Origin of the sequence: Brevibacillus jepli (assembly GCF_047229145.1) — a bacterium.
GTDB lineage: Bacteria > Bacillota > Bacilli > Brevibacillales > Brevibacillaceae > Brevibacillus.
This window is the reverse complement of record NZ_JBFEFW010000013.1, coordinates 1-57,671: the sequence shown is the minus strand read 5'-3', so window position 1 is coordinate 57,671 and position 57,671 is coordinate 1. Positions and strand designations below refer to the sequence as shown.

The 57,671-nt window shown below is 47.9% G+C and carries 53 protein-coding genes and 1 riboswitch (1 of these 54 running past the window's edge); of the genes, 15 read left to right on the top strand and 38 right to left on the bottom strand.

The window, feature by feature from the left end; all coding sequences use genetic code 11:
• Window positions 1–1,336, top strand: the 3' portion of a protein-coding gene (locus AB1L17_RS15710; protein WP_412844363.1) for a hemolysin family protein. The gene continues 2 nt to the left of window position 1, outside the view; only the last 1,336 of its 1,338 coding nucleotides appear in the window; the start codon is cut by the window's left edge — 1 of its three bases falls inside, at window position 1; the stop codon is at window positions 1,334–1,336.
• A 261-nt stretch (window positions 1,337–1,597) separates the two neighbouring features.
• Here the strand turns inward: AB1L17_RS15710 and AB1L17_RS15705 are convergent, their stop codons facing one another.
• From AB1L17_RS15705 to atoS, 5 genes are all read right to left on the bottom strand, one after another.
• Entirely contained in the window at window positions 1,598–1,912 is a 315-nt protein-coding gene (locus AB1L17_RS15705; protein WP_412844362.1) for a DMT family transporter, read from the bottom strand.
• Window positions 1,909–2,262, bottom strand: coding sequence for a DMT family transporter (locus AB1L17_RS15700; RefSeq protein WP_412844361.1), 354 nt, complete (start codon window positions 2,260–2,262; stop codon window positions 1,909–1,911). The genes AB1L17_RS15705 and AB1L17_RS15700 overlap by 4 nt, the downstream gene beginning before the upstream one ends.
• A 141-nt stretch (window positions 2,263–2,403) precedes the next feature.
• Window positions 2,404–2,507, bottom strand: a riboswitch (guanidine-I (ykkC/yxkD leader).
• 79 nt (window positions 2,508–2,586) lie between these two features.
• Complete coding sequence (locus AB1L17_RS15695; protein WP_412844360.1) at window positions 2,587–3,912, bottom strand: short-chain fatty acid transporter; 1,326 nt, start codon at window positions 3,910–3,912, stop codon at window positions 2,587–2,589.
• Between the two features lie 166 nt (window positions 3,913–4,078).
• The gene (locus tag AB1L17_RS15690; RefSeq protein ID WP_412844359.1) at window positions 4,079–5,482 is read right to left on the bottom strand and encodes a sigma-54-dependent transcriptional regulator; all 1,404 of its coding nucleotides are present in this window, start codon (window positions 5,480–5,482) and stop codon (window positions 4,079–4,081) included.
• Complete coding sequence (gene atoS / locus AB1L17_RS15685; RefSeq protein WP_412844358.1) at window positions 5,482–7,305, bottom strand: two-component system sensor histidine kinase AtoS; 1,824 nt, start codon at window positions 7,303–7,305, stop codon at window positions 5,482–5,484. The genes AB1L17_RS15690 and atoS overlap by 1 nt, the downstream gene beginning before the upstream one ends.
• Before the next feature lie 68 nt (window positions 7,306–7,373).
• Here atoS and AB1L17_RS15680 point away from each other — a divergent pair, with 68 nt between their 5' ends.
• Window positions 7,374–7,844 (top strand): low molecular weight protein-tyrosine-phosphatase, encoded by a 471-nt coding sequence (locus AB1L17_RS15680; RefSeq protein WP_412844357.1) that lies wholly within the window; start codon window positions 7,374–7,376, stop codon window positions 7,842–7,844.
• 25 nt (window positions 7,845–7,869) lie between these two features.
• Here the strand turns inward: AB1L17_RS15680 and AB1L17_RS15675 are convergent, their stop codons facing one another.
• Window positions 7,870–8,688 (bottom strand): alpha/beta hydrolase family protein, encoded by an 819-nt coding sequence (locus AB1L17_RS15675; RefSeq protein WP_412844356.1) that lies wholly within the window; start codon window positions 8,686–8,688, stop codon window positions 7,870–7,872.
• A gap of 191 nt (window positions 8,689–8,879) precedes the next feature.
• Here AB1L17_RS15675 and AB1L17_RS15670 point away from each other — a divergent pair, with 191 nt between their 5' ends.
• Window positions 8,880–9,272, top strand: coding sequence for a winged helix-turn-helix transcriptional regulator (locus AB1L17_RS15670; RefSeq protein WP_412844355.1), 393 nt, complete (start codon window positions 8,880–8,882; stop codon window positions 9,270–9,272).
• A gap of 574 nt (window positions 9,273–9,846) precedes the next feature.
• Here the strand turns inward: AB1L17_RS15670 and motB are convergent.
• The 9 genes from motB to AB1L17_RS15625 form a co-directional block, all read right to left on the bottom strand.
• Window positions 9,847–10,656: a flagellar motor protein MotB gene (motB, locus tag AB1L17_RS15665; RefSeq protein ID WP_412844354.1), complete on the bottom strand. Its 810-nt coding sequence runs from the start codon at window positions 10,654–10,656 to the stop codon at window positions 9,847–9,849.
• Window positions 10,649–11,464: a flagellar motor stator protein MotA gene (motA, locus tag AB1L17_RS15660; RefSeq protein WP_412844353.1), complete on the bottom strand. Its 816-nt coding sequence runs from the start codon at window positions 11,462–11,464 to the stop codon at window positions 10,649–10,651. The genes motB and motA overlap by 8 nt, the downstream gene beginning before the upstream one ends.
• 91 nt (window positions 11,465–11,555) lie before the next feature.
• Window positions 11,556–12,287, bottom strand: a complete 732-nt coding sequence (locus AB1L17_RS15655) for a ZIP family metal transporter (RefSeq protein ID WP_412844352.1) — start codon at window positions 12,285–12,287, stop codon at window positions 11,556–11,558.
• Between the two features lie 111 nt (window positions 12,288–12,398).
• Entirely contained in the window at window positions 12,399–12,914 is a 516-nt protein-coding gene (gene def, locus AB1L17_RS15650) for a peptide deformylase (RefSeq protein ID WP_412844351.1), read from the bottom strand.
• Between the two features lie 4 nt (window positions 12,915–12,918).
• Window positions 12,919–13,161 (bottom strand): helix-turn-helix domain-containing protein, encoded by a 243-nt coding sequence (locus tag AB1L17_RS15645; protein WP_412844350.1) that lies wholly within the window; start codon window positions 13,159–13,161, stop codon window positions 12,919–12,921.
• Between the two features lie 112 nt (window positions 13,162–13,273).
• Window positions 13,274–13,876: a flavin reductase family protein gene (locus tag AB1L17_RS15640; RefSeq protein WP_412844349.1), complete on the bottom strand. Its 603-nt coding sequence runs from the start codon at window positions 13,874–13,876 to the stop codon at window positions 13,274–13,276.
• 102 nt (window positions 13,877–13,978) lie between these two features.
• Window positions 13,979–14,764, bottom strand: a complete 786-nt coding sequence (locus AB1L17_RS15635; RefSeq protein WP_412844348.1) for an ankyrin repeat domain-containing protein — start codon at window positions 14,762–14,764, stop codon at window positions 13,979–13,981.
• A 95-nt stretch (window positions 14,765–14,859) separates the two neighbouring features.
• Entirely contained in the window at window positions 14,860–16,878 is a 2,019-nt protein-coding gene (locus tag AB1L17_RS15630) for a hypothetical protein (protein ID WP_412844347.1), read from the bottom strand.
• Window positions 16,879–17,076: 198 nt separating this feature from the next.
• Window positions 17,077–18,804 carry a methyl-accepting chemotaxis protein gene (locus AB1L17_RS15625; protein ID WP_412844346.1) on the bottom strand — a complete coding sequence of 576 codons (1,728 nt, stop codon included), beginning with the start codon at window positions 18,802–18,804 and terminating at the stop codon, window positions 17,077–17,079.
• A gap of 176 nt (window positions 18,805–18,980) precedes the next feature.
• On the opposite strand from AB1L17_RS15625, the gene solA reads away from it, so the two are divergent.
• A complete protein-coding gene (solA, locus tag AB1L17_RS15620; RefSeq protein ID WP_412844541.1) occupies window positions 18,981–20,123 on the top strand; it encodes an N-methyl-L-tryptophan oxidase in 1,143 nt (380 codons plus the stop codon).
• A 47-nt stretch (window positions 20,124–20,170) separates the two neighbouring features.
• On the opposite strand, the gene AB1L17_RS15615 is transcribed toward solA, so the two are convergent.
• The 11 genes from AB1L17_RS15615 to AB1L17_RS15565 all read right to left on the bottom strand — a co-directional run bounded on the left by AB1L17_RS15615 (window position 20,171) and on the right by AB1L17_RS15565 (window position 31,705).
• Window positions 20,171–21,001 carry a protein-glutamine gamma-glutamyltransferase gene (locus AB1L17_RS15615; RefSeq protein ID WP_412844345.1) on the bottom strand — a complete coding sequence of 277 codons (831 nt, stop codon included), beginning with the start codon at window positions 20,999–21,001 and terminating at the stop codon, window positions 20,171–20,173.
• A gap of 427 nt (window positions 21,002–21,428) precedes the next feature.
• The gene (locus AB1L17_RS15610; RefSeq protein WP_412844344.1) at window positions 21,429–22,340 is read right to left on the bottom strand and encodes a DMT family transporter; all 912 of its coding nucleotides are present in this window, start codon (window positions 22,338–22,340) and stop codon (window positions 21,429–21,431) included.
• Between the two features lie 99 nt (window positions 22,341–22,439).
• A complete protein-coding gene (locus AB1L17_RS15605) occupies window positions 22,440–22,865 on the bottom strand; it encodes a GNAT family acetyltransferase (RefSeq protein WP_412844343.1) in 426 nt (141 codons plus the stop codon).
• 94 nt (window positions 22,866–22,959) lie between these two features.
• The gene (locus AB1L17_RS15600) at window positions 22,960–23,658 is read right to left on the bottom strand and encodes an LrgB family protein (protein ID WP_412844342.1); all 699 of its coding nucleotides are present in this window, start codon (window positions 23,656–23,658) and stop codon (window positions 22,960–22,962) included.
• Entirely contained in the window at window positions 23,636–24,025 is a 390-nt protein-coding gene (locus AB1L17_RS15595) for a CidA/LrgA family protein (protein WP_412844341.1), read from the bottom strand. The genes AB1L17_RS15600 and AB1L17_RS15595 overlap by 23 nt, the downstream gene beginning before the upstream one ends.
• Window positions 24,026–24,138: 113 nt before the next feature.
• Window positions 24,139–25,035: a LysR family transcriptional regulator gene (locus AB1L17_RS15590; RefSeq protein WP_412844340.1), complete on the bottom strand. Its 897-nt coding sequence runs from the start codon at window positions 25,033–25,035 to the stop codon at window positions 24,139–24,141.
• Window positions 25,036–25,146: 111 nt separating this feature from the next.
• Window positions 25,147–26,268, bottom strand: coding sequence for an Ig-like domain-containing protein (locus AB1L17_RS15585; protein WP_412844339.1), 1,122 nt, complete (start codon window positions 26,266–26,268; stop codon window positions 25,147–25,149).
• A gap of 94 nt (window positions 26,269–26,362) precedes the next feature.
• Window positions 26,363–27,550: an ROK family transcriptional regulator gene (locus AB1L17_RS15580; protein WP_412844338.1), complete on the bottom strand. Its 1,188-nt coding sequence runs from the start codon at window positions 27,548–27,550 to the stop codon at window positions 26,363–26,365.
• 155 nt (window positions 27,551–27,705) lie between these two features.
• Window positions 27,706–28,623, bottom strand: coding sequence for a homoserine O-acetyltransferase MetA (gene metA, locus AB1L17_RS15575; RefSeq protein WP_412844337.1), 918 nt, complete (start codon window positions 28,621–28,623; stop codon window positions 27,706–27,708).
• A 175-nt stretch (window positions 28,624–28,798) separates the two neighbouring features.
• Window positions 28,799–30,058 carry a Glu/Leu/Phe/Val family dehydrogenase gene (locus tag AB1L17_RS15570; protein ID WP_412844336.1) on the bottom strand — a complete coding sequence of 420 codons (1,260 nt, stop codon included), beginning with the start codon at window positions 30,056–30,058 and terminating at the stop codon, window positions 28,799–28,801.
• Window positions 30,059–30,256: 198 nt separating this feature from the next.
• Complete coding sequence (locus AB1L17_RS15565) at window positions 30,257–31,705, bottom strand: nicotinate phosphoribosyltransferase (RefSeq protein ID WP_412844335.1); 1,449 nt, start codon at window positions 31,703–31,705, stop codon at window positions 30,257–30,259.
• A gap of 85 nt (window positions 31,706–31,790) precedes the next feature.
• On the opposite strand from AB1L17_RS15565, the gene AB1L17_RS15560 reads away from it, so the two are divergent.
• The 4 genes from AB1L17_RS15560 to AB1L17_RS15545 all read left to right on the top strand — a co-directional run bounded on the left by AB1L17_RS15560 (window position 31,791) and on the right by AB1L17_RS15545 (window position 35,038).
• Window positions 31,791–32,492 (top strand): MOSC domain-containing protein, encoded by a 702-nt coding sequence (locus tag AB1L17_RS15560; RefSeq protein WP_412848875.1) that lies wholly within the window; start codon window positions 31,791–31,793, stop codon window positions 32,490–32,492.
• A gap of 15 nt (window positions 32,493–32,507) precedes the next feature.
• Window positions 32,508–33,194: a 23S rRNA pseudouridine(2604) synthase RluF gene (rluF, locus tag AB1L17_RS15555; protein ID WP_412844333.1), complete on the top strand. Its 687-nt coding sequence runs from the start codon at window positions 32,508–32,510 to the stop codon at window positions 33,192–33,194.
• 187 nt (window positions 33,195–33,381) lie between these two features.
• Window positions 33,382–34,650 (top strand): threonine synthase, encoded by a 1,269-nt coding sequence (gene thrC, locus AB1L17_RS15550; RefSeq protein ID WP_412844332.1) that lies wholly within the window; start codon window positions 33,382–33,384, stop codon window positions 34,648–34,650.
• Between the two features lie 187 nt (window positions 34,651–34,837).
• Window positions 34,838–35,038, top strand: coding sequence for a cold-shock protein (locus AB1L17_RS15545; RefSeq protein WP_048031267.1), 201 nt, complete (start codon window positions 34,838–34,840; stop codon window positions 35,036–35,038).
• 441 nt (window positions 35,039–35,479) lie between these two features.
• Here AB1L17_RS15545 and AB1L17_RS15540 read toward each other — a convergent pair whose 3' ends face one another.
• Window positions 35,480–36,139 (bottom strand): Crp/Fnr family transcriptional regulator, encoded by a 660-nt coding sequence (locus tag AB1L17_RS15540; protein WP_412844331.1) that lies wholly within the window; start codon window positions 36,137–36,139, stop codon window positions 35,480–35,482.
• Window positions 36,140–36,317: 178 nt separating this feature from the next.
• On the opposite strand from AB1L17_RS15540, the gene AB1L17_RS15535 reads away from it, so the two are divergent.
• Window positions 36,318–37,028 carry an alpha/beta fold hydrolase gene (locus AB1L17_RS15535; protein ID WP_412844330.1) on the top strand — a complete coding sequence of 237 codons (711 nt, stop codon included), beginning with the start codon at window positions 36,318–36,320 and terminating at the stop codon, window positions 37,026–37,028.
• Between the two features lie 49 nt (window positions 37,029–37,077).
• Here AB1L17_RS15535 and AB1L17_RS15530 read toward each other — a convergent pair whose 3' ends face one another.
• Window positions 37,078–38,505: an aminotransferase-like domain-containing protein gene (locus AB1L17_RS15530; RefSeq protein ID WP_412844329.1), complete on the bottom strand. Its 1,428-nt coding sequence runs from the start codon at window positions 38,503–38,505 to the stop codon at window positions 37,078–37,080.
• A gap of 111 nt (window positions 38,506–38,616) precedes the next feature.
• Here AB1L17_RS15530 and AB1L17_RS15525 point away from each other — a divergent pair, with 111 nt between their 5' ends.
• Window positions 38,617–39,540 (top strand): DMT family transporter, encoded by a 924-nt coding sequence (locus AB1L17_RS15525; RefSeq protein ID WP_412844328.1) that lies wholly within the window; start codon window positions 38,617–38,619, stop codon window positions 39,538–39,540.
• Between the two features lie 62 nt (window positions 39,541–39,602).
• Here AB1L17_RS15525 and AB1L17_RS15520 read toward each other — a convergent pair whose 3' ends face one another.
• The 7 genes from AB1L17_RS15520 to AB1L17_RS15490 form a co-directional block, all read right to left on the bottom strand.
• Window positions 39,603–40,595: a hypothetical protein gene (locus AB1L17_RS15520; RefSeq protein ID WP_412844327.1), complete on the bottom strand. Its 993-nt coding sequence runs from the start codon at window positions 40,593–40,595 to the stop codon at window positions 39,603–39,605.
• Window positions 40,576–41,142, bottom strand: coding sequence for an RNA polymerase sigma factor (locus AB1L17_RS15515; RefSeq protein ID WP_412844326.1), 567 nt, complete (start codon window positions 41,140–41,142; stop codon window positions 40,576–40,578). Before AB1L17_RS15515 ends, AB1L17_RS15520 begins: the two co-directional genes overlap by 20 nt.
• Window positions 41,143–41,275: 133 nt before the next feature.
• Window positions 41,276–42,253, bottom strand: a complete 978-nt coding sequence (locus AB1L17_RS15510) for a DUF4367 domain-containing protein (RefSeq protein ID WP_412844325.1) — start codon at window positions 42,251–42,253, stop codon at window positions 41,276–41,278.
• Window positions 42,231–42,803, bottom strand: a complete 573-nt coding sequence (locus AB1L17_RS15505; protein ID WP_412844324.1) for an RNA polymerase sigma factor — start codon at window positions 42,801–42,803, stop codon at window positions 42,231–42,233. Before AB1L17_RS15505 ends, AB1L17_RS15510 begins: the two co-directional genes overlap by 23 nt.
• A gap of 232 nt (window positions 42,804–43,035) precedes the next feature.
• Entirely contained in the window at window positions 43,036–43,362 is a 327-nt protein-coding gene (locus AB1L17_RS15500) for a DUF1904 family protein (protein ID WP_012684582.1), read from the bottom strand.
• 73 nt (window positions 43,363–43,435) lie between these two features.
• Window positions 43,436–45,493: an ABC transporter ATP-binding protein gene (locus AB1L17_RS15495; RefSeq protein WP_412844323.1), complete on the bottom strand. Its 2,058-nt coding sequence runs from the start codon at window positions 45,491–45,493 to the stop codon at window positions 43,436–43,438.
• A 4-nt stretch (window positions 45,494–45,497) separates the two neighbouring features.
• Window positions 45,498–47,249, bottom strand: coding sequence for an ABC transporter ATP-binding protein (locus tag AB1L17_RS15490; protein WP_412844322.1), 1,752 nt, complete (start codon window positions 47,247–47,249; stop codon window positions 45,498–45,500).
• 476 nt (window positions 47,250–47,725) lie between these two features.
• On the opposite strand from AB1L17_RS15490, the gene AB1L17_RS15485 reads away from it, so the two are divergent.
• Both AB1L17_RS15485 and AB1L17_RS15480 read left to right on the top strand, forming a co-directional pair.
• The gene (locus AB1L17_RS15485) at window positions 47,726–48,151 is read left to right on the top strand and encodes a CHRD domain-containing protein (protein ID WP_412844321.1); all 426 of its coding nucleotides are present in this window, start codon (window positions 47,726–47,728) and stop codon (window positions 48,149–48,151) included.
• A 123-nt stretch (window positions 48,152–48,274) separates the two neighbouring features.
• Window positions 48,275–49,633, top strand: a complete 1,359-nt coding sequence (locus tag AB1L17_RS15480; protein ID WP_412844320.1) for a TrkH family potassium uptake protein — start codon at window positions 48,275–48,277, stop codon at window positions 49,631–49,633.
• A gap of 126 nt (window positions 49,634–49,759) precedes the next feature.
• Here the strand turns inward: AB1L17_RS15480 and AB1L17_RS15475 are convergent, their stop codons facing one another.
• Window positions 49,760–51,172 carry a YfcC family protein gene (locus tag AB1L17_RS15475; RefSeq protein WP_412844319.1) on the bottom strand — a complete coding sequence of 471 codons (1,413 nt, stop codon included), beginning with the start codon at window positions 51,170–51,172 and terminating at the stop codon, window positions 49,760–49,762.
• Between the two features lie 30 nt (window positions 51,173–51,202).
• Window positions 51,203–52,336, bottom strand: coding sequence for a M20 peptidase aminoacylase family protein (locus AB1L17_RS15470; RefSeq protein ID WP_412844540.1), 1,134 nt, complete (start codon window positions 52,334–52,336; stop codon window positions 51,203–51,205).
• Window positions 52,337–52,555: 219 nt separating this feature from the next.
• On the opposite strand from AB1L17_RS15470, the gene AB1L17_RS15465 reads away from it, so the two are divergent.
• The 3 genes from AB1L17_RS15465 to AB1L17_RS15455 all read left to right on the top strand — a co-directional run bounded on the left by AB1L17_RS15465 (window position 52,556) and on the right by AB1L17_RS15455 (window position 56,368).
• A complete protein-coding gene (locus tag AB1L17_RS15465; RefSeq protein ID WP_412844318.1) occupies window positions 52,556–54,664 on the top strand; it encodes a sigma-54 interaction domain-containing protein in 2,109 nt (702 codons plus the stop codon).
• Between the two features lie 115 nt (window positions 54,665–54,779).
• The gene (locus tag AB1L17_RS15460) at window positions 54,780–55,352 is read left to right on the top strand and encodes a sigma-70 family RNA polymerase sigma factor (RefSeq protein WP_412844317.1); all 573 of its coding nucleotides are present in this window, start codon (window positions 54,780–54,782) and stop codon (window positions 55,350–55,352) included.
• Window positions 55,349–56,368 carry a DUF4179 domain-containing protein gene (locus tag AB1L17_RS15455; protein WP_412844316.1) on the top strand — a complete coding sequence of 340 codons (1,020 nt, stop codon included), beginning with the start codon at window positions 55,349–55,351 and terminating at the stop codon, window positions 56,366–56,368. The genes AB1L17_RS15460 and AB1L17_RS15455 overlap by 4 nt, the downstream gene beginning before the upstream one ends.
• A gap of 64 nt (window positions 56,369–56,432) precedes the next feature.
• Here the strand turns inward: AB1L17_RS15455 and AB1L17_RS15450 are convergent, their stop codons facing one another.
• Window positions 56,433–57,521, bottom strand: coding sequence for an elongation factor G (locus AB1L17_RS15450; protein ID WP_412848874.1), 1,089 nt, complete (start codon window positions 57,519–57,521; stop codon window positions 56,433–56,435).
• Window positions 57,522–57,671 lie beyond the last annotated feature (150 nt).

Genomic DNA, 57,671 nt, shown 5'->3' with positions numbered 1-57,671 from the left:
GGACACCGTCCCGATAGTGCTCAACCTACTGCTTGTTATATTTCTTGTTTTTCTCAACGGCTTTTTCGTAGCCGCAGAGTTCTCACTCGTGAAGGTGCGGCAAACGCGCCTGACACAGATGGTGAATGAAGGGAACAAACGGGCAGTCTATGCCCAAAAAGTAACGCATAAGCTAGACGCCTACCTATCTGCCTGCCAGGTCGGGATTACTCTCGCCTCGCTGGGACTGGGTTGGGTCGGGGAACCGGCCATTGCCCATATGATTGTGGAGCCTTTGCTTGGATCTTCAGGATTACCTGATTATGCGATCTCCGCGATTTCTTTTGGTATAGCCTTTGCGATTATTACGTTCCTCCACATTGTCTTGGGTGAGTTGGCTCCGAAATCATTGGCCATTCAAAAAGCAGAAATGACCTCGTTGTGGGTTGCCGCGCCATTGATGTTTTTCTATAAATTGCTTTACCCGGCTATCTGGTTCTTGAACGGAACAGCCAACGCTCTCATGAGACGACTCGGACTCGAAGCCATCTCGGAACATGATGCGGCACATACCGAAGAAGAAATTCGCCTTTTGGTCAATCAAAGTCACCAAAGTGGCCATATCGACCAGACCGAATTGGCTCTTGTGGAACAAGTTTTTGACTTCTCCGAAACCGTTGCTCGGGAAACGATGATCCCGCGCATTGACATGGTTTGCTTATATACGACGAATACATTTGAAGAAAACCTGGAGATTATCCGATCGCAGCGCCACACACGCTTCCCGGTTGCAGCTGAGGACAAGGACAACATCATCGGTTTTGTCCACGCGACAGACTTCTACCTTTCTGCCTTGCAGGACGGAAGTGTCGAGCTGGATGCCTTGCTCCGTCCTGTCCTGACCGTACCGGAAACCATGGAAATCAGCACAGTTCTGCGCCTGATGCAGAAAAACCGCTCGCAGCTCGCGATTGTCATCGACGAGTATGGCGGAACAGCCGGTCTCGTTACGATGGAGGATATTCTGGAGGAAATCGTCGGGGATATCCAAGACGAGTTTGACGAGGAAAGACCAGAGATTGAGAAGCTGGAAAACGGCCTCTCCGTATCCGGTATGCTCGTGTTAGCTGACCTGAATGATCATCTTCCGTTCGAACTCGAATCCGAGGATGTGGACACAATCGGTGGCTGGTTGTACAGCCAGCTGGAAGAAGACATCGCTGTTGGTGCAACAGTAGAATGGGAAAACTACCTGTTCACTGTCAAGCAGATGGATCATCACCGTGTCACACGCGTACTGATTACGCGTTTGGAAAATGATGAATCGGAGCAACAAGAACTGTTGACCGTCTCCTAATCATCACAACCTGGCACAACCCAAGCCCCACACCTGCTTACTTGGCGGGTGCGGGGCTTTTCTATTAACAGGTGGTGTGTTCCTCTCGTCAGGTCGTTCCCTGGCCTCCAGACTGCTTCCAGTCCTCCACGCCGTTATCCTCCAAAAAATCCCCATCGTCACATCGCTAATATCCGGATCGGTCAACAAGCTGTATTGGAAGATAAAAGAAAAAAGGCAGACATCCGATACGGAATATCTGCCTTCCTTGTTAAATCTAACTTATGCAATCAATTTCAAACCAGCCACTGCGATAATGACGAGTGCGATGCAGAAAATACGCAGCTTGTCTTTTGCTTCCCCATAAAACAGCATCCCGACAAGAGCGCTACCGACTGTTCCGATACCAGTCCAGACCGCATATGCAGTTCCCATAGGAATTTCTCTCATAGCAAAGGACAACAGGAAGAAGCTGATTGAAAAACCGCCGACCAGTACTGCCCAAGAACGGAAAGAAGGGGTTCGGTTTACCTGTGTAATCCCCATTACGCCTATTACTTCAAACAACCCTGCAAAAATCAAGGATACCCATGTCATGCCACTTCACCCTCCTTACGCGGCTTCTCTTCATGATCGGGTGTTACCAGCTTCAAGCCAATGATTCCCCCCAAAAGGAGCGCAATCAAGCCGACTTTTGTCCAGCTGAACGGTTCTCCAAACAAGACCATTTCGCTAATGACGGTACCAGCCGTCCCCAAACCGACGAAGATCGCGTAGACTGTACTTGTCGGAAGCTTTTTCCCTGAATAGATCAAAACACCAAAGCTGATAATAATCGCTAAGATGGTTAATGCCCACGTTCCAAAGCTATCGGCGTGCTTCAGACCCGCTACCCACATGACTTCAAATACTGCTGCTACGACAACCATCAACCAATATTTCCCCATGTTTTGGCTCCCTCCTCTTTCTTTACGCGCATGTTAACGGACGTATCCGTTTTATCGTTCCCCAAAATACATACTCATCCAAGATGGCTAAGGCTTTTTCCGAATGCAAAAAAAGCCTCGGGTGAATACCATCACAGATATTCCTCCCGGGCTTTTATCCCTCCGTGTACACGACCGTGGTCGTGGGTTTTCTCTCGGTCCAGACCGGCCAGATGACTGTCCGCGGAACCCTAGAAAACTCAGCAATATGCAGTTAGCTTCTTGGGGTAACTGCCTTTATCTTATCAAAAAACGAGGAATTTGGCAATGAACGTACGTGCATCGCTAGAAAAGCAAGAAGCCCAAGCTGATAATCGCGCCTGTCACGATCAACATCATCAAACAATAGCCCATAATATCCCTCGCACCCAATCCAGCCAGAGCGAGCACGGGTAATGCCCAGAATGGCTGAATCAAATTCGTCCACGCATCCCCCCAAGCAATCGCCATCGCGACCTTTGCATGGGATACACCCAGCTCTGTTGCGACTGGCAGCATGATTGGTCCCTGAACTGCCCATTGCCCTCCACCAGATGGAATGAAAATGTTCAATAAGCCTGCACTCCAAAACGTGAACAGCGGGAACGTTGTCGGCGTCGAGATGCTGATAAACCATTGGGAAATACTCGCCGCCAGTCCTGACGCCGTCATCATCCCGATAATTCCAGCGTAAAACGGGAACTGCACGACGATCCCTGTCGTCGTCTTCACCGCTTCATGCATGGCATCCAAAAACTTGCGCGGTGTCCCGTGCAGGAGTATGCCCAGAAACAAAAAGCCCATAATAACGACATCCAAATTCAGCTTAAAGCCTTTATCAGCAAAATAGTAAATTAAATAAATAATTCCGAGTGCTGAAATAAGAACCGAGATCAAACGGCTGTTTTCCAGCTTGGAAGCAGGAGTATCGTCGACTGTAGAATCTGTAGCAGCAGCCATTTCTTGCTGCGCTATTCCTTCGCCCTTGAATACAATCGTATCTTTTTCGGCAGGCATCATGAATCTGTTCACAATCGGAAGGATAATCATGATCGCGGCCACAATGGTCAGATTCATCGGTGAAAACATCGTTTCCGAGGTAGGAATAACCCCGATGATGTTTTCCAGGCTGTGCTTTTCTGTCGCAATCGTCAAAGGAACAGAACCGGCAAGCCCTCCATGCCAGACGACAAATCCGCCGTACGCACTGGCGACAAGCAAACGGTAGTCTACCTTTGCTACTTGATTGGCAAGAACGCGTGCCAATAACGCACTGATCACGAGCCCAAATCCCCAATTGACCCAGTTCGCCACACAAGAAACCAACGTGACGAGTACAATCGCTTGGCCTGGTGTTTTGGCCAGTGATCCCAAGGCATTCAAGCCCCGCTTACAAATATTCGTACTCGCTAGCGTATGACCAGTAATTAGGATTAATACCATTTGCATCGTAAAGCTGAGCAAGCTCCAAAAGCCGCCGCCCCAGTAGTTGACCATTTCCATCGGCGTTTTGCCATTGACGATGATCCCGGCAACAAACACGAGGAAGGTCAAAATGACGGCAAATAAAAAAGCGTCTGGCAAATAGCGTTGCACCATGCGAACCGAAGCATTCGTTAAGGCTTGAAACACATTTTCATCCCCTTTTCTAAAAGCATTCTTGCACTTGCGCTTTTTCATATAGCAAGAGGGATGCCAATCGGTATTTCAAGCGAAATGAATGCGCTTTCAAAACGGTTGCTCCGTCATGCTGACTACTTTTTGCGCAGTGTGATACCTATTTGCGCACTACGAGCGATTAGTCTCTTTCATCCATTGTCGAATCCAATCCGTACATTTGCAGCTTGTAGAGCAGTGCCCGCCGTGATATGCCCAGCCTTTTCGCTGTCTGTAGCTTGTTGCCGCGTTCTTTGCGCATGGCATGGGCAATTGCTTCTCGCTCGACCTGAGCGATGATTTCCCGCATGGTTCGTCCTTCAAAGCTGATTTTGCCAAGGCCTGTGGTCTGCTCGCTTCGTGCATTTTCCTGAATGGGGGATAAGACATGCTCTTGACCGATAACTGCCCCTCTGGTCAAAACAACAGCCCGTTCAATCGTATTCTCTAGCTGACGCACATTGCCTGGCCAGTGGTAGGCGATCAGTGCTTCAGTGGCAGCAGCGGACAAGCAGAGGTCATGCTTCCCTGCCTCTTTTCCATATTTGGCGAGAAAATGACGGATAAGCAGAGGAATGTCCTCCTTTCGCTCACGAAGCGGCGGCATGCGAATCGGAACGACATTGAGCCGGTAGTAAAGATCCTCGCGAAAAAGCTCTTGGCGAATTCTTTCCTGCAAATCGCGGTTGGTTGCAGCAATCACGCGAACATCAACCGATACAGCCTCGATGCCCCCTACCCGAATAAATACGCGATCCTGCAAGAACCGCAGCAGTTTTACCTGCAAAGAAAGGCTAAGCTCCCCTACTTCGTCCAGGAACAAGGTACCTCCATTCGCCAGCTCAAACAGTCCTTGCTTGCGATGAACCGCACCTGTAAATGCACCCCGTTCATATCCAAACAACTCGCTCTCCAGCAAATTTTCCGGAATCGCGCCGCAATTGACAGGAATGAGTGGCTTGTCCGCCCGCGGGCTGTTGGCATGGATTGCTCTTGCAATGAGCTCTTTGCCCGTCCCGCTCTCCCCTTCAATCAAAACAGTTGCTTTGGACATGGCTACCTTTCCCACCAGCTTGTACACGTTCTGCATAGCCGGACTCAGGCCAACCAAGCTCGTACCGTTTTGATTCGCTTGCTCTTCCAGAAGGACTTGCTCACTTTCTCCTTGCTCAAACGGCTCCGCATTTGTGAATGCATGAGCAACTACTTGTTTGACCTGGCTTAAGTCGAATGGCTTTTGCACATAATCAAATGCTCCCAGCTTCATTGCCTCCATGACGTCACTGGCCGAACCATAGGCAGTCATCATCACGACTCTCGGGAGTCTTCCCTTTCGCTCGTTCAAGCGGCGCAACGTATCCATACCGTCCAAATGAGGCATACGCAGATCTAAAAGCATGACTTGCGGGCAAAAGCTCTCGACCTGCTCCAAAGCCTCCACTCCATTGCCAGCCTCCAGAAGCTCGTATCCCATTTTCCGCAATGTCGTGGACAATGCCTTTCTCACATTGGCCTCGTCGTCAACGATCAGCACTCTGCTCGTCATCACAATCCTCCTTTTGCCCGGATCGGCAGTACGACAGTGAAACAGACGCCATCAGGGGTATTTTGAGCGAAAATATGTCCGCCATATGCTTGGACAATCCGTTGGGAGATCGCCAATCCTAGTCCCGTACCTGTCTGCTTGGTCGTGAAAAACGGTTCGAATACAGCCAACAGGTTTTCTTCTGAAATAGGCGGACCGTCATTCCTTATATGGACTTGCACGTGATTGTCTATGTTTTTGATTTCAATCTGGATACGGCCATCCATCGGCTTTGCTTGCAGGGCATTGAGTAAGATATTCAAAAAAACCTGTTTCAACAACTCCGACGAAGACATCACGACAGGAATATCCTCTTCACATACGAGCTGTACAATCACGCTGCTATAGCCATCGACATGTTCTATCAGCTTCAGCGTGTGCTCGATTACCTCTTGAATGCGTACGGGTACGTTCGACTCTTCATTGGGACGAGAAAATAACAAAAGCTCGTCAGCAAAACGGTTCAGACGCTCTACTTCCTCCACAATAATCCCCGTGTATTCCCGAGAGTCATGGTCTTTTGGCCATTCCTCTTCGATGATCTGGGCGAAGGCTTTGATGGACGTCAACGGATTGCGCACCTCATGGGCAATGCTTGTCGCCCATTCACCTATGACAGCCAGCCGCTCTGCCTGAGCCAGCCTTGACTCCATCCTCCGCCATTGTGTACGATCCTCCAGAACGACGATAGCCCCCAATACTTCATCGGTCGTATTTTTCCAAATGGAAGAGCTGACCTTCAGCCAGAGCACGCCTCTGTCCGGATGCTGATGGCACCACATGGCATCACGGATGGCTCGACCGTTTTGCAGCGTATCCAACAGGATATGAAGGAGAGCCTCACTCTCTGTAAAAACTTCCGTGTAATGCATCCCCTTTGCTCGACTGGCCGTAAATCCAATCATATGTATCGCTGTCTCATTCCAAGCAATCAGGTGCCCGCTTTGGTCCAACGCGAGAACTCCGCTGTCCATGCTATTCATGATTGTCTCTGTGCGACTGCGGCTCGTCTGCAATTCTCTCGCAAGCTTGTTGATCGCACCTGTAATTTCTCCGGGCTCACCGTCCATGCTCCTCAAACGAAAGGAAAGGTCTTGGCTAAGCCGCTTCAGCCCTGACTTGATCTCTGACAAAATCACTTCAAAGCGATGAACGAGCAAACCGCTGGCTGCTGCTGCGATCATACAGCCAATGCCCAAAATCGCATAAATGCTTTGGCGCATATCCGCGAGCTGTATATCAATCGTAGACATGAGCTCATTCGCCCAAGCATAGCCGATCACTTGATCATTGCGAATGAGTGGAACCATGGCGTTCATGATGTTGCCGCGTACTTGTTCACCGATCACGACGTCAATCTGCCGCGTCTGCATGACACTGCGACCCGGATGGTTTTCGCCAATTGATTGTCCTATGTGCGAGCTCATTTCTTTGCTGGGCCCATACGTTACGATGGAATCGAGAGCTGCGGAATAATAACCGACACCTATTCCCGGGTGCGCGAGAGCGATACGATCTGTAAGCGGTTGCATTTTCTGGTTTAACGCTTGAAGCTTGTGCGCTTTTTCCGCCTGTTCTAATCCAGCTTCCACAACAATAGTGTCGAAATCTTTTGACAGCGCAAAATCCAGCTGCTGTGTGATGGCGATCAGCTTTTGTTTCTTTTCTGCCAGTAAAGCCTGCTCTGCCGATTTTACCAATACGATTCCGGTAATGATTATCGGTAAAATGGTGACAACAATGACAGCCACGACAAAACGTATGCGGTACAAATATGTTTTCATTGCACATGTCCTCCTTATGGTATTCTAACATACAGAAGCATCACAATTAGGAGAAGAGGAAGGTACATATGACAACAGTCTTGTTCGTTTGTCTGGGCAATATTTGTCGCTCACCCATGGCCGAAGCTGTATTTCGCCATCTCGTAGAGGCGGAGGGGTTGTCCGAGGAAATCTCCATCGACTCGGCAGGAATCGGTGGCTGGCACGCTGGGGAGTCTCCGCACAAAGGTACGCAAAAGGTACTGACCGAAAATGGGATCGCACATGATACGCTGCGAGCGCGCCAAATTGTCAAGCAGGACTTTTCGGAGTACGACTATATCGTCTGCATGGATGAGGAAAATTTGTCTGCCCTCAAACAGATGGCGCCGCCAGGGAAAAAGGTACACCGTCTGCTCGACTTTGCCGATTCTGCCGAGGAACAAAATGTAGAAGACCCTTACTATACCGGTCGTTTCACGTATGTGTATGACCTGGTGCATGCGGGTTGCCGCGGGCTGCTAGCGAACATCAAAACGAATATCGCAAAAAAGGGATAGCCCGTCACCAGGCCATCCCTTTTTCTCATACAGCGACTGTCTCTTTTTCCTGCAATCTGTCTAGCCAGCTCTTCGTACTCGCAATCAGGCGTTTGTAGCTGTCCGCTGAGGAAAAGGTATGATTCCCCCCGACTACTACTTCTGTTTCGCAGCTCCCCCGCCTCCGCAGATGCAGCTCTCGCTCATAGTGGAACATGGCATCCACTGGAATAACGTCATCCCGATTGCCATGCAAGATTAATACATCTCCTTCAAACAGCTTGGCTTGACGAAGTGGAAGAGCCCCACCCAGCGACTGGAAAAAGCGTTTCTCCAGTATGTAACCCATATGATCTGTTTCTCCATATGCGAGTGCGTCCTTGTATTCCTTCTCTCCTACAATGCGAACGATATCGTCGTAAGGGCGTGCTACTGGAGCCCAAAGAACCAGCGAGTGTATCCGCTTATCCTGGCTCGCTGTCAGAACACTGACTGCACCGCCCAGACTATGTCCTAAGAGGCACACACGCTCCTGATCTACCTGCTCCAAAGTGAAGACAAAGTCGAGAACATCACGTGTTTGGCCGAGCAAGACGTCCAAACCACCTGCACCATAATCGCCGTCACTTTCCCCGCAGCCTCCGTAATCGAAGCGCAATACGCCAAAGCCTTGCGAGGCTAATTCTCTGGCTGCTTTTACAAACAAGCGGTTCACACCAATCCGACTGCCGATAAAGCCATGGCAAATGACAACCAATGGGTATTTCAAGCTGGTCTTGCCTATCGTGTATGAAGGCTCATGCAAGGTTGCCGTCAACGAAATCGTGTCGCTAGGAATTTGCAAAATCCGTTCCAAAGAACTCACCTCTTTTATTATTAGTATTCCGAGTTGTTTACTAAGTTATTGTGTTTATTATCTTCATTTCTATGAACGATGTCAAGATCCACCCGAAAAGACAATGAAAAATCATCCCACACGGTTTATGATAGGAACGAACGAAGAGAAACATATGAATGACTTTTTTGGACCGAAGATAGGATGGTGAGGAGAAAACTATGTCCGACTTGCGGAAAGAAACCTTGGAAAAAATTAAAAACGGTGATTTCAACTGTTCCAAGGAGCTGACCTTATCGATGTTCAGCGGGAAATGGAAAGTTGTCATCCTGTGGCATCTGGGAGTAGAAGGCTCGCATCGCTTCAGCGAGCTGCAACGCCTGTTCCCGAAAATCACGCACAAAATGCTGACGAGTCAGTTAAAAGAGCTAATCGAAGACGGAATTGTTCACCGGGAAGTATACCCTGAGGTTCCTCCGCGCGTGGAGTATTCCATGACAGAGCTGGGGATGACGCTGTTGCCCATTGTGGAAATGATGTATGAGTGGGGCGAGATGCGGATGGGGCAATTGAAGCTGGAGTTGGGGGAGGGCAAAGGATCAACGTCTGACTAGCTGTTGTGGTGGGGAGGAAACAGGAGAAAACGCTCAGCTTCTTGGAACACCTGCGGGGAAGCTGGGGGTGCCCGGCTCCGTGAAAAAAAGCGAAACCGCGTCCAAAGTAGACTCTTCCACGATGCTTCTCAGAGGTGGACGCTAAAGGCAGTTTCGCTTTTTTTCACTGCGCCTCGGTCGGTGTGTCCAAAGATCTTCGCTTATTTCTCCTGTTTCCTCTGCGAGCTGTTGAGATTCCACCTGCTTCTATTTTTTTAAAAATAGACCCTTGAATGCTACTTTCATGATGTAGACAAAAGCCGCTTAGGAAGAAGCACATTTCCAGTCCTATCGCCTCTGGAGCCCTACTTAGCTCAGAAATAAATGGCGGGGGTTTTCAGCTTCAACCTCTGCGAATTCATCCTCGAAACTCTACTTTTGAAGCGCTCCCGACATTTATTTCTGAGCGGACAGTCTAACCACTTGCGGGGCGTAGGCCGAAGCGTAGACTGGAAATGGGCTTCTTCCCCTCCACTACAGCTACTATAAACACCAAAAAGGATAGCACCCCTAGGGACGCTATCCTTTTCTATTATTACGGATTCACACTATTTTTCGGAGGAGAAGCCAGGTCACGCAGGATGGCTACCTCTACCCGTCTGTTTTTTGCTCGGCCTTCCGCCGTCGTATTCGGCGCTACCGGATGGTATTCGCCCAATCCTGTCGCGCTGAACTTCGTCGGGTCCAGGTTCTTGTTTTCCAGAAGCACCTTCAAGAAGTTAACCGAACGTTTGGCACTGAGATCCCAGTTGGACGGGAATTCTGCACGGCGAATCGGCACATTGTCCGTATGACCTGTCACCGTTACTTTTTTCGGGTGAGGCACCAGCATTGCTGCCATCTCGGTCGCCAGCTTTCTCGCTTCCGGCTTCAGATCGGCCTTACCCGAATCAAACAACGCATTGTCCAAAATGGTAATCAACAGACCTTCTTCGGTCAGCTTGGTCTGGAGCTTGTCATTCAGCTTGTTTTGCTGAATGTATCCATCCAGCTTGGTCTGCAGTTTTTTCAAGTCCTCAGTCTCTTTACGAACCGCTTCTTCCAGCTTCTTTTCTTCTTCTGTCTTCTGTTTCTCGGCTTCCTGAGCGCCTTTGTGCAAGGTTTGCTGCTGCAAGGCCGGATCTAACGGCACTGGACTTGGATAGTTCATGACACCCACACCGCCGTTTATCGCAACGTTGAAGGAGCGGACCATTTGATCGAACTTCTTCGCATCCATCTCGCTAGAGGCGAACAACACGATAAACAAAGCGAGCAGGAGGGTGAGCAAGTCCGCGTATGGAATTAGCCAAGACTCGTCCATATGCTCTTCATGTTGAGCATGTCTCTTTGGTCGCTTAGCCATTTACCGCAGCTCCTTCCTCCCTCTTCTCTTCCTTCATTTCTTCTTTCATTTCCGCACGCTCTTGATATGGGATGTAAACCAGCAATTTTTGTTCAATCGCAGTCGGAGATACTCCCGCTTGAATGGAGAGAAGTCCTTCGACCATGATTTTTTTGATTTCGATTTCTGCCTTCGATTTGCGTTTGAGCTTGGTTGCGAACGGATGCCACAATACGTAACCAGTGAAAATACCGAGCAACGTAGCTACGAACGCAGCCGCAATGGATATACCCAATGCATCAATGTCACTCAAGTTACCCAAGGCCGCAATCAGACCGACAACCGCACCCAATACCCCAAGTGTCGGAGCGTAGCTTCCCGCTTGGCTAAAGACGAGTGCACCCGCCTGATGACGCTCTTCAATGGCGTGAATCTCTTCGTTAAGGACATCGCGGACAAAATCCGGTTCGCCACCATCAATGATCATTTTCATTCCGTTACGCAGGAATGGATCTTCAATTTCGTCAGAAGTGTTTTCCAGTGCGAGCAATCCTTCGCGCCGGGCGATGGAAGCCCAGTTCATAAACTGACCGATCAATTCTCTTTTTTCAGGGAGCTTCTGTTCTTTAAAAATTATCTTGAAAAGGGCAGGAATACGTTTGATCTCCGACATAGGAAATGCGTTGAAAATGGCGGCAACAGTACCTACGAGGATAATCATAATCGCTGCTGAATTCAGTAAGGCCATGGGACTCGCATTTTTCAAGATCATCCCGACCACTACTGCGACAATACCTAAAACTATACCTATCAAGGTAGACTTTTCCATCGTGACACTCCCTACTTCCATAATCGAAATCTATCTATATATGGTTTCGGTATTTTTGGTCTCACTTGTGAGGCTTTTCGAAAAAAACCGCTTATACAAACGACTGAACTAGTCCAATCATGACCAAAAGTCCTACGATGAACGAAAAAGTTGCCGAGCGTGCATGACCATCTCCATGGCTTTCGGGGATGAGTTCCTTGTAAACGATAAACAGCATCGCTCCTGCGGCAAAAGATAGCCCGTACGGTACCAGCCCTTGTACAACCGAGGTGAGGTAATAGCCACAAATCCCTGAGACGATTTCGACTGCTCCCGTCATTGTAGCCAAAATAAACGCCTTGACGCGGCTTACCTTTTGATTGATCAGGAAGAGCGCGACCAGAAAGCCTTCCGGTGCATTTTGCAATCCGATCGCAAATGAAATCAAGCCGCCCAATCCAGCCTGATCACTCGAATAGCTCACGCCGACTGACAAGCCCTCTGGAATATTGTGCAGCGTAATCGCAGACAAAATAAGCAGCGATTGCGAATCCATCGAAATGTTGACCCTCGTGTGCTCCAGATCAATATGTGGGATTATGCTCTCCAAAACAGTCAGCAACAAGGTTCCGGTCAGAACTCCCAAGCATACGATGATAAATTGCGCACTCTGAAGTGCCTGTGGGATTAGACTGAATGTCGAGGCAGCCACCATAATTCCCGCCGTAAACGCCAGCAATATATCCCGCCATCGATGTGTGACAGACTTGAAGAAAAGGATAGGCAAGGCGCCCACACCAGTTGCCATGGCAGATAGAAAGCTACCCATCAGTAGTTGTTCCATGTGTGTTCCTCCACGTGTTAATACCGCTCTTCAGATGATACCATTTAGGCTCACAGAAAAGATATCCGGGACAAACAGCCCTTCTACTATCATATTGTCCGCATCGATACGTTACGCCTTTTTCGTTAAACGAATCACATCCAGTAAGTCAATTCTTTTTCTTGTTTTTTCATGATACAACCATTTATCTAGAACATGATCCACAAATAAAATCCCGTTTAGATGATCGATTTCATGCTGCATACAAACTGCCAGGAAGTCTTCTGCCTCCAGGATGATTTCCTCGCCTTGTCTGTTCAACGTTTTTACCTTTACATGCTTGGCTCTTTTGACATAGCCAAAGTAGCCAGGAAAAGACAAACAAGCTTCCATGCCTATTTGCTCACCGTTCATTTCTATCATTTCCGGATTTATGAGCTCCATTAATCCTTCCCCGCAATCCATCACAATCACTCTGCGAAGAATACCTACTTGGGGTGCAGCGAGCCCAGCACGGCCATCACTGGCATATAAGGTTTCAGCCATCTCATCGAGAAGCTTAAACGTTCTCTCATTAAGCTCTTCCACTGGTTTTGCTATTTTTCGCAAGATCGGATCTCCAAAAGGCAAGATCGTTTTGACTGCCATATTTTTATGCTCCCTTCACTTTATTAGGAGGTGTATACGCCCACAAGTCATTTGGCGTACACTCCAGAGCTGTACAGAGTGCATCGAGTGTCTCGGCTTTCATTTGTTTGGGTTGACTGGTTAGTAGTGCACTGATGGAGGCTGGGGACAGACTGTAATTTGCTTTCTCTTTCAATAGCCTTGCTAAAGCGGCTCCCGTCCATATCTCTCTTTCTGCCATTACTTTTCGCAGCATCCAGACAAGCATCTTATCACCTCTTAACCATTTCGGTATTAACTAATTTTATTAGGCACTGCCTAATATACCATATTTTGCACAAAAATAAAAAAACGCCAAAAAGCTTGGCGTTTTTGGCGTTCTAAGTCTCAGAACGATAGGTTTTGCCCAACTGTTCGCCTAATCCAAAATAATGACGGAAGTTGTAGATCAACGGATTCCAGGCCTGGGGATTCACGTGATGAGCTCCTTGGACAATCTGTTTGTCCGCATGTACATGACGCACCTCTGTCTCCACGATCGCAAACATATTGGCATAATCAGGAATGCGAATCGTGCGGACGACTGCTTCTAGCTGCAGCGAGCATTCCCCCACTCGCTTTGGACGTACTGTTTCGGAGTCGACAGGAGTCAAATTGGCTGCCTGAAACTTGTTCGCTTCATAGCGGAAGCCCAGCTCCTTTTTATAAGTGGGCATGGGATTGCTTCCTGTTAGTGGGGCCAATGCTTCCACCTGCTGCCACATAGAAGCATCCGGCAAATTGATCACACACTGCGGCCGCTGTTGCAAATTTTCCAATCCATGCGAGCCGAGCCCAAGTCCGAGAATGACATAACTGCCTAGCGCCCAGGAAGAAGAGATGGGACTAATATTGGTTGTGCCATCCTCATTTTCAGTCGTCAACAGGATGACGGGAGTTCCGTAATACAGGATTTTGGGTTGGATGGTGGTGTGGCTTAACATGAGGTAGGCCTCCTCTGACTAGAATGAACTTTCCACCATTCATTTTAGTCGAGGATTATTTCCATCACGCTCGAAGTATGATTGTATACTTAACCCGTTACATTACCGCGCTCCCGCTTTTTCGAGTATTTGCACAATCTCGTCATAGCCTCGTTCTTTTGCACGGTACAGGGGGGACTTTCCTTCGCTATCCGGGATATTCACATCAGCTCCGTGGTCGATTAGCAGTTGTACCATCTCTTGTTGTTTCTTTCCGCCATCGTTCAATACGATTGCTTCCATCAGTGCTGTCCATCCCGGATTGTTCACATGGTTGACGTCTACATCTGTCCGGGTAAGAAGCTCTTTTGCTACCTCCACATAACCATGCTCGGCAGCTGGAATCAAAGGTGTTCCTCCGTAGCGGTTGTAAATCTTCGTATCTGGACCAGCATCAATAACCAGCTTCAAAATCTCAAGATACCCTTCCGCTCCCGCATACAAGAACGGATTATCCTGGCGGTCGTCCTGAATATTGATATCAGCACCTGCTTCAATGAGGACTTTTACTGTTTCCACATGGTTGCCGTGTGTAGCTGCCATCACTGCTGTTCTTCCTCTACCATCCTGTGCGTTGATCTCAGCCCCTGCTTCTAGGCTCGACTTGACCTCATCTGTTTTGCCCTCTGCTGCGGCGGTGAGCATTTTACTGTTCAGTGCTTTTACTTCCTCTTGAGTTAGTGTCTGCTTTTTACCTGTTTTTGACTGTTGCTGTGGTGGTTGTGCTGGTGTTGGTTGCTGTTGCTGCTGCTGTGTGGTCGTTACTGTCGGGGCTGTTGTAGCCGGTTCATCCATGCAGCCTGTCAACAGCATTCCGAATGGGATCGCCGTGAGAATGAGTCTGTACATTGGGGTACCTTCCTCCTTGGTATGTCCTTGAGATAAAGGTCTAAGCCCGGTTGCGTACCGAGCTTAGATTGCCTGTTAACAGGTTTCGTTCGTTATTATTTTGTCGTGAAGGTCAATCCTGCCCATTGCCCTACTGGAGTAACGGAATACATGGTGTTTGGTTCTAATTTTCCACCATTCATAATCTCAAAGATTCCCGTAGCGCCTTTGCGTGTCGTTACTTTGTATTGGGCAACTAGCTCCGTCCCGTCTGGTGCTGTTAGCGTGATTTGGCGGAAAGCAAACAGTTCATCACGCGGATCCGTGCTCAGTCTTACCTCCAGCGTGGTTTCGTTTACTTCTGTTACGGAGCGAATCGTCAGTGGGTTGATCGCTTTCGCTGTAAATTCGGCATCTTTTATATCTGCCCAATCAGATGTAACGGTGTATTCTACGCCTGGAATCAGTGTCTCACCAGCTGGCAAACGGAATTTCGGCTCCTGACGACCATCTGTTGCTTGTGTGAAAGGAACATACGTCGCTACGATTGGTTCGCCACCCTCTGGCGTGATGTACACTTGTGCAGCTCTCAGAGAAGAAATAATCTCATAGCTTTTTCCACGGTAGCGATTATTTTCATCTAAAACAAAGTCCTGGCCATTTCGTTTCCCGGCATAAGCAGCAATCACATTTGAATAATCGGTTACTCCAGACCGCAAGCTTGATTCGAGTTCAATTGTATCATAGGCTACCTGACGAGCCTCTACCATGTCAATCATGTCGCTGTTCGTCTCAAAAGTACCAGCCTTGTCCTCTTTGTATGTCAGCGTGTAAGTCGTGCCGGAGACCTGAGGAGTCGTTGGCACAATGTAAGTAGCTGTTGTACCTGTTTTTAATTGTGGGATATTGCGAATAGTTAAATCGTTATCAAACTGGAAATTTTTCTGGGCTTGCGCAAGTTCAATATCTTCCGCGACGAGTGGAGCGGAGAAGGTAACTTCCAATGTGATTGGATTGAGCGGCTTGATTCTCTGTACTTCTGCATTTTCATCTGGTTGGGCATCCGTTGTCACGGAAACGTTCTGCGCGGTAGCCCATTCACCTACTGGTTCCACCCGATAGGTAACGTTCGCCTCCAGCTCTTCGCCATTCATAATTTCAAACGTTCCTGTTGCTCCTTTGCGCGTCGTGAATTTGTATTGGGCAACCAGCTCTGTTCCATCCGGAGCCGTCAACGTAATGCGACGGAGTGGAAAAATTTCTTCTCGCGGATCGCGTCGCAGTGTGACTTCAAGTGTTGTTTCATTCGTTGCTTTCACAGACTGGATGGTAAGCGGGTCGATATCTTTCGCAGTAAAGCTAGCATCACGGAAGTCAGCCCAGTCAGCGGAAACCGTGTAAGTGACACCCGGCTCAAGCTCCTCTCCCTCTGACAGACGGAATTTTGGCTCTTGACGACCATCCGTATTTTGGGTGAACGGAACGTAAGTAGCAATGATCGGCTCACCGTTTCTTGGTGTCAGGGTTACTTGAGTTCCACGCAAGGAGGAGATGATTTGGTACTCTCTCCCTTTGTAACGGTTGTCCTCATCCAGTTCAAAGTCAAGGCCACCTCGTTTTCCTGCGTACGCTTCGATTACATTTCCGTAATCCGTTACGCGGTCACTCAGGCGAGACTCTAGCTCAATGGTATCATTGTCTACTTGACGTGCCTCTCTCATGTTGATTTGTTCTGTGTTGGCTGTGAAAGTGCCTACTTCCTCGCCTTTGTAGCTGAAGGTATACGTCATCCCTTCCTCTTGCGGGGTAGTCGGTACGATGTAGGTAGACTTGAAGCCTGTTTTTAGCTGTGGAACATTTCGAATGGATAGGTCGTTATCGAATTCGAAGTTTTTCTGTGCGTTGTTGAGTGCGACTTCGTCTGAGCTGAGCGGCTCTGCGAAGGTGATTTCGAGAGTGATAGCATTCAGTGCCTTGATGCTCGTTACTTCGACTTCTTCTCTGTCATCCTGCTGATCATGAGAGGCTGCTCTCGCTACTGTATCCATGTTCAGAACGTTGAAAGGAACCGCTACCCCTGTTCCAAGCATCGAAGCGAGTAAAAGTAGTGAGAGGTGCTTTTTTGTTTTCTTCATACGATCATCTCCTTGTCTACGATGGGGGATCAACCCTCTGAATCTATCGTAGTCGGGAGAGATAAACTCCTACTAAACCTGTTATTAATTAACTATTTCATAAAGATTAACTTTTTCTAAAAAAATGACAGCTGAGAAAGGAAAAAACAAAAACGCCAAGGCTTTTGGCGTTTTTGCGTATGTGTGGAACGTATATGGCTACACCTTAAATCGGCTGATCATGTGTTGCAGCTCTTCTGCCATATCGGATAGAGCAGTAGCTGACGAGGCGATTTCTTCCATAGAAGCGAGTTGCTGCTGTGTGGCAGCTGAAACGTTTTGCGTACCATCTGCGGTCAAGTCTGAAACCTCGCTGACCAGCTCCATCGCTTTTACTACTTGTTCGGAATGAGCCGACACTTCTTGTGCGGATGCCGACACATCTTGAATCTGGTCGGCTACAGTGCCAATTGACATCTGAATTTGACCGAATGTTTCTCCTGCACGGTGAACGACGCGAATCCCTTCTTGTACTTCTCGGGTACCCGTTTCCATCGACTCAACAGCCATTCTCGTATCTGTCTGAATCGTACTGATTAACTGTGCGATTTTATGAGCAGACTGTGCCGATTGCTCTGCCAGCTTCCGCACTTCATCCGCTACGACTGCAAAGCCGCGTCCGTGCTCTCCTGCACGCGCTGCTTCAATAGCTGCATTGAGCGCCAGCAGATTCGTCTGGTCGGCAATACCCGTAATGACCTCGATGATCTCGCCAATCGCTTGTGAGTGATTGCCCAGACCGTCTACCACTCCGGACAGCTCGCGCATGGAAGCGTGGATGGCATTCATTTGTTGAACAGCCGCCTGAATCGACTGGTTGCCTTCCCCTGCCATGGTGGAAACCTCTCCTACCATATTGGAGGTTTGCTGGGCATTCGTAGCGATTTGACGAATCCCTCGCGACATATCCTCAATCGATCTCGCCCCATTTTCCACGCTCACGACTTGTCGATCCACGCCTGCCGCTACTTCCTGTACAGTAACCGCAATTTGCTCGGTAGCCCTGCTCGTCTGATCGGCACTTGCCGTCAATTGTTCTGCCGATGCCGCTACCTGCTCGGAAGTTCCACCTACCTGTCGGATGACAGTGGTTAAACTGCTTGTCATCTCATTGAATGAATTCGCCAGATCCCTGATCTCGTCACGACTTTTGACGACCAATGGCTCCACACGCAAATCACCGTCAGCGACTCTCTTCATTTCTGCCATCAAGCGCGCGATCGGTTGACGGATACTTGCCGTCAGCACAATAGCTAACAAAATGCTCGCGATCACTGATATTCCCATGACAATGATCATGTCCCGTTTGACTGACTCATACAGATGAGAGCTTTCCGTACCAAGACGTTGTGCTCCCTCACTGTTATACGTCATCATCGCGTCTAAATATTTCGCACGTTCCATGTATAGTTCACTACTTTTGATCTTAACCCGTTCCAATTCATCCATGTCTACTTGGGTAGCTGCGTTCCGAATGTCCATCTTTTTAGCAATCGCCATAAATTCAGGATTGAAGGCTTCGTAGTTTTTCAGTGCCTGCTTCAATCCCTCAAAATTTTTCCGGTCCTCTTCACCGAAAATCGTTTTCTCATAGCTGGTCAATAACCCGTCAATATAAGCAAATTGCTCGTCAACCATACCTGCATACTTGTTCTTTTCATCAATTCCTTCTGCAGAAAGGATCGTTTGGGTAAGTCCATAAACGGTTTCTAATGCCATGTTGATCTTTAAAATATCTTCCAATCCCGGGCGCCAATTCGTATTCATTTCCACCATCTTTTGATTCATCTGCTGCATCTTGTTAATGCTCGTTACACCCGTAAATAGGATGAGTAGCAGGATAAATGCGAATGCACCACCCAGCTTTTTGCCGATCGTCCATTTCATTTCGTAAACACCACTTTTCTTGACTTATGATAATAGCGTAATCTCCTTTTCCCGCCCAACTCAGGGGATAAACCTTATTCAGAACAAAAATATTACTCTTTACACAAAAATTAAAATCCACAATTCAGAAAACTCCTGTAAGATAGATGAAAATGAATCGGAATGGAGGACGAATGATGCAAAACTACGACGTCATCATCGTTGGGGCAGGATCAATGGGAATGGCAGCTGGCTACTATTTGGCCAAACAAGGGGTACGTACCCTCATGCTCGATGCCTTTGATCCACCGCACACCATGGGCAGCCATCACGGCGATACTCGAATCATTCGGCATGCCTATGGAGAAGGCAAGCAGTACGTCCCGCTTGCATTGCGAGCGCAACAACTGTGGTCTGAATTGGAGGAAGCAGCAGGCACCCCTATCTTCGCCAAGACAGGCGTATTGAACGCAGGGCCGTTGGATTGTGAATTCTTGAGGGAAATTCAGGAGAGCGCCGAGCAATACTCCCTTCCTTTGGAAGTGCTCAGTGCCGATGAGATCATGCAGCGCTGGGCAGGGATACAATTGCCGGCTGACTACTACGGTTGTCTGGAGCCTAGCTCGGGTGTACTGTATTCCGAAAACGGCATCCGAGCCTATCGAGAGCTGGCCCTTGCCGCAGGAGCAACGCTGTTAACCAATACGCGGGTCACACAATTGGAGCCAGCAGGTGCCGGAGTCATCGTTCATACGGAATCTGCAAGCTACCATGGCGATAAAGTTCTCTTATCAGCGGGAGCGTGGAACGGATCACTCCTCGACGCATTGGGCTTGTCCATTCCTCTCGCGCCGACACGTAAAACAGTCGCTTGGTTTGGTGCCGACGAGAGCAGATACCGTGCAGATTGCTTCCCCGCTTTCATCTTTCGCCTAAACGACTCCATGTTCTACGGCTTCCCTAGCTTTGATGGCACTGGTGTAAAAATCGGACGCCACGACGGCGGACAAGCTATCGAGCCTGACAAGCTGGAACGAACCTTTGGCAGCTATTTATCAGACGAAGGAGATGTTCGTTCTTTCTTGGAAGCATATATGCCTGGGGCGGCCGGACCTTTGCGACAAGGCAAGGTATGCATCTACACGATGACACCAGATGAGCATTTCGTCATTGATCGTCATCCAGAGCATCCACAGATTGTCTTTGCAGCGGGCTTTTCGGGGCACGGTTTTAAATTCGCCAGCGCAATTGGGGAAGCGACCAGCCAACTGCTCGTAGAGGGAGTATCTACCCTTGATTTGTCCATGTTTTCGTGGAAACGATTCTCCTGTCAGGATTGAGTGAAAAAGCCTCTTGCCGTGGTGATGGCTTGAGGCTTTCTTTTGCTTTACCACTCCCAAGACAAGGAACCGATTTGCGCTGTGATTCGACTGCTTTCTTGAACCGAATGTCCGGAAACACGCATGATGTAGCGACCGTTATCGTATGGAAACAAATAGGCAAAGCCAGGGCGAGTTGCCTGATTGGCCAGATAAGCGGATCTCATTGCTCCCTCTCTACGTTGTTCATTCAAGAATGCAATCATGGCATTCGCGCGTTTGATACCTGCCCCATGCCCGTAATATAAACCACCACCGAGAACCACTGCGTTTTCTCCTTGCCACTGCGGTGTCGCGCGATTGTAATCCGGATTAGGAAAATACACCACATCTCCAGGCAAGAATGTATTTGTCCTCAACGTTTGCAAGTCCAGATCCTGGTCGTACCGCCAGTCATAAAGCAGGATGTCCGCAAACATCCTCTCGAAGTCAGGTAAACGAATGGACTGTAGCACGGCATGATAAATAATAATGACCATGGCAGTCGCGCACTCTGTAGCGTATTTGTTGCCCTCTCGAAAAATATTGATGATCCCGCTGGATGGTAACACTCCCGGTCGCAAGCGAAATCCGCCCTGGTCTGTTCGAATCCAGTACACTGGGTTGGCACGCGAATTTTCAAAGGTAGAAAAGGCCAGGCCGCTATCGTTCAGTGCTATGGCAGACCTCACCAGATGGTCGCGCATTTTCAGCTCGAACTGCAAGAGATCAGGAGTCGGGTATTCAAATACTTCCCGGCTGTCTGCCATAATGGCTACCGTTTCACGCTGTACCGCATTTAATCCCCATTCCGATGCAATGGCGGCGGGATTAACTGGTCTCCCCGCTATCACAAGCATATACAACCTCCTCTTCGCACACTGTCCTTCTTATTTGTATGCGAACGCCCATGTCCAAGTGATCGACGAAGAAAAACCATCCGAGAAGCACTGAATGTCTTTTTGGTTTGAGTCAACATAGTGGAGGAGAAGAAAAAGCACAGTTCTCTTCGACTCTGACACGCCAGCATGTGGGATTCACTGGCCGTCTCCACTTCAAAAAGGGGACCGTCGAGCCAAAGCCACCCTACGGGCGGGAGTTTCTCAAGGAAGAAGTGTTCGACAAGCGTGCTCCCCTTTTTGAAGTTCCGACTGAGTAGGCGTTGTCAAGGTCTACGAGCTCTGTGCTTTTTCTTCTCACCAGCTTTGTCCTTCTTCCCCACCACAACTTATAAATTCCTATCTAGTAAAAAATCCCCCGCCTGCTTTACCAGACGAGGGTTCTCCTTTAGCCTTGTGCTTGCTTAATAGCATGTGTGGTTGGGGTCGGGACGTGCTTTAAGCGCGAGAACATATAACAGCCGACAATGACGATGACACTGCCAAGCAGTTGGATGATGGTCATACGTTCCCCGAGCAATAGAAAGGCGAGAATCGCAGTGAAAATGGGATTGAAATTGAGGAACATACCCGCAGAGGTTGCGCCCACCTCCTGCACACCGATATTCCACAGCACCATGCTGACCACCGTCGCCAGTACGCCGACATAAAACAACGACAGCCAAAACGTCCAGTCTGTGTTGCTGATCGTAAACGTCGTAACATTGAAGGGCAGCATCAGCGCGACACCAAATATACCCGAGTACAGTGTGGACATCATCGGCGAAACAGTCTTCATCGCCCAACGCCCGCATACAGAGTAAATCCCCCACATGGCCACAGCGGCGAGCATCCACAAATCACCCGAGTTAAAGTGCAGCTGGGACAAGTGTGTGATATCACCCTTCGTCATGACCACGAGTACGCCCGCAAACGAAACAAGCATCGCCACAATCTGCAACGGTCTGATTTTTTCACCCATGAGTAAAAAAGAAAAAATCGCGATCGAAACCGGATTCAGCGTGGACAAAAGGCCGACATTGGTCGCGTCCGTCCGTTCGAGTGCCCAAAACATGAATAAATTAAAGAGTGCTACGCCGGTCACTCCCATCACAATCAGCGGAATCAACGACTCACGGGTCGGCAAAATCCGCTTTTCGCGAATCCAGACCACCGGCAACAAGCAAACGATAGCGATAAGCCAGCGCAAATTGGTCAGCGTCAAGGACGACGCGTGCCCGACAAGAAACTTACCGACAACGAAATTGCCTCCCCAAAGGAAGCTGGTACTGAGTAATAGGACGATATAGAGCGGTCTCATGCTGCCTCCTGCCAAGTTGAAAGAGTCGTGGAGCTATTATTTGTCCTCTATCATACACCTTTCGCCAGCATTTGGGCGGTCACGATGCACTTTCCATTTTTATCCTTTCGCAGACGTGATCCACTTCTCCATGAAAATCAATTCATCTCGCTCATACCCAAGCTGATTGTAAAAGGCTTGTACACCATGATTGGCCGGCTCGATCAACAGATTAATCTTTTCACACCCGATATTCGCCATCCGCTTTTCCAGCTCATCCATCAGACTGCTCCCTATGTCTTGTCCCTGGAAATCCGGATCGACAGCCAGATGATTCACCCATCCCCGCCGCCCGTCATAGCTGCCCATTACAGCTGCTACCATCCTGCCCTCCTCATTCATTGCCACCAAGAAAAGCTCTGCGTCACGATCCAGCTTTTTCAGCAGACCCTCACATGTGTCCGATCTGGAAAGCTGGAGTCCGGCTCGCTGCCATAGCTGAGTGACTTCCTCGTATTGTTGCAAGGAGAACGACTCAATTCTCACGTTTAATCACCACCACTCTGTATTTTTATTCTAAACAACCAATATTTATTCAGTAAGTGTAATACAAAAAGGGGCTATCTAACAGCCCCTTCCTTCACACAGCCAACCACGACATGATTACCGGCAGCAAGGTAAACGCCCACACCACTGTAATCATGGCTCCAGCAATCACAGCCAAAGTCGCGCTGCTTCCTTCTGCTTCCCCTCGCTCTAACGCTTTTACCATCCCCAACGCATGAGCGCCCATTCCGTACATCAAGCCGATGGAGACAGGATGCCGGAGCTTCATCCTTTTTATAATTGTAGGAGCCAGAAAAACGCCCGCGAAGCTCGTTAGCATGCCGAATACTGCCGTCATCGTCGGCAATCCGCCAATTGCCTCGGTCACACTCACCGCGATCGGCAGTGTAATGGAGCGAGGAATGACGCTAAGCGCCGCTTCTTTTCCCAATCCAACCAGCATCGTCGTAGATACTCCCGCGATGATGGCGATGAGAGAACCCGTAGCAAGACTCGTCAAAATCATTCGGCGATGCGCCATTAATACGGACCAATTTCGGTACAACGGAACCGCAAATGCGACGGTAACTACACTCATCATCTCGCTAATGAACGACGTCGCTTCACTGTAAACCTGATAAGGAATGCCCGTGAAAAGCAAAAACAGAATCAAGCCGACCGGTGCCAATATGGCAGGAGAAAACAAGAGAGACGGTTTCTTCTTGTTGAATCGTTTTGCCGCATAGAAGAAAACGAGCGTCAGGATCAGGCTAGACGTTTTCCACAGGATCATGCTGCTTCACCTCTCCACGATTGAACATACGCTCAGCAACAACACCTGTTGAAATCATCACAAGCGCACAACCGCTCACTACGACCACGAGTACCAGCAATCCTTTTACTCCCAAGAGCCATGGATATTGCATCATACCGACCAACGAAGGAACGAAAAACAGGATCATTTGTGAAAACAACAGCGTAGCTCCCGCTTCCACCCACTGTAGACGTATCCAGCCGCTATATAGACAAATAAACAAGAGCAAAAGTCCGATCAGACTGCCGGGAACAGGTAAGTGAAAAAACGAGGACACCCATTTTCCAATCCAGGTGAAACCGAACAAAAGCAAAACTTGTGCAATGATGGAGAACCATCTTTTCATCGAGACCACCCCGGTTCCTCTACAAAAGTTGTTCAAAAATCATCTTTTGAACTAGGTACCTTCATTCTAAATCGTCTCGATTCCATTCGTACAATACATATAAATCATCAATTCTATTCCATTTGGTTATGGCTATACATTTTTTCTACAAACGAAATAAAGGCCTTTGTCGCATGCGATAAATACCCTTCTTTTCGATAGATCAACGCGTACTGCCAGTCAATGACAGGGTAGGAAATGTTGACGGTGTGCAATTGTCCGTTGTTCAAGCGTCTCACGATGGAACGGGGAACGAGTGAAATCCCCAGCTGCGTAGCTACCATCTCTCCGACAAAATCCCATAAAGAGCTCATGTAGGCGACTTTCGGCTCGAAGCCGGACAGCATGCACGCATGGCGCACCACATCATGCATCGCGTACTCCTCGGTAAACAAGATGAAAGCCTCGTCCTTGAGCTGTTCCAGGCTCACCTCAGCCACTCCCGCGAGCCAATGCTCCCGATGAACAATCGCGACGAGGTCCTCCGCGAGCAAGGGAACAGCCACGAATTTCTCCTGATCCGCTGGAAGCACGGTTAATGCCACATCGATGCTTCCTTGCTCCATTTGGATTTCAAGCAGCTTGGCACTGTATTCCCTCATCTCGATATCGATGCCTGGATACTGCTTTTTAAACAAGGCAATCACATTCGGCAGGAGAAAAGAACCCACGGTCGGCATCATGCCCAGTTTGACCCGACCACGCTCGACATTTCGTATTTCTGCAATGGACGATGTCATCCCCTCCATGAGCTGCAGCACTTTTGTTGCATAGCTGTAGACCATTTCCCCTGCGTCTGTCAGATCCATCTTCCGCTCTGTCCGATCCAGCAGAACGACCCCCAGCTCTTCTTCCAATGCTTTTATCATTTTGCTGATGGAAGGCTGCGAGACGTGGAGGGATTGCGCGGCCTTCGTAAAGTTTTTACGTTTAACTACTTCCACAAAGTATTGCAGCTGTCGAATATCCATGGATGTCCTCCGTCTTCGTCCAATCAAATCGTTAGCTACAGATTACCACAGCGGTGAGCTCACGAAAAAGCCAGGCACGCATTCGCGCCCTGGCTGTTCATCCATCGTGATTTACTTCACGGTTATCTGCAATTTCACTACTTTTCCATTGTACGTAGCCGCGATCGTTGTACGCCCTGCCTTGAGAGCCGTGATCTTGCCATCTGCTACAGTCGCAATCGAACTGTTCGTGGAAATCCAGTCCGCTTCGGTTGTGATATCCACTTTCGTTTTGTCGGTATAAACAGCAGATACCTTCACGTCTTTTGATTCGCCGACCTTGAGGGTAACCTTTTTCGTGTCATATTCCAGCTTGGAGATGACAGCCGATTCTACAGGAATCGTGATCGTTTTGCCTCCGTAAGTCGCTTTGATCTTCGTTTTGCCAGAGCTTACAGTCGTCACGACTCCATTTTCTACTGTGGCGACTTTATCATTGTCAGATGTCCACTTTGCTTTGCTTGTCACATCAACTTTTTCTTTGTTGGACAGAGTAGCCAACAGCTTAATGGACTGGGTAGTATCTGGACGCAGGTACAGCTTTTTCTGGTCACTCTCCAGCTTGGAGACAACATCCACCTCTACCGAAATCGATACGTTTTTTCCTCCGTACTTCGCCTTGAGCTTGGTCTTGCCCGAGCCTACTGCCGTCACCAAACCATTCGTGACGGTCACGACTTCCGTGTCATCACTTTCCCACTCTGCACTGGTAGTTACATCAGCGGTTGTCTTGTCCGAAAAGGTTGCTGTTGCGTTAATCTGTTTCGTACCTCCCACGCTAAGAGCCAGTTTCTTCTGGTCAACAGAGAGCTTGGAAATCACTTCGATCTCAACAGGGATGCTCACGCTTTTGCCCCCGAAGCTTGCTTTTACTCTTGTTTTGCCAGAATCAACGGCTGTCACCAAGCCTTTTTCAACTCTTGCAATGTCACTGTCAGAGGAAGTCCACTCTGCTTGCTGTGTGACGTCTTCTGTCGTTCGATCAGCGTATTGCACGCGAACAGTCAACTGCTGGGTCCCAGCTTTTTTCAATGTTATTGACTTTGTATCAGCCACGAGCTTGGAAATCTTCTTCTGTGTGCTGGCTGTCGTCTCGGAATTTGCCAATGCCGGTACTTGACCGACACTAGAAAAGATGAGCCCAACTGTAACAGCGGCAGCGAGCAGACCTTTTGGCCAGTTTCTCTTTCTCACACTTCCATCTCCTTTTTTCCCCTCTACTTTTCCATCATTTTCTATATCGGTAAAACAGCCATACTTGTTGAATACAAAATAGCAAACAAAGTCATTACTCTTCTGCCCATGTCCCCGCCAAGGGAGCAAAGTGCTGCATAGCCAAGGCTCCGGCCCCCATGACAATGGCTTCTCCTTGCAATTCGGACGGAATCACCCGAAATTTGCCCTTGAATGGCTCCCATATCACCTGGTCGCGATGCTCCTCGACCAGATCGATGATTTCGCGATAATTCTCTACCAAATCACCGCTTACGATCACCGTATCTGGATTGTACATGCAAACAATATTATTGATCGTGATTCCGATGTACAACGCTGTACGGGAGACAATTTCCTTCGCCCAGCGTTCGTCGTTCCGTGCTGCCGCAAACACTTGACGGACATCACTGACATCCTTCACACGACGCGCTTCCATGATCAATGAATTTTCGTCTATGTAGGTTTGCAGACATCCGCGCTTACCGCATTCGCACAGATTCCCATTCGGATCGAGGGTCGTATGCCCCAGCTCTCCTGCGCTATTGGACCCTCCGCGAAACACTTCGCCATTAATAATCAAAGCAGAACCGATTCCCGTGCCAATGCCGATCAAGGCTGTCTTGTTCGAGCCTTTGGCAGAGCCATACAAGTACTCCGAGAGGATTTTTACCTTCAAATCGTTGTCGATTACGGTTTTGATTTGCAGCTTTTTTTCGATGAGGCTGGCGAACTCTACGTCCTTCCAGTCCAGCGTAGTAGAGAGCTGAACAATCCCTCGCTCATAATTGATCACACCCGGCACCCCAATGCCTATCCCGACCACTTTTTCCAGTGGAATACCTGTGTGGTTGAGCATTCCTTTGATCTCGTCGCAAATCAGCTCAGCCGTCTCGTCTGGTGTTGAATCCTGTGTCTTGTGATCCACCCGATGCTGCGCGATGATCGCTTCGCTAAAGTCCATAATTCCAAAGCTGATGCGCTTTTTCGCTATATCGACGCCGATTGTATAAATAGCCCCCGGCTCGATATCGAGCATGATGGCCTTTCTTCCCACGCCAGATGAGGTCAGCTCCGTCTCCCGAACAAGCCCCTCTTCGCACAGCTCACTAACGAATCTGCCAATCGATGTGGCACTCATCCGCGTAATTTTGGCGATTTCGGCTCGTGAAATGGGCCTTTGCTTTTTGATAATATCGAGGATCATTTGTTTGTTATGCTGCTTGGTGACGTCCTGATCTTGTTTCACGATTTTTTTCATCATACAAAACTCCTATCTTGCTTGAATTCCCGTTAGCATTCCTGCGCGATTATTCTCACACTACCTGTCGCCATTTATTACGTCAACTGGCGCCAGAAAACTTGTCTGATGACCAAACAAAAACCACCCGATCACCTCGGATGGTTTCTATGTTGCTTTCACTTGTTGTTGTTCAAATCATACGGTGTCTCTTGGTAAACGTAATAGTTTAGCCAGTTGGAAAACATCAGATTCGCATGCGCCCGCCAGGTGACGATTGGATCGCGGCTCGGATCGTCCTTTGGATAGTAATGTCTCGGTACCGCAATATCCAAGCCTTTGTTCACATCCCGCTGGTACTCATCCTGAAGAGTAGTCGGATCATACTCGGAATGTCCCGTCACGAAGATTTGTCTGCCATCCTTGGTCGCTACGATGTAGACTCCTGCTTCATCAGACTCGGACAAAATCTCCAGCTCAGCTACCTTCTCGATGTCTTCCCTGCGATTTTCCGTATGCCTGGAATGCGGAATGTGGAAGTAGTTATCAAATCCGCGGAACAGCTTTACATTTTGCTTATTCAGCGTATGAGGGAAGATTCCGAACATTTTATCTGGCAAAGGATGCTTCGGAACGCCAAAGTGGTGGTAAAGACCCGCTTGTGCTCCCCAACAAATATGCAGTGTCGAAGTGACGTTCTCCATTTTCCAATCGAGAATTTCTGTCAGCTCCTGCCAATACGTGACGTCCGTGAACTCGAGCATCTCCACAGGCGCTCCCGTGATGATCATGCCATCAAATCGCTGGTCACGGATCTCCTCAAACGTTTTATAAAACATCGATAAGTGTTCTTCCGACGTATTTTTGGACGTATGACTGGACATGTGCAAAAGCACGATTTCCACCTGCAGCGGTGTATTCCCCAGGAGGCGGAGCAACTGTGTTTCCGTCGTTTCCTTGACTGGCATCAGGTTAAGAATGACGATCCTGAGCGGTCGTATGTCCTGTGTGAAGGCACGGCTCTCCTTCATCACAAAAATATTTTCCTGGGCGAGTATTTCCGTTGCAGGCAATTCGTCGGGCAATTTGATTGGCATAAAGATCCCCCTTTCCATCCTTTGAACACAGGTAGAAAAACAATAATCCGACAAATTCGACAAAAATACTAGCCTTCCTGCTAATCACATAGGGGAAAGTTTAGAAAACTTTGCTACGCCAAGCGTCCGATAGTAGAAAAAACCCCCTTGCAAACTCGTTGCAAGAGGTCTTCCCTTAAATCCACCCGCGTGCCTCCATCGCCTCTGTAATCCGCAAAAGCGAGATCATGTAGGCTCCCGTACGCAAGTCGACCTTGTAGTTATCTGAGAGTTCTTTTACCGCTCGATAGGCGTTAATCATTGTCGTTTGGAGCTTCTCGTTTACTTCCTGCTCGGACCAATAGTAATTCATCAGGTTTTGCACCCACTCGAAATAAGAAACGGTTACTCCACCTGCGTTGGCGAGAATATCAGGAATGACGGTCACTCCTTTTTCCCTCAAAATGGCGTCCGCATCCGGTGTAGTTGGTCCGTTTGCCGCTTCTGCTATCCACTTAGCCTGAATGCTGTGAGCATTCGCTGCGGTGATGACATTTTCCAGTGCGGCCGGGATCAAAATGTCCACTTCCAGCTCTAATAGCTGCTCATTGGATATGACCGTACCACCTACATATTCCAGAATGGTGGCGTTATCTTTTAACTGGCCTACCTTTTCGATGTCCAGTCCTGCCGCATCATAAATACCTCCACGTGAATCACTCACCGCCACGATTTTGAAGCCCAGCTCCGTCAAAAGCCTCGCTGCTATTCTTCCTGCATTGCCAAAGCCTTGAATCGCGACAGTTGTTTGTTCCGGCTTGCGGGAAGAATCTTTTAATGCCTCTAGTATGGTAAAGACACATCCACGGGCAGTCGCTTCGTTTCTTCCTTTAGAGCCGCCGACAGAGAGCGGTTTGCCAGTGATGACTCCTGGAGAATACGCTCCTTTTAATCTACTGTAAGTATCCATCATCCAGCCCATAATCTGCGGGGTCGTATAAACATCAGGTGCGGGTATGTCTGTCTCTGGTCCGACAATATCAGCGATGGCTTCCATGAAGCCGCGGCTGACTCGTTCCAGCTCGTTCTTGCTGAATTCGTGAGGATCACATATGACGCCGCCTTTTCCGCCGCCATAAGGAAGACCAACCACGCCACATTTGAATGACATCCACATAGAGAGTGCCTTTACTTCATCCATCGTCACATCCGGATGAAAGCGAATCCCTCCCTTGGTCGGTCCTACCGCGTCATTATGCTGAGATCGGTATCCTTCGAACACTCGAACACTTCCATCATCCATCTTCACAGGAAAGCTGACGGCCAATACCCGTTTGGGTCGCTTTAAAATTTCTACAGCATCGCTTCGCAAGCCCAACAATGCCGCTGCTGCATCAATTTGTTTCTGCACAATCTCGTATGGATTCAGGTTTTCTTTCTCTACTGTCTTTAGCATCTCTCTTCCTCCCCAATACTTTTCACATGCGTTTTCTATATCACCTTGGCGCAGAGCTAAAGGATGAATGGAGTAATTATATACGATGCATGTAAATTCAGACAATTTATTTTCTTTGTTTTCACATTATTGTGTTATTTTTGGCAAACAAATAAAAAACGCCCGATGCATCTTCTCGACACATCAGACGTTTTTCTCCTATTTTTTCAAATAAGCCTTCATCAGCTTTGTTTTCGTATCCCACATCTCTTCACTGATGTGCAGACGATAATGCTCCGGATTCAGCATACGCAAGTATTCTGGCCAGAACAGCTTGAGCTGCTCACGATGGTAGTCACGTATCTCCTGGAGAGTCGGCAGCTCATATACCAGTTCGCCATCCACAAACACTGGAACCAAGAGGGACTCTGCCTGGTAGTTCTCCAAATGCTTGCTCAAATACGTATGGCTCGGATGGAACAAATGGAGAGGGGCTCCATCTTCAACTGCTGTTTCATGCGGGAAGCACATGTAGTCAGCGATCGCTTTGCCTGTTTCCGGATCGATCAATCGGTACATATCTTTGATGCCCGGCGTTGTGACTTTTTCCGGATTCCCGGAGATTTTGATGGTCGGCTGGTATTCTCCGTCCGCGCCTTCGCGCGCCACCAGCTTGTATACGCCTCCGAGCGTCGGCTGATCCGCTGCCGTGATGAGCTGTGTTCCTACTCCCCAGCTATTTACGCGTGCTCCCTGTACTTTCAGGTTCATAATCGTGTGCTCATCGAGATCGTTGGAAGCGACAATTTGCACATCGGTCATGCCTGCCTTATCAAGCATTTCGCGAGTCTTGCAGGACAAATACGTCAAGTCGCCACTGTCCAAGCGCACCGCCGTCAGCTTTTTACCTTGTTTCTCCAGGCGTTTTCCGACCTTGATTGCATTGGGCACGCCGCTTTTGAGCGTATCGTAAGTGTCGACCAGCAAGGTTACCTGTCCTGGTAGAGCTGCTGCGAAGCGCTCAAATGCTTCCTCCTCACTCTCGAAGCTCTGTACCCATGAGTGAGCGTGCGTCCCTTTTGTCGGAATGCCAAACATTTTCCCTGCCAGCATGTTCGAGGTTGCGTCGAAGCCAGCCAAATAAGCTGCCCGCGTCCCCCACAGGGCTGCATCTGCCTCCTGTGCCCTTCTTGTTCCGAACTCCATCAGAACGTCATTGCCTGCCACGTTTTTAATCCGCGAAGCTTTAGTCGCAATCAGCGTCTGGTAATTCATGTAGTTCAACAGGGCCGTCTCAACCAGCTGCGCTTCCATGACACGCCCCTCTACACGAATCAATGGCTCGTTCGGGAACACCATGGTTCCTTCCTTGACGGAGTAGAGCGAGCCCTTAAAACGAAGCTGGCGCAGCTCCTCCAAGAACTTCGGATCGTAGTTCTCCTCTTGTTCACTCAAATACTTCAGATCGCTTTCTTCAAAGCGCAAATTTTTTATATAAGAAACAATACGTTCCAATCCGGCAGATACGGCATATCCATTGCCAAAAGGCAGCTTGCGGAAAAACGCTTCGAATACGACCTTCTGATTGTGTGTACCGTTCACCCAATGGGCGTACATCATGTTTATTTGATATTTATCTGTGTGTAGTGCCACACCAAAAGATTGCATGTCACTTAGGCCTCCTGTGTATTCCTTTCTATCATCATACCAGAAGCGTCCGCTGGTGCCCATCCGCTGTGGAGGATATGAGGGAATGTGGTATAGTATGTGGATAAAAAGAGAAGCAATCGTACAGGCTGGGAGTGAGATTATGTTGGAAAGAAAAATCGTTACGATTAGTAAAGGATTGCCCAAAAGTAATATGTACAACGGGAAAGAGTATCTCTCCGGCATTTGGAAGGAAGAAGCAGACGAGCTCGTCGTTCGTGCGGAGAAAATTGATGACGACGATATCGCGAATCCACAATACCATGGTGGTCCAGACCGCGTCGTCTGTGCGTATCCTTTTGAACATTATGCCCATTGGGAGAAGAAATTCGGCCAACCTCTGACCAATTCGGCATTCGGAGAAAATCTCACCCTTGCAGGCATGACCGAAGAACAGGTCTGCATCGGGGATGTGTATCAATTCGGTGATACCATTCTGCAGGTTACCCAAGGCAGATATCCGTGTGCGACCATCAACAAGCGAAACAACAATAATCAGCTGCTCAAAGCAGTGGTGGAAATGGGCTATACAGGCTATTTCTTCCGTGTCTTGCAGGAAGGGACGATCAAGCCGGACGCGAAGATTACCCAAATCACTGCCCATCCGCAGCAAGTAACGGTGGCATCGATCCACCACTTGTACTTCCACGACAAATCACCGTCCCAAGAGACGATACAGCGTATGCTCGAGGTAGAGGAATTGGCTCTGCCCTGGCGTAATAAATTATTGGAAAAACAGCAGCAATAACGAAAGGAACGTCTCATGCGAATTAATAAGTTCATCAGTGAAACCGGCATTTGCTCGCGAAGAGAAGCAGATAAATTAGTCGAGGCCAAACGCGTGACGATCAACGGCCAGGTCGCGGAACTGGGAAGTACGGCTGAGCCTGGCGATGACGTGCGCATTGATGGCAAGCCACTCGGTACCAAAAAGAAAGACGTCTACATCGCCTTGAACAAGCCCGTCGGGATTACGTGCACGACTGAGCTGCATGTCAAAGGAAACATAATCGACTTTGTGGATCACCCGGAGCGGATTTTTCCCATCGGGCGTCTGGACAAGGATTCGCAGGGCCTCATCCTGTTGACCAATGACGGGGATATCGTAAACAAAATTTTGCGTGCCGAGAACAATCATGAAAAAGAATATATCGTCACGGTAGACAAGCCCATAACGGCAAATTTCTTGCACGGAATGGCAAATGGCGTGCGCATTCTGGGAACGACCACAAAACCGTGCAAAGTAACCAAAGTCGGTGATCGCGTCTTCAATATCGTGCTGACGCAAGGTCTGAATCGACAAATCAGACGGATGTGCCAGGCATTCGGCTATCAGGTGCGGAAGCTTGAGCGGATTCGCATCATGAACATTTCACTTGGTCATTTAAAACTGGGACAATGGCGCAATCTAACGGCCAAAGAATTGACGGATCTGAACAAAAGCTTGTGAGATAGAGACGGTTTTGGAGTATGGAAGGTGTGCTCCTTGCCGTCTTTTTTTATGCGGGAGAATTTTTTGTTTTTACTGAAAACTCCATTTACACGTCCCTCTTCTGCGTTTACCATATAGGAAACCATACGAGAGAAAAGAGGTGGAGAGATTCGCCCGGCTCACTTTTCGGGTGAATCATAGGACGATGAAACTGGTTTGTGTCGATTGCAGCAAGGAAGTGCCCGCACACTCGTTTGACTATCAATGCGCTTGTGGCGGCTTGTTTGACATCATCCACGATACGGCTCATCTGGATGCCGATCGATTGAAGCGCGTCTTTCATGAGCGGCTGTCAGAGCGCATTACCCCTTATGCGAGCGGAGTATGGCGCTACAAGGAGCTGATTTTTCCCGAGCTTCCTGAAGAATACATAACGACCAAGTACGAAGGAAATACAGGGTTATACGCTTCTGAACACATCCGATCGTATGTAGGAAGCAACAGCAAGGTATGGCTGAAGGCGCAGAGCGAGAACCCAAGCGGTTCGTTTAAAGATAACGGAATGACCGTCGCCGTCTCACATGGTCGCTCCCTTGGCTATCAACGCTTCACCTGCACATCGACTGGTAATACCTCATCCTCTCTCGCCATGTATGCTGCACTTGCCCATGGTGAATCGTACGTGTTTGTCCCGAACAAAAACATTTCGTTGAATAAAGTCATGCAAACGCTCGCCTACGGAGCGAAGGTCATCAGCTTTGATGGCACCTACGATGATGGCATCCACTTTTACGAGCAATACAGCAAGGAACTCGGTCTCTACATCTGCAATTCCATCAATCCATTCCGCATCGAAGGCCAGAAGAGCATCGTGTACGAAATCGCTCAATACCTTAACTGGAGCCTGCCGGATTGGGTCATCATCCCTGGCGGAGCGCTGAGCAATGTGACTGCTCTGGGTAAGGGCTTGCAGGATTTGAAAAATCTTGGCTTCATTGAAAAGGTACCTCGGGTGGCGCTCATACAGGCTGAAGGCGCCAGTCCGTTCCATCGCATGGTCGCAGGCGGCCATACCGAGCTAACACCGGAACCCAACCCATATACACGCGCCTCTGCACTAAACATCGGCAATCCGCCCAGCTGGAAAAAAGCACTACGCACTTTGGAAGAAACGAATGGCATTACCTGCTCCGTGACCGATCAAGAAATTCTCGACGCCAAAGCATGGGTAGACAAGAGCGGGATTGGCTGCGAGCCTGCCTCTGCTGCTACTGTCGCTGGATTGCGCAAGCTCATCGCAGGTCAGGTGATCGACAAGGACGAAACAGCCGTGTGCATTTTGACGGGTAACATGCTGAAGGACACCGATGCATTGCATGAATATCATATGGGGGAATCAACGTCCGCGAGCTATCCGAATAAAATTGTCTCTGCACAGCTTACGTTAGAAGCGATTGGCGCCATGCTTTCGTAACACTCCAACTGTATTTTCTTTGATCAACATACGCGAATGATTTGCTATCCTTTCAATATCCTGTTATGCTAGTATAGAATTATTTTTGTTCGAAGCAACGGATAGCGTAGATAACAAATTTCGTCTTGATGACCTGAGAGCAAGGATAGTATTATATGTGTGGTTATCACACTAGGAGGCAATAACAATGGAACAAGGTACAGTAAAATGGTTTAACGCAGAAAAAGGTTTTGGTTTTATTGAGCGCGAAGGTAAAGAAGACGTATTTGTTCACTTCTCTGCTATCCAAGGCGAAGGTTTCAAATCCCTTGACGAAGGTCAAAAGGTTACTTTTGACGTAGAACAAGGCCAACGCGGACCACAAGCTACTAACGTTCAAAAAGTTTAATATAGCCATACAAAAAAACAGACTCCTGTAACGGGGTCTGTTTTTTTGTTGGATGAAACACAAACGAAAAACCCTACTCACGTAAAATGAGCAGGGAATGCTACAAGAACAGTAAATGGTAGACTCAGTATAGCACAGTCCACATCGCTTCCTAAAATTTTTATCGTATTTAGCCGAGAAGACTCCCACTTCCAAGTCATGCATAGCTTGACGAAAGTGGGGGGTGAATCGGCTTCGGACAAGGGAACATTCGCCCTCTCTGACCGAAAAGCGAAAACCAAGCAGGTAGGTCAGAGAGCAGAGTCCACGTACACGTTTTGTCATAACCGAGGAATTACGGGGATTCTTGGGTAATCTCTCGGTTGCGAGAGATTACCCAAGAATCCCCCACTTCAAGGCGCTAGCCTAAGTGGTGGGATCGTTCAAATTTTCAAAAACGGATTATTCGGCCGTGGGCAATCTGGAACGTTGAATATGCGTAATTTGCCCCCGTGCTACACGTAATAGCCCGTCCTTTTCCATCTTTTTCAGTGTCCGACTAATCACTTCACGAGCAGTCCCCAGCTCAATCGCCAATAGATCATGCGTAATCGCAAGCGTATCATTCTCCGCACGTGTATGCTCGATCAAATATTCGGAAATTCGTACACGAATGGATTTGAAGTTAATGTCGTCAATTAAGTTCGACATGATAATCAGACGCCGGGCGAACGATTTAAAAATATACTGGCGAAAATCTTGATGCTTCTCAATCCATTTCTTATAAACCTTCGTCGGGACGTTCAAGACCATACTAGGCTTCTCCACACAAGCCGAGGCTTCATACACCGTTTCTCCCAATATACTAGACGCGATCAGTGGGCAGCACTCTCCAGCCGTGAGCCTGTACAACGTAACTTCCCTGCCATCACTGCTCAACTTAAAAATGCGAACCAGCCCATCCAAGATTAATGGCGCATTCTCCAAAAACTCGCCTTCATCAATAGTAAAGTTGGCTGGAACCATAGTAATGGAGATTCCCTCCTCTTGCCACTCTTCTGGAGTAAGTGCAGCCAGACTTGGAAAACGTGCAAGGACTTCCGCAATCTGATCCTTTTGCATATGGACGAAGAACCTCCTTATGAAAAAAATAACTTGGTGACAAAGTCACAGATTTACGAAACAGATTTTTATTATTATTGCACTCAAGAAGAACGAACACAAGAACACCTTGTTTAATCGGAAATCGCTTCGTTAACACTAACGAACGATCATCATGAAACGAAGGAGATGTGTGTAAATGAGTACTTTTGTATTGGTTCATGGAGCTTGCCAAGGTGAATGGGTATGGGAAAAAGTAAAGCCTGAGCTGGAAGCATTGGGACATAAGGTCGCGACATTGGACTTGCCTGGAAGTGGACAAGACATGACACCTCCTAAGCAGGTAACGCTGGATCTCTACGTAGAGAAAGTATCTGAGTTGATCAAGCAGCAAAACGAAAAAGTAATCCTTGTCGGACACAGCATGGGTGGCGTCGTGATTACGCAAACAGCTGAAAAAGTACATGACAAAATTGATAAGCTCGTCTACCTTTGCGCATTCTTGCCGAAAAACGGGGAAAGTCTCGTAAGCAAGTCAGAAGGAGAAAAAGGGCCGGAATTCGAATTGAATGAAGCCGACATGACGCTGGCTCCCAAGCTTGAGACTGTGGAAGAAACCTTTTTCAATGCAGTCGAGGATGAGACGCTGAAGCTGGCTTCGATGAAGCGCTGCCGCCCGCAAGCACTGGCGCCGTTCACACAGCCTGTACAAATTACCGACGAGAAATTCGGAAGTATAGATCGCATCTATATTGAAACAAAGCTGGACAACGCGATTCCAATCGATTTCCAACGCAGAATGAACACAGAAACACCTTGCAGCAAAGTCATTACCATGGAAGCGGATCATGCGCCGTTCTTGTCGAAACCAGAAGAGCTGGTAAATCATCTCGATCAAGTAAGCAAGTAATCATAGGAGGAGAGTACAAGGCTGCCGACCATCATGTCAGCAGCCTTTCTTATTCCTCATTGTTCAACTGGTGAACCGTACGAACGAGCCTTTGCAAACCGTCTCTCAGCTGTTGCTCATTGAGGTACGAATAGCTGATGCGAATCCAAGAGCTTAGCTCCCTCAGCGGGTCACAGATTGCACCGGGCACAAACGTAATGGATTGCTCCATGCACTTGCCCAGAAGGCTTTCCATCGGGACGGAATCAGGCAGCTTCACCCATAAATTAAAGCCTCCGGGAGGGCTGGACCACTCCCAGTCGGTGGCAGACAGCTCTTCTTCCATGATGTCCCGGCGAATGGCCAGCGCAATCCGTAGCTTCGCCAAATGCTGCTGCATTCGCTCGGAAAAGAAATAATGCAAAAAAATCTTTTGATTCAACAAGGGCGCTCCACTGTCGGACAAGGATTTCGCTTGAATCAAATAGTTCATCATAGATGGACGGCATGCCACAGTCGCAATGCTAAGCCCCGGCGCGATGTACTTGCTAAAGCTGCGAAGATAGATGACATAGCCCGCCGTGTCGTAAGAAAAGAACGGCAGTGGAGGTTCTTCGTCAAAGTAAAGATCGCGGCACGGATCATCCTCTACGATCAGACACTGATACTTTGCAGCCAGCTCCACCAGGCTCTTTCGTTGTTCAGCGGGAACCGTATAGCCGGTTGGATTGTGAAAGGTCGGATTGAGATAAAACAAGCGCGGCTTTTCTGTTTGCATCAACAGCTCGACCTGCTCCAAATCATACCCATGCGGCTTGATTTCAATGGGAATCATTTTGGCTCCCTGCCTCCTGAATACATCGATCGCAGGACTGTATGTGGGTCTCTCCAGCAATACGACATCACGCTGCTTTACAAGAACTCTGGCAACCAAATCAATCGCTTCCTGCGAACCTGATGTGATCAACAGCTCATCGGGTGACAGGTGAAAATGATAACGGCTAATATAATAATTGCACAGTGCTTCCCGCAGCTCCTGGTCTCCCTGAGTGGTTGAGTAGGTACCCAGCACCTTTGGATACAGATCAAACACTTTCTTCACGTACTCCGAGAAATAAAGATTCGGCAATAAATTCGGTTCGATCAATGCTTTGGAAAATTGATAAGTCGCCTGCACCTGATGAATTTCCGAAAGGTGACTCTTGTGCACGTAGGCAGAAACGATCGGATCATTAATCGAGTCCACTGGCAGCAGGCTGCTTGGTTGAACATAATACCCCGACTTATCCTTCACGTACACGTGGCGATTTTGTTTTAATAATTGAAATGCTTTAAACACAGTCAGGCGATGCACGTTCAATTCCAACGCCAACGTTCGAACAGAAGGAAGCTTCTCATGTGCCCTCCACTCTTCACGTCTGATCCGGTCCAGAAGGTATTCATACACTTGCTCGAACAGCTTATCAGAATGGCTGTTTGAAAGAGCCTCTCTTTTCATGCAAGCTCCCCCCTTTCCCCCATGATAAATCGTTGACCCTCACATCTGTTCTATTCAATCCCATCTGTTCTATTCCCTTCCCGTTATGATAAGGAAAAGGGAGGAATCATAATGGTACTGCTCAATTATGTGGTCATGTGCTTGATATTCGGAACGACTTTTCTGGCAATCAAAGTCGGGATTGATGCGGGGGCGCCGCCGTTTTTCTCAGCAGGGCTTCGCTTCTTTCTGGCAGGTGTGATTTTGTTTTCATTCATGCTCTGGAAAAAACAGGCGCGTCTTTCACTGCTGCTCCATAAAGAGATGGTTTTGACCGGAATCGGTTTAACGTTTGGGACATTTGCCACCTTGTACTGGGCGGAGCAGCATATAAGCTCAGGTATCGCTGCGATTCTTTCTGCAACAGCACCGCTCATGGTCATGCTGCTTCAGACAGGCATTTCACGGCAAAAGCTATCTGCCATATCGTGGGTTGGTTGTCTCGTTGGATTTATCGGTGTCGTCTTGCTGATTTTACCCGGTGCGACTATCTCGTTCAGCTTCCTTTGGCTCGCTGGGTGCATGGCGGTTATCTTTGGGCAACTCTTCTATTCGGCTGGTACCGTTTACTCCCGCCGCGTCATTCAACGGTTTTACGACACCTCTCCCATCGCCTTGAATGCGGCACAGATGTTGTACGGAGGAGCAATGCTGCTTGTTTTATCGCTGTTCACGGAGCAGGTGCATATCGAATCGATGCTATCGACGAATGCCATCATCTCTCTCCTGTATTTAATCTTCGTTGGCTCCATGATGGGACACACCATTTTCTATTGGCTCGTTGCCAAGACCAATCCTGTGTTCCCATCCACGTGGCTCTATATCTCGCCGTTGATTGCCTTAAGCCTGGGCGTCATCCTGTACAATGAGCCGCTTTATCTGCTGTCGTTAGCAGGGGGAATCACGATTATTGTCGGCATTATCCTGATTAATATGGATGGCTTGAAGCAGTTGATGGGTAAAAAACACAATAAGCTAAGTGACATTAGCCATTAGCGAAAGAAAAGGAGTACCACAAGAAAGCTAGGCGCTTTGTGGTACTCCTCTTATGCTTCTCTTTATTTTGTATCGTTGATTTGCTTGGCGATTTTGATCAGCTCGTCTTTGGATGCGACTTGTTCATCAGCTTGAACAGAGTATTCCAGATTCGTTCCGTTTTTCACCCAGATGAGCCAATACGAGTTTTCGCCTTTTTCAGACGTATGCGTCATAAGAGCTGCTTCATTGTTGCCAATCATGACTTTTTCAATGACGTCTGCACTCGTTCCCGATCCTCCTTCTTCGGCGATTCGTACCTCTACCCAGACCTTGCCTTTCTCAGACTGATAGGCAACATTGGTATATGCAAACTTGTTGCTCAATGGAATTTCTGTAAAGGCGTATTCTTTATTGTCCTTGACAGCTTTTGCCTTTAATGCTTCCACGTCGACATCATACTCGTAGTTTTCCTCATAGTTTACTTCTCCTTCCAGGAAGCGGTAGCCTCCAGGAATCTCGCTTGGCAGAGTGAACATCTTCCCTACGATCGGCTCCATATCCTTCCATGATTTATAAACAATCGGTTTGGATACGACCGTAATGTCCGGATGTTTTTTCTTCGTATAGATAATATTATTTTGGTTTTCCCCCTGTTCTTTTGTTGGCTTCCAGTAAATAGCCGCAGATGTTCCAGGCTTCAGGCCATTCTTGATTTCTGTCGTGACCTTACCCACGTATTCTCTTTTCTTCCGTCTCTCCTCCATTTTTGCTTGATCCTCTGGAGATAGCTGCTGAAACATTTGCTGTTGTTCTTGAAGCTTATGCTGAGATAGCTCAAATACCACTTCGCCCTTCTCATTTTTCAACTGGATCATTTCCATCCCCGCCCATACGGAAGACGCTCCGACCAGCATACCTACGGTAACTAACAAACCAATTTTCTTTTTCACGACTTTCTCCTCCTTGTTTTCCTTGGCACGAATGGCTGCCATGACTTTATGTTTGACATCGACTTTCGGGACTGGCTTCGCTACCAGCATGTCTCGCATGTGCTTAAACGGATTTTTGTCCATTAGCGGCCACCCCTTCCATCGTTGGCAAATAACGTTTGCACTTTTTCATAATCCGATCAAATTGCTTGCGAAGAGCCTCAGGTGGTTTATCCAGCAGCTCTGCGATTTCCTCGTACTCTTTTTCCTCCAGCACTCTCCAAAAAACGAGTGACCGTTCCTCAGTGGACAACCGATTCCAAATACGCTCCAAAAGCTCTTCGCTATTAGGGCGATCGATGTGCTCCTTCACACTTCCACGGTGATCCTGTTTGTACAGAAAGGGCAACCAACGGCTTAGCTTTCTGCGCTTTAGCACATTCCCACAATAGTTGTGAGCAATTCGATAGAGCCATGCTGAGAAGGATAAGGCGGTCGTATACTGTTCCAGATGCTCGTAAGCGTGAAGCAAAACTTCCTGTACAGCCACCTCTGCTTCTTGATGATGAGAGAGCATATGGTAGCAATATGTAAAGATCGGTTGCTGGTAGTGATCGATGATGATTTCAAACTGTTCGAGAGAGCCACTTTTTATTGCATGCAGCAAGAGCTCTATCTCTTTTTTTTCCACGCTTTGCCCTCCTTTCACTGTGAATAACAATCGGGATCTTCTTAATGTGACATGTTTTTTCGAAAATTATAAAAATCAATCACTCAACAAAACCCCCAGCGTGGTATAGCACCCACGATGAGGGAATCCCTTATTATTTCACTTGATTGATTTGTTCCGCCATTTTCAGTAGCTCTACTTTCGTGCTCACACTCATATTGGCTCTCAGGCTATAGTCCACCTTTGTCCCATTTTTCACCCATTGCAAAGAGTGAACGGTGTCCCCATTTTCAGGTGCGAACGTGGAATACACGGCTTCATTGTCGCCGATCTTGACCTTCTCTAGATTCTGCGCAAATGTACCTCCACTTTTATTCTTGTCATCCAGAATGGATACTTCTAAGAAAGCACTCCCTTTCTGGCCCTTGTACTCAATCTCTGCATTACGAAGCTTGTCCGATAACGGAACTGGTTGTACCACGTATTCTTTTTTCGTTCTTTCTTGTTCTTCTTTCATCGCTTTCTCATCATACTTGTCACTTGGGAGATAGATCGCTTCGCCTGCTGCAAACTTGAAGTCTGTCCCAATCTCTGCCGGGACCTTGAACAGATGGCCGATCTTTTGTTCCATGTCCTTCCACGTAGTATAGGTAAAAGGCTTGGAGCGTACATCTACGAAAGGCTTGCTGTTTGGATTTGATTCCAACTGAAGTTTTGTCAGCGGCCAATAAATGGCAACCGCTTCTCCTGGTTTTAATCCATTGACGATTTGTTCCCCGGTATCCAACTGTTTATAAATCTCTGCATTTCTATTCTTGATCTGATCCTTTGTGTCAGGGGGTAGCTGCTGCATCATTTGTTGCTGTTCTTGCATACTCATTTGTTCAAGCTCCAGCACTACTTCGCCCTTTTCATTTTTCAACTGAATCATTTCCATCCCCGCCCATACGGAAGACGCTCCAACCAACATACCAACTGTAACTAACAAGCCAATTTTCTTTTTCACGACTTTTTCCTCCTTGTTTTCCTTCGCATAGATGGCTGCCATGACTTTATGTTTGACATCGACTTTCGGGACTGGCTTCGCTACCAGCATGTCTCGCATGTGCTTAAACGGATTTTTGTCCATCATCCAGCACCCCTCCCGTCGTTGGCAAATAACGTTTGCACTTTTTCAAAACACGCTCGAATTGCTTGCGGAGGGCCGCAGGCTTTTTGTCCATCAGCTCTGCGATTTCCTCGTACTCTCGTTCCTCTAGCACCCGCAGGAACATGAGTGTTCGTTCCTCGGCGGACAGCCGTTTCCAGATGCGTTCAAGCGGCTCCCCAAAATAATTGCTGTCGATGCTCTCCTCGACATAGTTGCGTCCATCCTGATCCCTGTTGTACAAAAAGGGCAACACGCGGCTTAATTTCCTGCGCTTTAGTACATTCACACAGTGGTTGTAAGCGATCCGGTACAGCCATGCGGAAAATGACAGCGAGTACGTATACTGTTCCAGATGCTCATAGGCACGAAACAGGACTTCCTGGACAGCGTCTTCTGCATCTTGGCGATGACCGAGCATGTGATAGCAGTATGTAAAGATCGGTTGTTGATAGTGATCGATAATGAGTTCGTATTGCTCAAGAGAACCAGCTTTTATTTCTGTCAGCAGGCGCTCTATCTCTGTTTTTTCCACGGTTTGCCCTCCTCTCACTATGAATAACAATTGGCATCTTTTGTTTGTGACACCTATTTTAGAAATTTTTGGCTAAACAAATAAAAAGGGTGCTACACCCATCTCGTACGAAAAATCTCGTACTACTGGAAGGAACACCCTTATTCCATGCTTGTATTCATTTGTTTGTTCGTGCTCTTGTCGAATGTCTTGATTCTTTCCCGGGAAATCGACAGCACCTGTCAGCTTCTCTTTAGAAATGCTCTCCGTTGGCATAATAGCTTTCTTTTTGATAAGCGACAAATGCCATTTCCACCTCTGGGATACCGAGGGAGAGGACATGCTTGGTCACGATCTGGGCAAACTGGTCACGAACTTCTTGTCCCCGCTCGAACCATGCTACTTCAATAAAAGGAAATGACTCCACGATCTTCCCACCAAAAACGCCTGTTGTATGCAAGCACTCAATCGTGAAATTGTCCGTGCCGCATTGGCATAGTGCAGCAAGCTCCACTGCAAGCGGTTCGCTAATCGTTGCCATTTGTTCAGCTTGAATGCCTCGAACGATAAGATGTGGCATGATGATCCCTCCTGAAAAGTCCATACTTCTATGCTCTATCTTACCGTTCAAGAGGCAAAAAGAGTAGAAAAAACTAAGTCAGGGCAGCGGCGCTTCCGTGCTTTGCTACTGCCTCCTGCACCTGCGCTTCTTTGTTCCCTTGCTGCATTTGATACATCTGATAGTACCTGCCTTGCTTCTCCATCAAGTCCTCATGCTTCCCGCGCTCTACGATTCTGCCTCGATCCAGTACGAGAATTTGATCCGCATTTTTGATCGTAGACAGGCGGTGAGCAATGATGAAGGTCGTTCTCCCTTTTTTCAACACCTCAAGTGCATTTTGAATAATGCCCTCTGTTTCCGTGTCGATGCTGGCAGTCGCTTCATCCAGAATGAGGATAGCCGGGTCAAATGCGAGTGCACGCGCAAATGATATCAATTGACGCTGCCCGAGTGAAAGGGTGCTCCCCTTCTCGATTACCGGTTCATCAAAACCTTTCGGAAGACTGCGAAACAGTTGGTCTGCCCCTACATCACACAAGGCTTTCTCCACTTTTTCCGGCGAGATCGACGGATCATCCAGACTCACATTGGAACGAATCGTTCCTGTAAACAAAAACGGGTCCTGCAAAACGATGGCCATGTGCTGGCGAAGCTGCTGCTTGGAAAACGACTGTACATTGCGCCCATCAATCATGATCGCCCCCCTGTTTACATCATAGAAGCGGAGTAACAGATTAATAATCGAGCTTTTTCCCGAGCCCGTGTGACCGACAAGTGCCACTGTCTCTCCTGGCCATGCTTCGAATGAAATGTTTTTCAGCACGTATTGATCGTCTTTGTAGGCAAAAGAAACATCGTCAAAGCGGACATTTCCCTGATAGCAAGGAACCTTTGCAGAGTCAACGTCATCACCCTCTTCATCGAGCAGTTCAAACACCCGCGATGCTGCGACGAGAGATTGCTCCAGGTTTGCCAATTGATTGACGATCTGCGTCATCGGCTGGAACAAGCGATTGAGATAATCGACGAAAGCGTAGAGGACACCAAGCGAGAGCAGTGTACCGATCCCGAGGGACGCACCACCGAAATACCAGATGAACAAGACAAACGCGATATTGCGGATGAATTGAACCAGGTTGAACGAAGCGGTCGCATTGAGCCGCAGCATTTTATTTTGATACGTGAACAGCTCTTCATTCAGCTCGCCGAATTCCCGCATCGTTTCCTTTTCCCTGCGAAATGCCTGAATGATCGGCATTCCTTGGATCGACTCATTAATCATCCCGTTGATGTCGCTGATGCGTGCCCGGATGACATGGTTGAATGCAGAAGCGTACTTGCGGTACAAGTAAATCCACACGACCATGATTGGCAAAATGACCAGACAAACGATCGCGAGTCGTACATCAAGCAAGAACAGCGCTGCGAAAATACCGATTAAATATATCCCGCTCGTAATGAAGTTGCCGAGGACATTCGTAAACAGCTCACGGATTGCCTCCGTATCGTTTGTGACACGAGCAACTACCTTCCCGGCAGGGAGATGATCGAAATAATGGATGGGCAATCGTTGAATATGCGCGAACACATCAATGCGCAATCTCTCGATGACTTGATTCGCTGATTTTTGCCATAAGAACTTTTGCCCATAGTGGAAGAGTGCTGCAACCACCAATAATCCAAAATAGAGAGCAGCCAGTGTGAGCAAGCCTCTTGTCTCTGGTCGGAAAAATTCGAATATCTCCTGATTACTTAAGAGTGTTGCCTGGTACTCAGCTCGATCCGAACCTTTTACAATAACGAGCTTTCCATCCTCAATGGATCGCTGCCCATCATACGAAATCGCCTGATTCAGGAAATAATAGTCGCGTCCTACCTGCAGAACACGAACTTCCCCACCTGTGCTCTCACCTGCTGTCAAGTGATCCTGTCTCGTGTAATGCTTCCCTTTATATAGCACGGAATTCTCACGCTGTGCCGTCTCATACCAAGGGAATTCAATGCCCATTATATGTGTATCGATCATTTTTTTCGCCAAAAACGGCCCCGTCAGTTCTGCCCCTACCGAAATGGACAGCATCAATATCGCCAAGAGGATCGTCTTTTTAAAAATGGCTGCATAGTGGACTAGCCTTTTCCCTGTCGTCATTCATTCACCCGCTTTCTGTCAGCGTCGCTTCAATCTGCTGTTTCTCGAATTGTTCTTTATACCATCCGCCCAGCTCCAATAGCTGTGCATGCGTGCCTTCCTCAACGATACGCCCTTCGTCCAAGACGAGAATCCAATCCGCATGCTGGACGGCAGTTAAGCGATGTGTGGTGATCAGTGTTGTTTTTCCTGCACGTTCCCGGCGAATATTCGTGATCATCTCCGCTTCGGTTTTGCCATCCACCGCGGACATGGCATCATCGAGAATCAAGATTTCCGGATTGACCAAAAGAGCGCGGGCAATCGATACCCGTTGTTTTTGGCCACCTGAAAGAGCTACGCCTTTTTCACCAACGAGCGTTTGCAAGCCTTCGGGCAATAGCTGCACATCCCGAGCAAATGCTGCCTGCTTCAACACTTCCTGTAATTGTTCTTCTGTCGCCTCGTTGTTCCCGAACAGGATGTTTTCGCGAACTGTCTTCGAGAACAGAATCTGCTCCTGCGGTACATAGCCGATCCAGCTCTTGATGTTATCCAGGCTGATCTGTTCCAGCGCCTCTCCCGAAACACTGATGGCTCCACGTCCTACGGGAAATTCACGAAGCAGTTGGCGTACCAGCGTGGATTTTCCACTTCCTGTACGCCCGACAATGCCTAGCGTCTGACCCCGCCCAAGAGTAAAGGAGACATCGCATAGTTGGTCTACATGCGCAGATGGATAGCGGAAGGTCACGGAATCAAACCGAATGACTTCTGGTACTGTCACATGAACCGGTCTGTCGTGATCCGTCACATCGGCTTCGTAAGCCAAGGTTTCATTCACCCGATCCAGCGAGGCACTTCCTCTCTGCATCACATTAATCAGCTCACCAATCGCAAACATCGGCCAAATGAGCATTCCGAGATAGACGTTGAACGAGACCAGCTCTCCCAAGGTCAGTTCTCTTTGGAATACGAGATAGCCACCGTAGATCAAGCCGATCATATAGCTGATTCCCACCAATATTTTGACGGTCGGCTCAATCAAGGAATCGATTCTCGCTACATCGATATTTTTTTGATACACCTCATGTGTTATTTGGCGAAAGCGCTCCTGATCCGCCATCTCCTGTACGTAAGCCCGAACCACACGAACTCCAGATACGGATTCCAGTACGCGGTCGTTCAGTTCACCGAAGGAGGTTTGTGCGGTAGAAAAACGCTCGTGAATTTTTTTCCCATATTGCTTGATGATATAGGCCATGAACGGCAAAGGAAGAATCGCTGCCAAGGTCAGCTTCCAACTGATCAAAAAGCCCATCGTCAGAACAATCGCACCTGTGAAGGATAGCGAGTCCACCATCGTCAAGATCCCAAAGCCTGTCGTCATCGACACAGCCTTTAAGTCATTGGTAGCTCGAGCCATCAGATCCCCGGTACGATTGCGTTGATAAAACGTTGGCGTCATCCGCAAAAAATGCGTCATGAGCTTCGACCGTAAAGTCCGCTCCGCCAGAAACGCTCCCCCAAACAGCTGGCGAATCCAGATGAAATTGACCCAATAAATCGCGACAGACAAAACACCGAAAAACAGCAAAATGGATAGCAGCCGCTCGCCAGTCAGTGTCCCCAGGTGAATCTCATCAATAGCCACCCCGATAATTTTTGGAGGGATAATCTCCAGTAAGCCGCCCAGAATCAATAGCAAAATAGCGACTGTATAACGTTTCCAATGCTCCTTGAAAAACCAATCAAGCTTTGCCAAAACCGAGAACATTCGTGTTTCTCCCCTCTCTTTCGCTGGGTGGGTGACCTTTTTTAGGGACAAAAAAGACATATCGCCCGTAAGCAACATGCCTTTTCCTCAACAAAAATGAAAAAGGCGCAAGTTACGAAAAATGTAACCTACGCCATGTTAACGAGATCAAAAAAACGATACTACGCTCGTATCAATGGTGGGGTTACGTCATGTATGCCCTTGTTTGTACGACCCATGCGAACAATTCTTTTCATGACTAGCCCACCTTTCCATTAATATTTTAAATTTCCAATAAATACATTCTGAACTTTACCATTATTGTGGATACGTTGTCAACTGATCTTTTGGGTACATCGGAATCTCGCATGTTCCCCCTCCCATTCCCAATAGGCAGCCTTTTTTCTCATATTTCTTCCCCTGTCGGACAACAGTACAAGCCATGAATGCCCCTCTACAATATCGTGTGTAGTAGAGACGGTAAGGGGGTGATTACTTTGAGAAAAAGGTTTCGTGCTATATTACGGGGCTCTGAGGAGGTTCCACCGGTCCGAACAAACGCAACAGGTACTACAAAATTTCGATTGAGCGAGAATGGACGAAGACTAGACTTCTGGTTGGTGGTCAACGATTTGCAGAATTTCACACAAGCCCATATTCATGTTGGGGCAAGAGGCGTAAATGGACCTGTTGTCGTATTCCTGTTTGGTCCTGTCACGCGTGGGATCAGTGTGAATCGGGGCGTTGTGACTGGTTCCATTACGCGAGCTGATTTGGTTGGCCCGCTGCGAGGCAAACCGCTGTCAGACTTGATTCGGCTCATGAAAAACGGACAAACGTATGTAAATGCGCACACAACGCAAAATCCGGGTGGAGAGATTCGCGGTCAAATCAGACGTGTCCTCCGTCGCAATAAGAAGTAGATGAACGAACAGCCTTTGTCTTGGGTGCTACACTCAGACAAAGGTTGTTTTCTTAGTATTTTTGCTTACCATCTTTTTTTGGTATGATTATCCTCATGAAGCTCATTCAGGAGGCCATTTATTTTGTTATCATCCAATCAAAAGCGTCGATTGACATCTGTTCAAATCATCGTGTTCGCCTACGTTGGGCTCATCCTGATCTCAGCGTTTCTTCTGTCATTGCCGTTTTTTCATCTACCGGGAGTCTCTCTTTCCTTTATTGACTCTTTGTTTACGGCTGCAAGTGCCATCAGCGTAACCGGGCTTACTGTCATTGCGATTCATGAAGTGTTCAACCAGTGGGGGATATTGTTTCTTACATTGCTCTTTCAGGTTGGCGGGGTCGGAATCATGACGCTTGGAACGTTCATCTGGATACTCATGGGGCAAAAAATCGGGCTGGAGCAGCGCATCTGGATTGCAACGGATCACAACCGCTCCACGTTGTCCGGTCTAGTCGACCTGATGCGTAATATTCTCGTAATTGCGCTCTTGATCGAGCTGGTGGGAACCATTCTGTTAGGCAGTCATTTTATTTACGCCGGCTACTACGACGACTGGTACACCGCTTTCTATCATGGCTACTTTGCCTCTGTCAGTGCTTTTACGAATGCCGGATTTGACCTGCACGGAAATTCCATGCTCGACTTTACCCACGACTATGTGTTTCAGACCATCGTGATGATCTTGATTATTTGCGGGGCGATCGGGTTTCCCGTACTTGTCGAGCTGAGAACCTATTTCTCGTACCGTCGCGCAAAAGTTCGTTTCACCTTTTCTCTCTTTACCAAAATTACAACACTGACGTTCTTTTCCTTAATTGCAATAGGTGCTATCCTCTTTTTCGTCTACGAACGAGATCGGTTTTTGGCCGATAAGACCTGGCATGAAATGCTGTTTTATTCGTTGTTCCACTCCGTCTCTTCGCGAAGTGGGGGTCTGGCTACGATGGATATTAGCCTCTTGTCGACAACGACACTCATCATGCTCTCCGGGATGATGTTCATTGGAGCCTCTCCGAGCAGTGTAGGCGGAGGGATACGGACGACGACATTCTTCGTTCTGATTGCCACTGTATTTGCAAACATGCGTGGCTACAAGGAAGTAAAGGTGTTCGGAAGAGAGCTGGTTGATGAGGACATTCAGCGTTCCTTCATTGTCTTTTTCATTGCGATTATCCTGGTGTTTACAGCAGTCATGCTGCTCGTCTGGTTGGAGGACCTGCCTTTCCAGCACGTCTTGTTTGAAGTATGCTCTGCTTTCGGTACGACCGGATTGTCTACCGGAATTACGGCACAGATGGGCATAGGCGGCAAGCTCATCCTGATTATTACGATGATGATTGGGCGTATCGGGATTATCAATTTGCTCCTCTTCTTGAAGCGCAAAGACCGAATCGTACGCTATCATTATCCGAAAGAACGCATCATTATTGGTCAATAAAGGAAAGGCGATCCCCCAAAGCTCTGTAGCTGTTGGGGGATTTTTTTCGGTAATGTGATACAGGAAGGTTTTGATGAAAGTAAAAAGCTCCGCCAAGTCATTTTGGCGAAGCTTCTTTGTGATCAATTAATATGGACCCCAGTTAATCATGACCCCAATGATGATAAACACAATGGAAAGAGCCGTCCATACCGCTGTGAGCGGGAGCATGAACTTCAGCCACTTGCCGTAGGAAATACCACTCATCGCCAAAATACTCATCAGAACACCAGACGTCGGATTGATGCAGTTGACGACACCTTCCCCGAGCATCAGTGCTTCTACTGCCACTTGGCGCGTAATGCCCATCAGGTCAGCCAATGGCGCCAATAGCGGCATCAGCATGACTGCTTCACCCGAGCCTGACGAGATCAGGAAGTGTAGCCCCGCACTTCCGAGGAACATCCCAATCGCCCCTGCCATTGGAGAGAGCGGCTCCAAAATAGTCGCAAGCCCGTACACGATGGTATCGAGGAATTTCCCATCCTCCAAAATAACAGTGACGGCACGAGCCATACCGACAATCAAAGCTCCATAAATCAGTCCCTGACAACCTTTCAAGAACGTTTTGGCGATATCATTGCCGCTCATCTTGTTGAGCAAGCCAACACCAATTGCAATGAAAATAAAGATTCCGGACATCTCGTTTACATCCCATTTAAACAAGATCGTGCAGATGATAAAACCAATCAGAACAATCCCCGTAAATGCCAGAATCAGCTTATGACGTGTCGTAAAGTCAACGTTCTTGGTGTCTACCTCCATCGTGGAGGAACCACCTTCAGAAGGAAACAGTTCTTCCCCCAAGATGCTCTGGTTTTGACGAACCTTGCGTGCATAACGCCCGATGTACAGAATCGTGACGATCACAAACGTAACGTAGATGATGATGCGATAGCCGATACCTGAGAACAAGGGCAGCTCCGCAATTTCTTGGGACAAGCCAAGCGTTCCTGGAAAGGCAATCGTCGTATTAAACCCGGAGTATACCCCGAGATAAATCAGAGCCACACCGAAAATAGCGTCCATTTTCATCGCTCGCGCAATCATGATCCCGAGCGGAACGAAGGCAATAACGGAGTTCACGATGACTCCCAACGTACCCAGTACAGAAAAGACAGAAGTAATCAAAATAACGAGTAGCCACTCTCTATTCCCTAATTTCCGAACCATGGTCAGGATGGCTGCATTGAGTGCCCCGGTCTTATCCAGAACAGCCAGCGCACCGCCTGTGAACAAAACGAGGAAGATGATCGGTGCGCCTTTGACCATCCCCGCCTGAATCGCGGTAAAAAACTCAATAAAGCCTGTAGGATTCGGCTCCACCGCATGATAGCTGCCCGGAACAACCGTCGTCACATTGCCGTTCTTTACACGGTCAAATTCTCCGGTCGGGACAACATAGGTGGCCGCAGCACATAGTAATAAAATGAAGAACAAAAGGACGTAGGCGTCTAGCCTGAATAGGCTTTTCTTTTTCAGTTGCTTGCTCGTTGTCATAAGGTAACCCCCTGCTTGTGTATCTCTTCTCTAAGAAGAACGGGCTGCTTCGCAAATCGCAGCTGTCATGATTTTTGCGCCATATACAAGCGCATCTGTCTGAAAAGTCATCTGTGGATGATGCAGGACCGGTGTGAGACCACATCCCAGACCAATCATCGTCGTTGCCAGTTCTGGCCGGTGAATCGCATAAAAATGGAAGTCCTCCCCGCCTGGTGTCACACATATATCGGCAATCTTGTCTTCACCGAGCACTTGCCCGATTGCTGTTTTCGCCAGTTGGATCATGCTTGCATTGGCGACCGCAGCCGGTGTGACTCCTGACCATTCCCATTCCACTTCCATGCCCATCAATGCCCCTGTTTGACTCATGGCATGCTCGGTTTTCATCCGCAGCTCAGCCATGCCTTCATTGGACTGGGCACGTACATCGAGCATAAACGTCGCCCGATCAGGGATGACATTGGCCGTTTCTCCCCCTGCTTGCAATTGCGTCATTTTTACGGAAAAAGAACAACCGTCTTGCAGACGAATATTTTGCAGAGCCTGCACGAGAAACGAAGCTGCTTCGATGACATTTTTGCCGAATGCCGGACGTGCACCGTGTGCCTGCAGACCTGTAATCGTCCCTTTGATAGAGCTCGATGATCCGTGCAAGATCGCCGGAGCCGCGCTTCCATACGGCACTTCCATTTGCGGGCGCAGATGTACCCCGATCAGCTTCGTCACACCTTCCAGAGCGCCATCCTTCATCATCTGTAGGGCTCCGCCCATCTTCTCTTCAGCGGGCTGGAAAATAAAGCGCATCGTTTTGGACGGTGTCACTCCGCTTGCTTGAATAGCCAGAGCGCTGTACAGAGCAAGTGTTGAATGAGCATCGTGTCCGCATGAATGATTCGGTCTCACCACTCCGTCTACTTCCTGCACAAGTGCATCCATATCCGCACGCAATGCCACGATTTCAGGGCTCTCTCCAGCAATCTCTGCATAAAAGCCGTGGTGCCCCTCAAAGCGTGTGACGGAAATACCAGCAGCCTCCAAGCGCTCGCGTAAGTAGTTCGCTGTTTTCTCCTCATGCCAGCTCGGCTCAGCCAATTGATGCAACTCTTCGTATGTTCGCACTATTTCGTCGCGATGCTCGTCCATGTATAAGAACGGATTCATCCGATTCATCATCCTCCCTGATGTCTATCTCTAGTATCTCTTTTTGCTCTACCGGATGTATAGCAAGAATTGTGCCAAAACTATATTATTATAAAAGTTAAGCATTTCTGAACAATAGCGATTTTTTAGGTTATAATATAGGTTGTTTTTTACACGGAATTCCTCCCATATTTTCACCCAAAGCATATAGCTATTCGACAGATATAAAGGAGTCCCATCATGATAAAAAAGAACCCATGCATCCTGTTGATGACCCGGCTGGATACGATCAGTCTGCTCTTCGCAAACACGCTCCACTCTTTTTTCGGCAACCGCTTGGACATCATTCGAAACCACATGCACGAACAGCTTCACCCGAGTGTGTACGACGAGATTGATCTCATCCTCGTGTCCGACACCAGTCTCTTGTACGACCAACCAGCTCCTCCCGCAGACATCCCCGTGCTGCTAGCCAGGCGTACGATCGATATTAATAAACTGGATCAGCTCATGGACCTGCCTCCAGGAACACGCTGCCTGTTTGTGTCCAACTCCATTGAAATGGTAGAAGGCGCGATTGAGCTCTTGTTTCATCTCGGATTCTCTCATCTTTCTTTTGTACCGTACGTACCCGATACCGAAACACCGCTTCCTGAAAAAGATCAAATAGATGTCGCCGTCTGTCACGGACTCAGAGAGCTGATTCCAGCTCATTTTGAGAACATCATCGAACTGGGGCACCGCCCCTTGGATTTGACTACGATCTTTGATATTTCACGCCTGCTCGATTTGTCACCGGAAAAGGCCAACCTGTATACAGCTGATTTCATCAGTGATTTCGTCCATATCGGGCGCAAGCTGACCAATTCGGTCCACAATGAACGGAAGCTGAATGAAAAGCTGCGCTCGATTTTAAATGCCGTCCATGAAGGCATTATTGGAACAGATGCCACAGGGAGCATCACCGTGATGAACAAAGAGGCCGAGCAAATTTTACATATGGCTGCCACGACTTGCATCGGGCGCAATGTAGCCGAGGTCATTCCCGAATTTCTCGTTCTGGAAGTAGTAGAGCCCCACACAGAAGTAACGAAGCAAGTATTGGAATTCCGCGATTTATACCTATTGGTCACCAAGATTCCCACATTCCTGGACGAGCAGTTTCTTGGCGCGGTCATTACGTTTCAGGACGTAACGAAGGTACAGCAGATCGAACAGGAGATACGGACGAAGAGCGCCAATCTCGGACTGATGACCAAGTATTCGTTTGACAATATCATCGGCAAGAGCCCGTCCATTCAAGCCAACAAGCGAGTGGCGACCAAGCTGGCCGAAAGCGACTTCACCATTCTCATCACAGGAGAAAACGGAACCGGGAAGGAAGTATTCGCTCAAGCCATTCATCAGCACTCCACGCGCAGGGATGGTCCGTTCGTCCCTGTCAATTTTGCCGGACTGACCGAGAGCCTGGTAGAGAGCGAATTGTTCGGGTATGAGGAAGGGTCTTTTACAGGAGCACGCAAAGGCGGAAAGATGGGGCTATTCGAGCTGGCTCACAACGGGACGATTTTTCTCGACGAGATTGGCGATGCCCCGCTTAGCATCCAGGCGTCACTGCTTCGTGTTCTTCAGGAAAAGCAGGTCATGCGTGTAGGTGGCTATCGCGTCATTCCGGTCAATGTCCGCGTCATTGCAGCTACCAACTGCAATCTGATGGAAATGGTCAAAAAAGGGACGTTTCGCGAGGATTTGTACTACCGACTGAATGTCCTGCCGCTGCACATCCAGCCTCTGCGCGATCGTCCCGATGATATTTTGGTGCTGATCGATTACTATTTGCAGAAAAAAAAGCAGCGTCTGTCCTTCTCCAAAGAAGTGACGGAACAGCTGCTTCGCTATGAGTGGCCGGGCAATATTCGTGAGCTGGAAAATTTCATTCACTACGCGGTCGTGATCGCAGAAGGGAATCAGGTGGAGCTCTCTCATTTGCCAGAGCGTTTCTTTTCGGGGCAAGCCTCTACTCCACAGCTTCATTCTAGCCAGGACGATACCTTGGAAGATACGATCCGTTATTTGTCCAGGCAAGGCTTCTTGGGAGATTATGCAGCGATCCTGCAAGTGCTGTCTGATTGCTACAAGCGGCAGGAGCGGATTGGACGCAGTGCCTTGCTTGCGAGGATGGAGAGTCCCTCTATGACTGAAGCCCAGATCAGGCACAAGCTGACCGTGCTAGAGCGCGCTGGATGCGTCTCGATTGGGGTCAAGAAGCAAGGGACGCAGATCACTGCGTTTGGGCAGCAGATGTTGGCTGCTTTGCTGCAAGAAAGCATACATCCGCAACTTTCTTAATCCAGTTTGAACCATCAAACTGGGTTTTTTTTTGAAAAAGTTTGAGAATAACGATACGTTGCATTCGTTGTATGGAGTGAAAAAGCTTTTTCCATATCGTTAAGGAGAGCCTGCTATGACATGTACACATCAAAATTTTATCAAACGATTACAGCAACGAAAGGAAGATGCCATAGAATTTGTCATCGACGAATACATGCCGCTCGTGAAAGCCATTGTCCATAAAATCCTCAAACCGCTTGGAAAGGTCGATTTGGTAGAGGATTGCATGAATGACGTATTTTTATCAGTTTGGCAACACAGTCAGCAATTTGACGGCGACGCCATCGAATTTAAGCGATGGATTGGCACCATTGCAAAATATAAAGCCATTGATCAATACCGCCTGTTAGAAAAACGTCAAGGAAGAGAGCAAGCAATCCCTGACGCTTATGAATGGAAGGATGAAAAAACGATACAAGATCAAGTGTTACAGCGCGAAGAGAAAAATGAGCTGCTATTTGCACTAAGCAAGCTGGAAGTGATCGACCGGGAAATTTTTATGATGAAATATTTTTTAGAAATGCCAAACGGTGAAATTGCAGAGATACTGCAAGTATCAAAAGCTTCCGTAGACAACCGCTTGTATCGGGGAAAGAAGAAGCTCGCCAGTTTATTAAAGTTGAACGTACAGGAGCGATGGACATGACACATCCATATAAAGAATGGATAAACATAGATGTTGATCAAATCAAACCGCTAGAAGTAACAGATTTGGAAAAAGCTCGCATGAAGCAACGTATCCTGGGCACGAAAAAACAGAAAGCAACGCTTCCATTTTTGCGTAATGCTGCTGCAGCAGTCATCATCACTGGGGCAAGTCTGGCAGCAGTAAGCTTTGCTGTTCCTAGCCTCGCTTCTCAAATTCCATTTATGCAAGGAATTCTATCTTACTTTGACAAAGAGCAGGATCATTTCTATGGTCAATACGAGAAATATGCATCCGTCATCAAGCAAACCCAATCAAGCAATGGGATTACGATGATGATTGAAAATGCAGTCTATGACGGTACTTCCATAACGATTGCATACGCTTTGGAAACTGATAAAAACGTAGGTGAACACCCTAGATTTGATCAGTATATGGATATTCCAAGCGCTTCCGGCTTAACAGGCAGTACGGATATTAAAAAAATCAGTGATACCAAATATGCTGGGCTCGTACGTGTAAGCCCAACTTTGCAAAAGGACATGGACAACATTCAAGTGGCCTGGTCACCTGGCAGCTTCACGAATGACAAGACAGGAGAAGTCTTTGCAGGAGATTGGCATTTTACCTTTGCGTTGCCAAAAATGAATAGCGACATTCAACTCGTAAATCAATCTGTTTCAGCGAAAGGTGTCACGCTCGTTATCAATGAAATTCGAACGACAGATGTTTCTACGATCATCCACTACAAACAGATTGTAGACCCATCCATCCTGGAAAAATGGAATTCTATTACGCCAACACTCAAGGTCAAAGACGACCTGGGAAATGAGTATCATGTAGAAGGAAACGGTGGTGTGAGCGACCATTCCGAAAACTATCAATGGAGCGCTACCATCCGTAAAGTAGATGAAAAAGCAACGAAGCTTTACATCCAACCGACCATAATTTTCAGCTTGGGAGAAGGTAAAGGACATGAAGAGCATAAACTAGAGTCGATTGAAATACCTTTATAGTCCGAAGCCCTGCCACATGTTTTCCAGTCATGTGGCAGGGCTTCTTTACAGTAAACGTTTCTACTTACTCTTGCCTTTCGTCTTCTTCATTTAGATTATCTTTCCATTTCGACACGCTATAGATGACCGCAAACCGATCAACTACAAGCGCAGTATCTTCAAGGGGAACATAACGATTTATTCGCATATGGATATCCGAGACATCTTCGCTATTGTGATAAAACGCCTCTAAGTAATCCATTACGGAAGAAATCTTGGCTGTGAAAGCAACTCTACGCTCATCTCTCTCCTCACTCACCTGCAGATCTTCTACCTCTCGAAACAAAGAATTTCGTTCAAAATATTGTTTGCTACAAATGAGCGTAATCTCCATGACTGGTTCACACAGCTGCCAGTCTGCTTTTTTCATAGCTTTTTTTAACGACCCATGTGCTCCATCCATATAGTAATACTCGCGATGAAAAGTCATCGTGCAAGAAGCATCAATTATTTCGATTCTGGAATCTACCACCGGATACCCCGACAGCACTCCTTTCGTTAACACCTTCCTAGTAAAACAATCTAACGACCTCGTAAATAATTGATACCCGAGTTCTTTTCCTTCTTCATCCTCTTCACGTTCAGGATGGGTAAATTGAATGATATCTTCATTTACTTGTTTATTTTCATAGTGATATCCCATTCCCACTTCCAGCATGTCTAACTGAATTTCCACTCTGGAAAATAAGTCATTTAAACTTGTCATTTTGGAGTGATTGCCCTGCAAAATACGCGTACTGTCTGCCAATCGTTCTTTATAGAGGATACAAGTGTCGTTGATACTCAGCTTGATCTCTTCTCCCGCCATAAAATCAATGATTCGTTTTAGATGCGGGTAATCATTTCCGATAAAAATGATGCTTTTATATTCAACGGGATTATACCAATTACCATCGTGGTAAAAATAAACAGCTATACAAACATCCTGATCACATGCTTTTAATTTTTCTATGCTTTCCAGCACCTTATTTCGTAGCTGACTTGTTTGCGGAAAAGGCATCGTTACACCGATGTATTTCGATCGTAAGTCAGGAATCAGCTTCTTTTGTTCATCCAAATAATCCACATATTTCATCATCGTATCAAATCTGTCTGTTCTCGTACTTTCACTCATAAATACTTCGTCCTCTCCCACTGTCTATATTTCTCGATATTACGAATAGTCTCCCAAATAAGAAAGACCTATAAAGGTCCTTCTGAATTGAGTCAACATAGTGGAGGAGAAGAAAAAGCACAGTTCTCTTCGACTCTGACACGCCAGCAG

Excerpts from the sequence above, each read along its gene's own strand:
- AB1L17_RS15705 (WP_412844362.1), bottom strand. The coding sequence starts at position 1,912 with ATGACATGGGTATCCTTGATTTTTGCAGGGTTGTTTGAAGTAATAGGC.
- AB1L17_RS15700 (WP_412844361.1), bottom strand. The coding sequence starts at position 2,262 with ATGGGGAAATATTGGTTGATGGTTGTCGTAGCAGCAGTATTTGAAGTC.
- AB1L17_RS15690 (WP_412844359.1), bottom strand. The coding sequence starts at position 5,482 with ATGACGAGCAGAGTGCTGATCGTTGACGACGAGGCCAATGTGAGAAAG.
- atoS (WP_412844358.1), bottom strand. The coding sequence starts at position 7,305 with ATGAAAACATATTTGTACCGCATACGTTTTGTCGTGGCTGTCATTGTT.
- AB1L17_RS15680 (WP_412844357.1), top strand. The coding sequence starts at position 7,374 with ATGACAACAGTCTTGTTCGTTTGTCTGGGCAATATTTGTCGCTCACCC.
- AB1L17_RS15670 (WP_412844355.1), top strand. The coding sequence starts at position 8,880 with ATGTCCGACTTGCGGAAAGAAACCTTGGAAAAAATTAAAAACGGTGAT.
- motB (WP_412844354.1), bottom strand. The coding sequence starts at position 10,656 with ATGGCTAAGCGACCAAAGAGACATGCTCAACATGAAGAGCATATGGAC.
- motA (WP_412844353.1), bottom strand. The coding sequence starts at position 11,464 with ATGGAAAAGTCTACCTTGATAGGTATAGTTTTAGGTATTGTCGCAGTA.
- AB1L17_RS15655 (WP_412844352.1), bottom strand. The coding sequence starts at position 12,287 with ATGGAACAACTACTGATGGGTAGCTTTCTATCTGCCATGGCAACTGGT.
- def (WP_412844351.1), bottom strand. The coding sequence starts at position 12,914 with ATGGCAGTCAAAACGATCTTGCCTTTTGGAGATCCGATCTTGCGAAAA.
- AB1L17_RS15645 (WP_412844350.1), bottom strand. The coding sequence starts at position 13,161 with ATGCTTGTCTGGATGCTGCGAAAAGTAATGGCAGAAAGAGAGATATGG.
- AB1L17_RS15640 (WP_412844349.1), bottom strand. The coding sequence starts at position 13,876 with ATGTTAAGCCACACCACCATCCAACCCAAAATCCTGTATTACGGAACT.
- AB1L17_RS15635 (WP_412844348.1), bottom strand. The coding sequence starts at position 14,764 with ATGTACAGACTCATTCTCACGGCGATCCCATTCGGAATGCTGTTGACA.
- AB1L17_RS15630 (WP_412844347.1), bottom strand. The coding sequence starts at position 16,878 with ATGAAGAAAACAAAAAAGCACCTCTCACTACTTTTACTCGCTTCGATG.
- AB1L17_RS15625 (WP_412844346.1), bottom strand. The coding sequence starts at position 18,804 with ATGAAATGGACGATCGGCAAAAAGCTGGGTGGTGCATTCGCATTTATC.
- solA (WP_412844541.1), top strand. The coding sequence starts at position 18,981 with ATGCAAAACTACGACGTCATCATCGTTGGGGCAGGATCAATGGGAATG.
- AB1L17_RS15615 (WP_412844345.1), bottom strand. The coding sequence starts at position 21,001 with ATGCTTGTGATAGCGGGGAGACCAGTTAATCCCGCCGCCATTGCATCG.
- AB1L17_RS15610 (WP_412844344.1), bottom strand. The coding sequence starts at position 22,340 with ATGAGACCGCTCTATATCGTCCTATTACTCAGTACCAGCTTCCTTTGG.
- AB1L17_RS15600 (WP_412844342.1), bottom strand. The coding sequence starts at position 23,658 with ATGATCCTGTGGAAAACGTCTAGCCTGATCCTGACGCTCGTTTTCTTC.
- AB1L17_RS15595 (WP_412844341.1), bottom strand. The coding sequence starts at position 24,025 with ATGAAAAGATGGTTCTCCATCATTGCACAAGTTTTGCTTTTGTTCGGT.
- AB1L17_RS15590 (WP_412844340.1), bottom strand. The coding sequence starts at position 25,035 with ATGGATATTCGACAGCTGCAATACTTTGTGGAAGTAGTTAAACGTAAA.
- AB1L17_RS15580 (WP_412844338.1), bottom strand. The coding sequence starts at position 27,550 with ATGATGAAAAAAATCGTGAAACAAGATCAGGACGTCACCAAGCAGCAT.
- metA (WP_412844337.1), bottom strand. The coding sequence starts at position 28,623 with ATGCCAATCAAATTGCCCGACGAATTGCCTGCAACGGAAATACTCGCC.
- AB1L17_RS15570 (WP_412844336.1), bottom strand. The coding sequence starts at position 30,058 with ATGCTAAAGACAGTAGAGAAAGAAAACCTGAATCCATACGAGATTGTG.
- AB1L17_RS15565 (WP_412844335.1), bottom strand. The coding sequence starts at position 31,705 with ATGCAATCTTTTGGTGTGGCACTACACACAGATAAATATCAAATAAAC.
- AB1L17_RS15560 (WP_412848875.1), top strand. The coding sequence starts at position 31,791 with ATGTGGTATAGTATGTGGATAAAAAGAGAAGCAATCGTACAGGCTGGG.
- rluF (WP_412844333.1), top strand. The coding sequence starts at position 32,508 with ATGCGAATTAATAAGTTCATCAGTGAAACCGGCATTTGCTCGCGAAGA.
- thrC (WP_412844332.1), top strand. The coding sequence starts at position 33,382 with ATGAAACTGGTTTGTGTCGATTGCAGCAAGGAAGTGCCCGCACACTCG.
- AB1L17_RS15545 (WP_048031267.1), top strand. The coding sequence starts at position 34,838 with ATGGAACAAGGTACAGTAAAATGGTTTAACGCAGAAAAAGGTTTTGGT.
- AB1L17_RS15540 (WP_412844331.1), bottom strand. The coding sequence starts at position 36,139 with ATGCAAAAGGATCAGATTGCGGAAGTCCTTGCACGTTTTCCAAGTCTG.
- AB1L17_RS15535 (WP_412844330.1), top strand. The coding sequence starts at position 36,318 with ATGAGTACTTTTGTATTGGTTCATGGAGCTTGCCAAGGTGAATGGGTA.
- AB1L17_RS15530 (WP_412844329.1), bottom strand. The coding sequence starts at position 38,505 with ATGAAAAGAGAGGCTCTTTCAAACAGCCATTCTGATAAGCTGTTCGAG.
- AB1L17_RS15525 (WP_412844328.1), top strand. The coding sequence starts at position 38,617 with ATGGTACTGCTCAATTATGTGGTCATGTGCTTGATATTCGGAACGACT.
- AB1L17_RS15520 (WP_412844327.1), bottom strand. The coding sequence starts at position 40,595 with ATGGACAAAAATCCGTTTAAGCACATGCGAGACATGCTGGTAGCGAAG.
- AB1L17_RS15510 (WP_412844325.1), bottom strand. The coding sequence starts at position 42,253 with ATGATGGACAAAAATCCGTTTAAGCACATGCGAGACATGCTGGTAGCG.
- AB1L17_RS15500 (WP_012684582.1), bottom strand. The coding sequence starts at position 43,362 with ATGCCACATCTTATCGTTCGAGGCATTCAAGCTGAACAAATGGCAACG.
- AB1L17_RS15495 (WP_412844323.1), bottom strand. The coding sequence starts at position 45,493 with ATGACGACAGGGAAAAGGCTAGTCCACTATGCAGCCATTTTTAAAAAG.
- AB1L17_RS15490 (WP_412844322.1), bottom strand. The coding sequence starts at position 47,249 with ATGTTCTCGGTTTTGGCAAAGCTTGATTGGTTTTTCAAGGAGCATTGG.
- AB1L17_RS15475 (WP_412844319.1), bottom strand. The coding sequence starts at position 51,172 with ATGACAACGAGCAAGCAACTGAAAAAGAAAAGCCTATTCAGGCTAGAC.
- AB1L17_RS15470 (WP_412844540.1), bottom strand. The coding sequence starts at position 52,336 with ATGAATCCGTTCTTATACATGGACGAGCATCGCGACGAAATAGTGCGA.
- AB1L17_RS15465 (WP_412844318.1), top strand. The coding sequence starts at position 52,556 with ATGATAAAAAAGAACCCATGCATCCTGTTGATGACCCGGCTGGATACG.
- AB1L17_RS15460 (WP_412844317.1), top strand. The coding sequence starts at position 54,780 with ATGACATGTACACATCAAAATTTTATCAAACGATTACAGCAACGAAAG.
- AB1L17_RS15455 (WP_412844316.1), top strand. The coding sequence starts at position 55,349 with ATGACACATCCATATAAAGAATGGATAAACATAGATGTTGATCAAATC.
- AB1L17_RS15450 (WP_412848874.1), bottom strand. The coding sequence starts at position 57,521 with ATGAGTGAAAGTACGAGAACAGACAGATTTGATACGATGATGAAATAT.